The following is a 55,177-nucleotide window of genomic DNA, read 5'->3' as shown; positions in this document are numbered from 1 at the left end:
CCGCTCGCCGCGGAACTGCGGCAAATGGGCTTCAAGAACCGCGTCGGCTTTTTCCTGCACATTCCCTGGCCGCCGGCCGATGTGCTCTACACCATGCCGGTTCACGAGGAAATCATGCGCGGTCTTGCCGCCTACGATCTCGTCGGCTTTCAGACGGACCACGATCTCGAAAACTTTGCCGGCTGCCTTCGCCGCGAGGATATGGGCGACGCCATCGGCGACGGCCGCTTCACAGCGAATGACAAGGTTTTCAAGGGCGGAGCCTACGGCATCAGCATCGAGACCGCCGCCTTCGCCGAATTCGCCAAGAAGGCCGGCAGCCACCATCTGGTGCAACGAGCGCGGCAAAGCATCAAGGACCGCGACCTTATCATCGGCGTCGACAGACTGGATTACTCCAAGGGCATCACCCAGCGGCTGGACGCTTTCGAGCGCTTCGTCGTCAACAATCCAGCCCACCAGCGGAAGGTCACCTATCTGCAGATCACACCGAAATCACGCTCGGAAGTCCCGGAATACGAACAAATGCAGCGCACCGTCGCGGAACAGGCAGGCCGAGTTAACGGCGCACTGGGGACGGTGGACTGGGTGCCGATCCGCTATATCAACCGCTCCGTCAGTCGTCCGATCCTCGCGGGTCTTTATCGACTGGCCAAGGTTGGCTTGGTCACGCCGCTTCGCGACGGCATGAACCTCGTGGCAAAGGAATATGTCGCCGCACAGGATCCCGAAGATCCTGGTGTGCTCGTACTATCCCGCTTCGCCGGCGCAGCGCGCGAATTGAGGAGGGGGGCGTTGCTGGTCAATCCCTATGACATCGAAGGAACCGCCAACGCGCTGGCGCGTGCCTTGAATATGCCTCTGGAAGAACGCCGCGAGCGTTGGCAGCGGATGATGGACTATCTGCTGGAGTACGATGTGTCGCGTTGGTGCGACGATTTTCTCAAGGATCTAGTCGACTGACGATACCGGCTTCCACCGTGAGCCATGCCGCAAGCAGATCGCTTTGGGCATCACGCGTGCGCGATGGCAATAGCCAGTAACCACGGTCCGGCGCTTCCAGCGCCGGACCTGCGGTTTTCAGCATCCCCGAGGCGAGCAGCGAGTCGACGAGGCCCATCCATCCGATGGCAACCCCCTGTTCGCCGATCGCGGCCTGCACGACCAGCGAGTATGTATTGAAGCTCACATCGCCCTGCCCCGCGTGAGTATCGCGGCTGACACCGAATTCCGCGAGATAATGCCGCCAGTCGAACCAGGGCGAAGGTTCCGCGGCATCGAGATGGATCAGGCGCGCTCGGGCAAGGTCCGTCGGCGTGGAGATGGCACCGTAGCGATCGAGGAAGCCTTGGGTGCAGACGGGTGCGACCCTTTCCGGCAAAAGCAGAACGGCGTGGCGCTCTAACTCCGACCGCCTGCCAAAGACAACAGCAACATCGTCGTCGTCCGACCGGTCGCGTTGTGTTCGCTGCGTCGCGACGATCTGAATATCAACATTCGGGTACAGCGTGCGGAAGGCATGCATGCGCGGGATTAGCCATAGGGCGGAAAACGCATAATCCGTACGCAGCCTTATGATTGGCCGATCAGATTCATTGCGGAAGCGCCGCGCCAGCTGGTCGATCTCGTTGACACTCTTTGCGACGATGTCGAAAAGACGCTGGCCTTCGGGCGTCAACTCCACGCCCCGATGCTGGCGTTTCAAGAGGCTGACGCCAACTTGCTCCTCCAGCCGGCGGATCTGATAGCTGACGGCAGGTTGCGTCAGGCCAAGAACGCCTGCAGCCGCCGACAGACTTCCCGCCTTGCCGATCTCAGCGAATATTCTCATCCATCCAAGTTCGACACGGCGGCTTTCCATAAAAAATCCTTAGATAGGATATCAAAAAATGCCTGCTTCACAGGTCATCCGATATGGATAATCAATAAAGCAATCAAATGGCATAAGCGAGATGAGGCCGAGATTCCTGGCGCGATTTCCAGTCAACGCAGACTGGAACAGCTTCGCGGATGCGGCTAAGTTCCCGCTCCCGAAAGCCGAAGGACACCATACGCATGGCGCGCCCGAATATTCTCATTCTGATGGTCGATCAGTTCAATGGCACGCTGTTTCCCGACGGACCGGCCGATTTCCTTCACGCACCGCATCTGAAAGCGCTGGCGCAACGCTCCGTCCGATTTGCCAATAGTTACACGGCAAGTCCGCTTTGCGCGCCGGCACGCGCATCTTTCATGTCCGGCCAACTGCCGAGCCGGACCCGCGTTTATGACAATGCCGCCGAGTTCGCATCTGATATCCCGACATTCGCGCACCATCTGCGTGCGGCCGGCTACCATACTGCCCTCTCCGGAAAGATGCATTTCGTCGGTCCCGACCAATTGCATGGCTTCGAGGAACGTCTGACGACTGACATCTATCCCGCCGATTTCGGCTGGACGCCTGACTACACCAAGCCCGGCGAGCGCATCGACTGGTGGTACCACAATCTCGGCTCGGTGACCGGCGCAGGCGTTGCCGAGATCACAAACCAGATGGAGTACGACGATGAGGTCGCCTACAACGCGACCCGCAAGCTCTACGACCTGTCGCGCCGTCACGACGACCGTCCCTGGTGCTTGACGGTGAGCTTCACGCATCCGCACGATCCCTATGTCGCACGCCGCAAATATTGGGACCTCTACGAGAACTCCCCGGCGCTCGATCCTGATGTCGATGCGATTCCGTTCGACCAGCAGGATCCGCACTCGCAGCGCCTTTTGAAGGCCTGCGACTATGATGCGTTCGAAATCACGCCGGAGCAGATCCGGCGCGCACGCCAAGGCTACTTCGCCAACATCTCGTACGTCGACGACAAGATCGGCGAGATCCTTGACGTCCTCGAGCGCGCGCGGATGGCCGACAACACGATCGTGCTGTTCGTTTCCGACCATGGCGATATGCTCGGCGACCGTGGCCTCTGGTTCAAGATGTGCTTCTTCGACGGCTCCTCACGAGTGCCCTTGACGATCGCGGCTCCGGGCTGGAATGTCGCCTGCATCCAGCAACCGGTCTCGACGCTCGACGTGACGCCGACGCTGGCCGCACTGGCGGGCATCGACATGACCAAGCTCGCACCATGGACGGATGGCGAAGACCTTGCGCCACTCGCGACCGGGACCGGGGGGCGTGGCCCAGTGCCGATGGAGTATGCCGCCGAAGGTTCCGAAGCCCCTCTCGTTTGCCTGCGCGACGGTCGCTTCAAACTCACCCTTTGCGACAAGGACCCGCCGCTGCTGTTCGATCTCGACGCGGATCCCAAGGAACTGAACAACCTTGCCGGCGATGCAGGACATGTCGAAATCCTGGAGAACCTCAAGTCCCTGGCCGAGAAGCGCTGGAACCTGCAGGGCTTCGATGCCGCCGTGCGCGAAAGCCAGGCGCGCCGGTGGGTCGTCTACGAGGCACTGCGGAACGGCGCATACTATCCCTGGGACTATCAACCACTGCAAAAGGCTTCCGAACGCTACATGCGCAACCACATGGATTTGAATGTGTTGGAAGAAAGCCAACGCTATCCGCGCGGCGAGTAAGATTGCGACACCGGGGCCGAGCCGATACAGTCTGCCATCCCGAGCCAGGAGACATCTCGTGAAGATCAGCGCACGGAATCGACTGAAGGGAAAGATCATCGAGGTGAAGAAAGGTGCGACCACGGCGCATGTCCGAATCGATATCGGCGGCGGGTCGATCGTCACGGCCTCCATCACCAACGAAGCCGTCGATGAACTGGGGCTCGCCTTCGGCGGCGACGCCTGTGCGGGCGTCAAAGCCTCGGACGTCATGATCGCCGTCGACTGATCGTCAGGCCCTCTTGCAAGAATGCGCCACGTCGTCGCCGGCCTGGAAATCTCCAGTCTGCGGCAGCGCTATCGGCTTGAACAATGTGCGATCGGGCTTCAGATCGAGAAGCGGCGTACCGTCAAGACAATCCATCCCCCGAACCAGCAGGACGCCACCTTCTATTCCCTCCAGCTTGACGATGGAGGTTCCGATCGGGTTCGGGCGCACCGGCGAGCGAAGAGAAAACGCGCCATGCACCTTTCCGCTGCTGGCCGGGCTTTGCAGAACGAGGTCGCGCCGCGACCGATCCAGCCAATAGAGCACCTCCAGCCGCTCGAAGGCTTCCACACCCTGGAGAGCCTGTCTCCACGGCTCGAATATTTCGATTTTGCAGAGCGGACCGTCATGCCGCCCCTGGCGGGGCGTCTCCTTGCGAGAGGTCCAGGGCGTCAGTATGCGCCCGATGAACACCAGGCCGGCGTCGGTCGCCGGCGGTAGTTCGACGGCCACTTCGTTTTCTCTGATTTCATTCTCGCAAACCATGAAACGCTCCTTTTCTTAAGGCATCATGGCAGATCGTTATATCCGATCCAATATCACGCTGCCTTGACGGCGTGATATTCCTTGAGGGCAGCCATCTTGATCGCCGGATAGCGCTCCGCTTCGTAGCGGAGCGAGAAGCTGTCCTGCGCCAGGAACACGGGATCGTGGTCTAAGTCCCGCGCGATATCGCCGCGGCGAGCGGTGACGAATTTCTCGAGCTCGGCGGGCTGATCGGCGGAGATCCAGCGACAGACGGAGAAGCGCGACATTTCGAAGGAGACGGGCAGGCCATATTCGGCCATCAAACGCTCCTTGAGAACATCGAGCTGCAGCGCACCGACAACGCCAACGATAGCCGGCGAACCATCCTCTGGCTGGAACAGCTGGACGACGCCTTCTTCAGCCATCTGCTGCAGCGCTTCCTTCAACTTCTTCGCCTTCATCGCGTCTTCCAGGCGCACGCGGCGCAGGATTTCCGGCGAAAAGTTCGGCACGCCCTGGAACACCAGCGCTTCGCCCTCCGTCAGCGTATCGCCGATGCGCAGCGTGCCGTGATTGGGAATGCCGACGACGTCGCCGGCATAAGCGGTATCGGCAAGCTGCCGCTGCGAGGCGAAGAAGAACTGCGGCGCGGTAAGGCCGAGCTGCTTGCCAGTGCGCGACAGCCGCGCCTTCATGCCGCGCTCGAGCTTGCCGGAGCAGATGCGGGCAAAGGCGATGCGGTCGCGATGGTTCGGGTCCATGTTCGCCTGGATCTTGAAGACGAACGCCGTCATCCTGTTGTCGGTCGCATGCACGGTACGGATATCGGCGACCTGATCACGCGGCGGCGGCGCAAACTCGCCGAGCGCATCGATGAGATCGCGCACCCCGAAATTGCGCAGCGCCGAGCCGAAGAAAACCGGCGTCAGGTGCCCCTCCAGGAAGGCCTTCTGGTCAAACGGCTTGCACGCCTCGATCGCCAGCGTCGTCTCCTCGACAAACGCGTCCCTCTCGTTTTCAGGCAGGCGGTGGGACACCATCTCGGGATCGGTGACCTTGGTCATGATCTCCTGCGTGTCGGAGGCGCGCACTTCATTGTTGGCTAGGTGGTAGGTGCCGCAGAAAGTCTTCGAGCGGCCGATCGGCCACGTCACCGGCGCGCAATCAAGCGCCAGCTTCTCCTCGACTTCATCCAGGATCTCGAAGGGATCGCGGCTTTCGCGGTCCATCTTGTTGATGAAGGTGATGATCGGAATGTCGCGCATGCGGCAGACTTCGAACAGCTTCAGCGTCCGTGGTTCGATACCCTTGGCGGCGTCGATCACCATGACCGCGGCATCGACGGCGGTCAGCGTGCGATAGGTGTCATCGGCGAAGTCTTCGTGGCCGGGCGTATCGAGGATGTTGAAGACGTTGTCTTTATATTCAAACGTCATCACCGACGTAACGACGGAGATGCCACGCTCGCGCTCGATCTTCATCCAGTCGGAGCGCGTCTGCATGCGGTCCTTCTTTGCCTTGACTTCGCCGGCAAGCTGGATGGCGCCGCCGAACAACAGCAGTTTTTCGGTGAGCGTGGTCTTACCAGCGTCCGGGTGCGCGATAATAGCGAATGTGCGGCGGCGGGAGACCGCCTCGGCGAGACTTTCGGCCATAGTGTGAATCCTGTGGAATTGCGGCGTATCTAGCGATTAAAGCCCGGCATTGCAATTGACCTTGGCGCATCGGGCGCAAACTAATGCCCCATGACAATCCACACCGATACGCGCCCGACGCTTGATATCATCCGCCTCGCCAACGGCCAGGATCTCGATCTGCCCTCCTACGAAAGCAAGGGGGCGGCAGGAATGGACCTACGCGCCGCCGTCGATGGCGCCATGCCGATGACCCTCGAGCCCGGAAAGCGCGCGCTGGTGCCGACGGGCTTCATCTTCGAAATTCCTGAAGGTTTCGAAGGTCAGGTGCGCCCGCGTTCCGGCCTCGCCTTCAAGCACGGCATCACCTGCCTGAACACGCCCGGCACCATCGACAGCGACTATCGCGGCGAGGTCAAGGTGCTGCTGATCAATCTCGGCGATGAGCCGTTCGCGATCACCAGAGGCATGCGCATCGCGCAGATGGTGATCGCTCCGGCGATCCAGGCACATATCTCAGAGATTTCCGAGGCGAGCGTAACGACGCGTGGCGCCGGCGGTTTCGGATCGACCGGAGTATGACCTCCAAGAGCATCGATCATTCCGGCCTGACCTTCCGCCGAGACTATTTCGGCGACCTCACGGCCTGGCAGGCGCTGGTCGATCTCTTGAAGGACACATTCGATATCGACATCGGCCCATTGCAGCAAATGGGCGGACCCGACCCGAGCAGCATGCCCTTCGGCTGGTTCGCCGCTGATGGCCAGCTTGCCGCCAATCTTTCGGCCTTCGCAATGCCGCTTATGGTCAACGGGCGCACCGTGAATGCCGCCGCATTTCAATCGGGTGCCGTTCGTCCCGCATGGCGCGGACGTGGCCTCTATCGCGACCTCACACAAAGGGCACTCGCCTGGTGCGAGGAAAAGGGCTTCGAAGCCATCGTCCTTTACACGGACAAGCCGGCGCTCTACGAACCCTACGGCTTTCACGCGCTGCCGATGCACGCCTATTCCGGCCCGGCGCCGGCGCCTGCCGCTTCGGGTCGCCCTGCCCGCACGCTCGATCCCTCGCGGCCAGCCGACCTCTCCGTATTGCAGGCGGCCTTGAAGCGCCGCATGCCGGTGTCGGAGACGCTGGCCGTCGTGGAAAGCACGGCGATGTTCCTCATCAACACCCGGCTCGATCCGAGCGTGCGGCTGAGCTTTATCGAGGACAGGCAGACGATCATCGCCTGGAAGGCGGATGGCGATCGTTTCATTCTGCTCGATGTCGTGGCACAGCAAATCGCCGCCCTTGCCGAAATCATCGGCAGCCTCGGTCTGCGACCGGCCATGGCCGAAGTGCTCTTCTGCCCTGACAGGCTTGGCTGGGAAGGCGAAACGCGGGCACCCGGAGGCGGCACGTGCTTTATGTTTCGCGCCAGCGACGAAATCGCGCTTGAAGCACCCGCCATGCTTTCGCCGATGGCCGATTTCTGACACCCGCGCGCTTGCCAGCCGAGACTTATGCAGATCGAAGGAGGGCTGAAATGGCGGAGGTCGCCTTCATTTATCCGGATTCGGAATGGCGGCAGCGTACCGAGGGCGGCTGGGATGCCGCGGTGCTGGAAAACCTCGTCCGCGAGCTGGAGCGCGGCGGATCAACCGCGATGATGATTATCGACGGCGGACGTCTCGCCTTTTCCTGGGGCGACACGGCCTACAAGTCGAGCATCGCTTCAGTGCGCAAGAGCCTGATCAGCATGCTCTTCGGCATCCATGCCGAGGCCGGCCGGATCGACCTTTCCGCCACGCTCGCCGATCTCGGTATCATCGACGTCGCGCCGCTGACGGCAGAGGAACGGACGGCCACGGTTCGCAACCTTCTCGCCGCGCGATCCGGCGTCTATCTCCCTTCGGTCTATGACACGAAGCGGGGACGACCGGAGCGCGGCAACCACCCGCCGGGTTCTTTCTGGTTCTACAACAATTGGGATTTCAACGTCCTCGGCACGATTCTCGAAGCCCAGACCGGCGAGAACCTGTTCGAAAGCTTTGCCGCCCGCATCGCCGCGCCCCTCGGCATGCGGGACTTTTCGCCGGACGACTGCCGCTATCAGCATGGACCCGAATCGCTGCATCCCGTTTACAAGATGGCAATGAGTGCTCGCGACTTCGCAAGGGTCGGACTGCTTTATCTGCGAGGCGGCCGCTGGAACGGCGTACAGGTTGTGCCCGAGGACTGGGTTCGCCTGTCAACGCAACCGCATTCTGATCTCGGGGGCGGCAGGGGCTATGGCTATCTCTGGCTGACGGCGGAGGCGAATGCGCCGAAGGATCTGCTCTCCATCCAAACGCCGCTGTTTTATGCCAGCGGCTTTGGCGGGCAATACATCATCGTCGTTCCGGCACTCGAGCTCGTCGTTGTGCACCGCGCCGCGCGGGTCGATTATGGCATCAGCCATATCCGTATGGGAGAGCTGATGCGGCTTGCCATTTCGGCGCGCTCGAACCGATAGCACTTACCTTTCAGGGCTTTGCTGCGAGCGGCGGCAGCCGACGCTTGACGGGCGATGCCTTGACCATCGAGGTGTTCGTTTCGGCCTTCTCCGCCACCTTGTCGAGGATCGTGTCGAGCTCCGCCATCGAGCGGACGACAAGCCGGGCGATGAAGCAGTCGTCTCCCGTCACCTTGTCGCATTCCACGAACTGCGGCGTGTCCTGGATGATCCGCTGAACGACATGCAGCTGTCCCGGCAGCGGACGGACGCGTACGATCGCCTGCAGCGGGTATCCGAGTGCTGCAGCGTCGATATCAATGGTGAAACCCGCGATGATCCCGCGCTCTTCCAGGCGACGGAGGCGTTCGGCGGCACTCGGTGAAGAAAGCCCGGCAGCCTGTGCCAGCTCCTTCAACGAGATGCGAGCGTTTTCCGCCAGCGCCTCCAATATTCTCTGATCGACATCATCGATCGGATTATCATTAGGCGAAACCGACATTATTCCTCACAATGACAGGAGAGCGGCACAATCAACCTAATGCAAACTATATAAACCGGGACAGGACCGCAATAATCTTCATCTATCGAGATGGAGAAACGTGATGCATAGCGAAATCCGCACCGGCACCGCCCAAATGACCGCAGCTATGCTGATATCGGGAACAATCGGCTGGTTCGTGGTCATGTCAGGCCAGCCGGTGAGCGGCGTGGTGTTCTGGCGCTGCCTCTTCGGTGCGATCAGCCTGCTTGCGGTCTGCGCTGCCATGGGGCTGCTTCGACCTGGTATCATCAGCTTGAAATCGGTCGGTATCGCGATCTTCGGCGGCGTGGCCATCGTTCTCAACTGGCTGCTGCTCTTTGCATCATACGGCCATGCATCGATTTCGATCGCTACGACTGTCTACAACACGCAACCCTTCATGCTGCTTGCGCTGGGCGCCTTGTTTCTCGGCGAGAAGATCACCGCCGCAAAGCTGTTCTGGCTGACGCTGGCCTTTGCCGGCATGGCGGCGATCGTCGAGGCGAAGCCTGCCACCACTGGTGGGCACGAGGGCTACGGCCTCGGCATCTTGCTGGCGCTTGGTGCCGCATTCTTCTACGCTCTCGCGGCGCTGGCGGCAAAGCGGCTGAAGGGTACGCCGCCGCACCTTATCGCGCTGATCCAGGTTGCCACCGGCGTACTCATGCTGCTGCCGACCATGAACTTCTCGGACCTGCCCGCGGACGGCTCCTCATGGTCGATCCTGATCACCATGGGTATCGTGCACACCGGCCTGATGTATGTGCTGCTCTACGGTGCGATCCAGAAGCTGCCGATCCATCTGACCGGCGCGCTGTCATTCATCTACCCGATCGCGGCGATCCTTGTGGATCGACTGGCCTTCGGACATGCATTGCAGCCGATGCAGCTGCTTGGCGCAGCCGTCATCCTTGTCGCCGCCGCAGGCATGAACCTTGGCTGGACGCCCGCGCAGTTTTTGCGCGCGCGGGCGAGCTGATCATCCGAGAAGCCAACGAGATTACTTCTGCTGCCGCGTCGTTTCGAACAGGAACCAGGTGCGGCGCTCGGCCTCATCGATCCACACTTCCAGCAGGCTCGTCGTGGCGACGTCATTGTGCTCGGAGCAGACATCATGGGTCTCGCGCAACAGCGAGACCAGCTGCCTGTTGTCGTCGCGCAGTTCCGCCAGCATGTCTTCCGGCGTGACATACTCGGCATCATTGTCGTTGATGCGCTGCAGGCGGCCGATATGGCCGATGGAGCGCAGCGTGGTGCCGCCGATCTTGCGGGCGCGCTCGGCAATCGCATCGGTCGTGGCGAAGATCTGCTCGGCCTGCTCGTCGAGCATCAGGTGATAGTCGCGGAAATGCGGTCCCGACATATGCCAATGGAAATTCTTAGTCTTAATGTAGAGCGCAAAAACATCCGCCAGCAACGCAGCCAGAACGGCTGAGATATCCTGAATGGCATTGCTCTTCAGGTCCGTGGGGGTAGCGAGCGGGGCGAGTTTGCGCTTTTCGGCTGACGTAGGGCTCATCGGGTGTCTCCTTTGGCGAGCGGCGGGCAATTGGTGGGTATTGGGGCGGTTGACAAGGTGTCGGCTTTCACCAGCCATCGATCACCGCCGTGGAACTAGAACCGCGACAGCCAGCGTCAATAGCGGCAAGCTACCGCAGGATGATGACAAGAGCTCCGATCCTTGAAAGTACCAGGCCGCAGGCGTAGAAGGCGGTTGAAGCAGGAGCTACCGTCATGTCGTTCACCGCCCTTTTCGCTTATGCAGCAGCACTTTTCATCGCGGCGGCGATTCCGGGACCGGGCATCACGGCGATTGTTGCCCGCGCGCTAGGCTCGAATTTCCGCGAGACGTTTTTCATGGGCCTCGGTCTCGTCCTTGGCGACATGACCTATCTGACAGCAGTTATCCTGGGTCTTGCCTTCGTGGCACAAACCTTCACGGAAGTTTTCATTGTCATCAAGATCGCCGGTGCGCTCTATCTCGGCTACATCGCCTACAAGCTCTGGACGGCCGGACTGCTGCCACTGGACGTCGCAGCAAAGAAGGCAAGCAACATCGGCATGAGCTTCCTGTCCGGCCTGCTGGTAACGCTTGGCAACCCCAAAACCATGCTTTTCTACGTCGCGCTGGTGCCAACGCTGATCGACCTCAACAGCATCGGGCTTCGCGAATACGGCATCCTGCTCGCTACCACCTTCGTGGTCCTGCTGGTTGTTCTGGTGCCCTATATGCTGCTTGCCGCACGTGCGCGAATGATGCTGAAGCAACCGCGTGCGCTGCAGGCACTGAACAAGATGGCGGCTGGCATTCTGGTCGGCACGGCAGCCTTCATCGCCACCCGCGCAGCCTGAAAAAGTTCGTTCGGCAAAGGTCGGTTTTCAAAGGATTTTTTCTCCGAAGGCGCCTTCGCGCGAGTGATGCCACACTGGTCTCCGGCCGCCTTTGACCCTATTCTCTCCGCACATTTCATCAAGGGAGAGCCGAATGTCGAAGAAACCGGGCCGTGGCCGTATCTATTCCTCGATCACCGAAACCATCGGCGACACGCCGATCGTGCGGCTCGACAAGCTCGCCAAGGCGAAGGGCGTAAAGGCAAACCTGCTCGCCAAGCTGGAATTCTTCAATCCGATTGCTTCCGTCAAGGACCGTATCGGCGTTGCCATGATCGAGTCGCTGGAGTCCCAGGGCAAGATTTCGCCTGGCAAAACAACCCTGATCGAGCCGACATCCGGCAATACCGGAATTGCGCTCGCCTTTGCTGCGGCCGCCAAGGGATACAAGTTGATCCTGACGATGCCGGAAACGATGTCCGTCGAGCGCCGCAAGATGCTGGCGCTGCTCGGCGCCGAGCTCGTTCTGACCGAGGGCCCGAAGGGGATGAAGGGCGCGATCGCGAAGGCCGAGGAACTGGCTGCGACGCTCCCGGATGCCATCATCCCGCAACAGTTCGAGAACCCGGCCAACCCAGAAATCCATCGCCGCACGACAGCCGAAGAGATCTGGAACGATACCGAGGGTGCGGTCGACATCCTGGTTGCCGGCATCGGCACCGGCGGCACCATCACCGGGGCGGGACAGGTGCTGAAGTCGAAGAAGCCCGGCATCAAGGTGGTCGCTGTCGAGCCGGCGGAATCGCCGGTTCTTTCCGGCGGCCAGCCGGGACCTCACAAGATTCAGGGCATTGGCGCCGGCTTTGCGCCGGCAATCCTCGATACGCACATCTACGACGAGATCATCACGGTGAGCAGTCCCGAGGCGCTGGAACTTGCCCGCGAGGTTGCCAAGCTCGAAGGCGTGCCCGTTGGCATTTCCTCCGGCGCAGCACTGGCCGCGGCCATCGCGGTCGGCAGCCGCGAGGAGAATGCGGGAAAGAATCTCGTCGTCATCATTCCGTCTTTTGCCGAACGCTATCTCTCGACCGCACTGTTCGACGGCCTCGGCAACTGAACGCCCTCATCCTGAATGAACCTGGGGCGCCTCGGCGCCCCTTTTCGTTTCAGGCGGCTGTCGTCAGCCGCTCGCCGGCGATTCGATAGGAAATCGCCTCGGAATGCGGCCTACGGTCTCGTTGCCATCGAGATCCGCCAAGGTGCGCGCCACTTTCAACACACGGATAGTAGCCTCGCGCCGAGAACTTCATTTTCACGGCCGCGTCGCGGAGCACTGCAGGCCAGCAGCATCCAGTGCGGCGTATTCTCGATCATGGCGGTCGAACACCGAGCGTTTGTGCCGATGCCTCCGAGTCCGACTGCTTCAAAGGGTTTCGCTGAATGTCACGTGTACGGGCAACGCGGCGGCCGATATCCGCGCTCCTTTCGGCAGGCATCGGTCGGATAGGATCGACGGCAGAGACGGCAGGCACATCGATACGGATGTCGATGCGATCCATTGGCGGACCTGATATGCGCGCCTGGTAGTCCGTCATGCAGCGTGGGCCGCGCGCAGCTATGACCGGGTTCGCCCGCCATGCCGCAGCGACAGGGGTTCATGGCTGCGACGAGCTGGATGTTGGCGGGATAGGCCGCACGATGATTGGCGCGGGCGATGATGCATTCGCCCCCGTCTCCAACGGTTGCCGCAGGGCATCGAGCGCCTGCGGCGAAAACTCAGGAAACTCACCAAGGAACAGCACGCCATGGTGGGCGAGCGACGCCTCGCCCGGCCTCGGCGCGCAAGCCGCCTCCCACCAGGGCGGCCATCTTCGCCGAATGATGCGGGGTCCGGAAGGGCTGCGATCCGAAAGTCTTCCGCCTGATAGTTGTCCGGCTACCGAATGAATCATCGAGACTTCCAGAAGTTCAGCGGCGGAAAGCGCCGGGCCGTGAGAGGCCGGAGGCATGCAGCGTGGCGTAAACACGCTCGCGGCCTTCTGCAACCGCCTTGTCGGGAAGCCCGACGATCTGCGTCACGACCCGCCCGGGTGCGACCGTGACCTTAACCTCGACCGGAACACCCTCAATGCCCTGATATTCAACCGCGCCGACGCGTGCGACCATGCCCCAATCCCCTGTGCCGCAACCCACGACACCGCAGCTTAACGACGTATCATTGTCGCGAATTGCAATTCTGCATAGAAACGGGAATGAAACAAGAACAATAAGGAACAGATTCTCGCCTTCGCTGTGCGCAGGTTGTGGCCGGTTATAGCTTGAGAACAAAATAGGCGATACACCCGGATCGACAGGATCCGTGATCATTCAGAGGCGAGTTGTCACTGCGGAAAACCGTCCTCGCCGCACGAAGCCATGCAGCCAAGGAGCGCTAGACGCGCTTCCGCTCAATCGCGTCCCAAAGCAGAGCGGCAATATCGGCGCCGCCGAACTTGCGCACTTCACGAATACCTGTCGGCGACGTGACGTTGATCTCCGTCATATAGTCGCCGATGACATCGATGCCGACAAAGAGGAAGCCGCGTTCCCTAAGCGCAGGGCCGATGCGCTTGCAGATTTCGATTTCGCGTGCCGTCAGTTCAGTTGCCTCGGCACGTCCGCCGACATGCATGTTGGAACGACTGTCGTGCTCGGCGGGGACGCGATTGATGGCACCGACCGGCTCGCCATCGACAAGCAGGATGCGCTTGTCGCCCTTGCGGACGTCGGGAAGGTACTGCTGCGCGATGAAGGGTTCGCGGAACAGTTGTCCGAACATTTCAAGCAGTGACGATAGGTTGCGGTCGTCCCTGGTCGAGTGGAACACGCCGGCACCGCCATTGCCGTAGAGCGGCTTCAAAATGATGTCGCCCATCTCGTCCCGGAAACGACGGATTTCGCCCGCGTCCTTCGTGATCAGCGTCTTCGGCATCAGATCGGCAAATTCGGTGACGAAGATCTTCTCGGGAGAGTTCCGCACCCAGGCCGGATCGTTGACGACGAGTGTCTTCGGGTGGATCCGCTCCAGCAGGTGAGTCGAGGTGATATAGGCCATGTCGAACGGCGGGTCCTGGCGCAGCAGGATCACATCCATCGTCGACAGATCGACACGTTCGGGCGCTCCGAGCTCGAAGTGATCGCCCTTGACGTCGCGCAACACCATCGGCTCGACGGTGGCGTATAGATTCCCATCTCTGAAGCTCAGTCGCTCGGGCGTGTAGTGGAAGAGCTTATAGCCGCGAGCCTGCGCTTCGAGGCTCATCGCGAAGGTGGAATCCCCTGCAATATTGATGCCGGCGACATGGTCCATCTGGACCGCTACATTCTTGATCTTGGCCATTTCCGTCCCTTAGCTAATGCCGGACAGATGTAGGCTGCAGATGCCCCGAAAGCAACGCCGTGCTCGCCTCGCGAGACGAAATCTTCAGGCCGCGATGCCGGTCTTGGGAGCGTCGCCGCGCAGCAGGCTGCGGAGCCGATAGGCAAGCGCAACTGGCTTCGGAAACGGCTTCCTGAGGAACGCGACCTTGCGCACGTAATTGTCGACGCTCCAGCTCGCCCAGGTGCCAGCCGCGAAGAAGGCAACGTCGCCGGCCTCCAGCGTGCGCTCCGTGCCATCCTCGGCGAGGATGTGCACGCCGCCGTCAAGAATCATCACCGTTTCGTCCCAGTAGAAGTACCAACGGAATTCGCCGGCCGTGCAGTCCCAGATCGCCGTGTAGGCTGCATCGTCGTTACTGCGGGAATGCTCCCCGGTGCGTGCCTGCGGATCGCCGCTGACGATCCAGTCTGGATTGATCGGCGTCGCGTGCATGACGAGGTTGTCGCCGGACTTCGCCACAAATGTCTTTGCCGCCGGTTGCGGCAGATTCGGAAAAGGCACCACGCGCGCGGCCATCGCGACCACACTGGCCAGCATCATCTGCATACCCATGAGCAACCCCCGCTGCTATCAGATCCTTGTCGGGATAGCAGAGAGTCGTAAAGGCACCGTACAAGCAGTGGCTACAATTTGAACGATCACAACGCCCAAAGGACTAGGCGATTTCCGTCTTTGCCACCATGGCCTGTTGAAGAGCCGTTCCGCCGATACGCTTTCCGGTGTCGTGAGTGAAGAAATGCAGTCTCTCGGCACCCACGACCAGCCGCAGTTCGGACGTTAATTCCGCCTCCGGAGACAGGGCTGCCGTCAGCGATTGATCGCCGAGATTTCCGTGCACGAGACGTTGGGAGCCGAGCTCTTCCACATAGTCCACTGCAACAGTCATGGCATGTTCGCCAGGGCTTGCGAGGCGCAGGTCCTCGGCGCGAATACCGACGGTGACAGATCCGGATGCAGGTGCATGACCGCCAAGGTCGATCAGGTTCGGGCCCAGTGCAAGCTTGTCGCCATGCAGCTCGCCCTGCAGCAGATTCATCGCCGGGGAGCCGATGAAGCTCGCGACGAAGGTCGACGCTGGGGTGTGGTACACGTCGAGTGGCGCGCCGATCTGCTCGATCTCGCCGCCGTTGAGAACGACCAGCCGATCGGCGAGTGTCATCGCCTCCAGCTGATCGTGGGTGACGTAGATCGAGGTGGTGCCGAGACGGCGCTGCAGCCGCTTGATCTCGCCGCGCATCGAGACGCGCAGCTTTGCATCGAGGTTCGAGAGCGGCTCGTCGAACAGGAAGGCGGCGGGCTTGCGGACGATGGCGCGGCCCATGGCGACGCGCTGACGCTGGCCGCCGGAAAGGGCGCGCGGCTTGCGCTCGAGATAGGCTTCGAGCTGCAGCATGCGGGCCGCTTCAGCGACGCGGGCGTCGATCTCGGCCTTCGGCGTCTTGCGGTTGCGCAGGCCGTAAGCGAGGTTGTCGTAGACCGTCATGTGCGGATAGAGCGCATAGTTCTGAAACACCATGGCGATGTCGCGTTCGGCGGGGTCGACCTTGTTGACGACGCGGTTGCCGATCTTCACCTCGCCCTTGGAGATTTCCTCCAACCCGGCGACCATGCGCAGAAGCGTCGACTTTCCGCAGCCGGAGGGGCCGACGAGGACGATGAACTCGCCGTCCTTGATGTCGATGTTCACGGATTTCACCGCATGCACGTCCCCGGTATAGATCTTGGAGACCTGATTGATTTCGATGGCGGCCATCGGCGTTTCCTTTACTTGTCGCTTTCGGTGAGGCCCTTGATGAACCAGCGCTGGAACACCACGACGATGATGACAGGCGGCAGCATCGCGAGAATCGCGATGGCGAAGGCTTCGTTGTAGTCGGGGATCTGCGCGCCGACCCAGACCAGCAGAATCTGCTTAATGCCGCGCACCAGCGTGTAGAAGCTCTCGTCGTTGGTCATCAGCATCGGCCAGAGATACTGGTTCCAGCCATAGACGAACATGATGATGAAGATGGCGGCCACCATCGTCTTCGAAAGCGGCACGATCACGTCGAAGAAGAACTTGATCGGACCGGCGCCATCGATACGCGCCGCTTCCAGCAACTCGTCCGGGATCGATTTGAAGAACTGCCGGAAATAGAAGGTGCCGGTTGCCGATGCCAGCAGCGGCACGATCATGCCGGTATAGGTGTTGATCAGGTGCAGCTGGTGCATCACCTCGTAAGAGGGAAGGATGCGGACTTCGAGCGGCAGCAGCAGCGTCGTGAAGATCATCCAGAAGAACAGCGTTCCGAGCCGGAAACGGAAGTAGACGATCGCATAGGCGGCGAGCATCGACAGGATGATCTTGCCGACGGCAAAGCCGATGCCGAGGATCAACGAGTTCATCAGCATACGCGTCCCGGTCACCTGCCCGGTGAAGCCGCCTTCGCGATTGAGCACGGTGCTGTAGGTCTCGGCGAAATGGTTGCCCCAGGTGAGGGTCAAACCTTGCCGATGGATCTCGGCGGCATCGTGCGTCGAGGTGAAGAAGGCAACGACGACAGGCGCCATCATGACGAAGACGCCGAGAAGCAGGATGATGTGATCGACTATCTTGAGACGGTACATTCCCGCTCCTCAATTGTAGTGAACGCGCCGCTCAAGGAAGCGGAACTGGAAGACGGTCAACACGAAGACGACGATCATCAGGATCACCGACTGGGCCGAGGAGCCGCCGAGGTCGTTGCCGCGGAAGCCATCCATGTAGACCTTGTAGACGAGCGTGATCGGGTTGTTGGCGGCCTTGTCCTTCACCATCACGTCGACGATGCCGAAAGTATCGAAGAGCGAATAGGTGACGTTGATGACGAAGAGGAAGAAGGCGGTCGGTGCCAAGAGCGGCAGGATGACGGTCCAGAACCGGCGGAAACCCGAGCGGCAGTCGAGCGCCGCAGCCTCGCGAACGGAAACGGGAATCCCCTGAAGGCCCGACAGAAAGAAGATGAAATTGTACGGGATCTGTTTCCAGACGGAGACGACCACCATCGCAAACGCCGTGTCGAAATAATTGAGACCGATCTTCATGTCCCAGCCGAACAGGGCAGCGAAACGCACGAAGGGACCGATGTGCTGGTCGAAGAACATCATGCCGATCAGGCCGGCGACCGGCGGGGCGATCGCGTAGACCGAAATCAGCAATGTTTTGTAGGTCGAGCTGCCGCGGATGACGGCATCGGCCTTGACGGCGAGAAGCAAGCCTAGCGACAGCGAGAAGAAAGTGACGAGTGCCGTGAAAATGGCTGTGAAGCCAGCAATCGAGCGGTACTCGGCGCTTTCGAGAACGCCCTTGTAATTGTCGAAGCCGACGAAGCTCGAGCCGAAGCCGAACGGGTCTTCCAAAAAGAACGAGGACTTCACCGCCTGAACGGACGGCCAGTAGAAGAAAATAAAGATGACCGCCATCTGCGGCAGCAGGAAGAGATAAGGCAGCGTCGGCGACGAAAACTGCACGCGCTTCATGGCGGGACCTTTTTGCAAAGCGGTTCCGGAGACGGCGAGCGCCTCCGGAACCGTGGTTTTCAGCAATGGGCTTTATCAGCCGGCAGTCTTGGCAAAACGCTCGAGGAGCTGGTTGCCTTCCTTCTCGATGGTATCGAAAGCGTCCTTGACGGAGGTTTCGCCCGAGAAGATACGGCCGTATTCGCGTTCCATGATTTCGCGGATCTGCGGATAGAAGCCGAGGCGATAGCCCTTCGACCACTCGCCGTCTTCGAGTTTCAGCTGCTTGATGCCGACTTCGGCCGCCGGTTCCTTGTCGTAGTAGCCTTCCTTCTTGGCGAGCTCGTAAGCTGCCTCGGTGATGGCGACGTAGCCGGTTGCCTGGTGGTAGAACTTCTGGATCTCGGGCGAGGTCAGGAACTGGAAGAAGTCCGCAACGCACTTGTTCTCTTCAGCCGACTTGCCGGACATGGCAAAGAGTGCGGCGCCGCCGATGAAGCTATGGGTGCCAGCGCCCTTGATCGAACCCCAGTAGGGCAGGAAGGTTGCCGAGAAGGGCATCGTTGCCGTCTTCTTCAGACCGCCGAAGGAACCCGAGGAACCGATCCAGAGAGCGACCTTGCCTTCTTCGAAGGGCTTCTGGTTGTCGGCCCAGCCGGCGCCGTAGTACTTGAAGTAGCCTTCGTCGGACCAGGCCTTCAGCTTGTCGAACATCATGATGAGGTTCGGATCGGTGACCTTGAGCTTGGTGTCGACGACGCTGTCGTAGCCGTTGTTGTTGGTGGCGAACTGAATGTTGTTGCGCGAGAAGAAGTTCTCGGTGAACTCCCAGGTCAGCTGCGACTGGACGAGCGGGATGTAGCCTGCAGCCTTGAGCTTCGGAGCGATCGCCTCGAATTCTTCCCAGGTCTTCGGGGCTTCGACGCCAGCCTTCTTCAACGCTTCCGGATTGGTGTACATGATCGGCGCGGAAGAGTTGAAGGGCATGCCGACGAACTTGCCGTCAGCAGCAGCGTAGAAATAGCGAACACCCGGAATGAAGGCATTGCGGTCGAACTTGTAGCCGGCCTCCTTGATCAGGTCTTCGGCCGGAACGACGGCGCCCTTGGCGTTGATGATGGTTGCAGCACCCGCGTCGAAGACCTGGAGGATGTTCGGCTGTTCGCCGGAGCGGAAGGCAGCGATGCCGGCAGCAAGCGCTTCTTCGTAGGTACCCTTGCTGATCGGGGTCAGGGCGCAGGCGGACTGCGAAGCGTTGAACTTCTGTGCCACCTCATTGATGACTTCGCCGTTGCGGCCGCCCATGCCGTGCCACCATGTGATGTTGGTCGCAGCAAAGGACGACGATGCCGAAAAGCTTACGGCCACAGCCGCCATCGAAATTTTCTTGAACATGGCTAATCCCTCTCCACCAGTTGTTGGGGTGAGGAGTGCAATAGAGGCCTTCCATGACGCCTCCTTAATGATTTGATGACAGGAGTGTTACATCGATACCTTTTTGCACGCGATTGCAATCCACATTAGAAGGCATTCGGAAAATGCCGCGGCAGGCGGCCAGGCAGGATGGCCACGATGTCGTAACGCTACGAAAGCACAGCATAATCGCGTTGCCTCGCCAACCACAGATCACTGGCAGCTCTGATGCGGTTTTGCGCCGTTGGCGACACGGCGTCGATGGCGCTCATGTGGTCACGGCGCGCCTTCACTTCCACGAAAATCGCCAGATTGCGCTTGCGTGCAATAATGTCGATCTCGCCGAGCTTGGTGCGATAGCCCAGTGCGACGATGCGATAGCCCTTGAGCATGAGATAAAGAGCAGCCAGATACTCGGAGACATGGCCCCGGCCAAGCGCCTTGCGGCGGTCGTTGGCCCTATCGCTCATCGCTGCCCTTCATATCGAGGAGACGCTGGTAGAGCTCCTTCTTGGAAATGCCTGTGATCCGCGACGCTTCCGCAGCCGCCTTGGAGGTCGGTAAGGTCTTCGCCAGGTCGGCCAGGATCGCATCCACATTCGCGGGTTCTACCGGGCGCTCTGGAGGCGGACCGATAACGAGCACGATCTCGCCTCTGACGCTATCGACGTCGGAATAATGGGCAGCAAGCTCCGCCAGCGTGCCACGACGAAACTCCTCATAGGTCTTGGTCAATTCACGGCAGACCGACGCAACGCGATCACCGCCGAGCACATCGGCGGCGGCGGCTAGCGTTGCGGCTATACGATGCGGCGATTCAAAGAACATCAGCGTTGCGGGAACGGCTTCGAACTCGGCCAGCCGATCGCGACGCGCCTTGTCCTTGGTCGGCAGAAACCCGGCGAAGAGAAAGGCGTCATTGGGCAGGCCGGAGCCAACCAGAGCGGCGAGCGGCGCGGAGGCCCCTGGAATGGGTATGACGCGATAGCCTGCCTCGATGGCTTTTTGCGCCAGACGATAGCCGGGATCCGAGACCAGCGGCGTCCCGGCATCCGAGACCAGGGCAACGGACTTGCCGGATTCCAGCGCCTGCAAGAGCCGTGGCCCAGCTTCATCGGCATTGTGTTCGTGGTAGGCATAGGGCCGGTTTTGAATGCCGTAGCGGTCAAGCAGGACGCGGGTGACGCGCGTGTCTTCGCAGGCCAGCACATCCGCACCTGCAAGCGTTTCCAGCGCCCGCAATGTGATGTCGCCGAGATTGCCGATCGGCGTCGCGACGAGGTAGAGCGCCGGTTCCAATGGTCGCGCCGGAATGGACATATTGTGCAGGCGGAAGCTGCGTTGCCTGCCACCTTCGGCCATCACATCGTCATTGCTCAAGATAGTTTCACTTTCTTTGGCTTCGCGCCTTTATGGGCGAGGCCTTGCAGTTCGGCAAGGCCGCTGCGATTTCTGTGAGCATTGCACGGGAAAACGGCAATTGCATTGACGCTTCCGCTGGTACCTCTTGCAATCGATCGCAAATTCCTGCCATTTTGCCTGTCCACTCTCTGGTCCCTCTTGGGCAAAAGCATTCCTTGCGGCGCGCAACATGTGCGCTCAAGCAGTAACGGTCGAAAGCGGTAGCATCCCATGCGTATTACAATTGAGCGGTCCAACCTTTTGAAGTCGCTGAACCACGTGCATCGCGTGGTCGAACGCCGGAACACGATCCCGATCCTGTCCAACATCCTGCTGCGCGCCGAGGGCCAGAACCTCGACATGAAGGCGACCGATCTCGATCTCGAAGTGACCGAAGCGACCCCCGCCAATGTCGAACAGGCTGGTGCCACGACCGTTCCTGCCCATCTTCTTTACGACATCGTGCGCAAGCTGCCGGACGGCTCCGAAGTCCTGCTGGCGACCAGTACCGACGGCGGCTCGATGACGGTTCAGTCCGGCCGCTCGAAGTTCTCGCTGCAGTGCCTGCCGGAATCCGACTTCCCGGATCTCACCGCCGGCACCTTCAGCCATACCTTCAAGCTGAAGGCGACCGACCTCAAGATGCTGATCGATCGCACGCAGTTCGCGATCTCGACCGAGGAAACCCGCTACTACCTCAACGGCATCTTCTTCCACACGATCGAGAGCAAGGGCGACCTGAAGCTGCGCGCCGTCGCAACCGACGGCCACCGCCTCGCCCGCGCCGACGTGAATGCGCCATCGGGCTCGGAAGGCATGCCCGGCATCATCATCCCGCGCAAGACCGTGGGCGAACTGCAGAAGCTTGTCGATGTGCCGGATGCGATCGTGACCGTCGAGGTTTCCGACGCTAAGCTCCGACTGAGTATCGGCTCGATCGTCATGACCTCGAAGTTGATCGACGGCACCTTCCCGGATTACCAGCGCGTCATTCCGACCAATAACGACAAGGAAATGCGCGTTGATTGCACGACGTTTGCGCAAGCCGTCGACCGTGTCTCGACGATCTCCTCGGAGCGTGGCCGCGCCGTCAAGCTCGCCCTCTCCGACGGTCAACTGCTGCTCACCGTCAACAATCCGGATTCCGGCAGCGCGACGGAGGAAGTCGCGGTCGGCTACGATACCGACTCGATGGAAATCGGCTTCAACGCGAAATATCTGCTCGACATTACGGCGCAGCTTTCCGGCGATGAGGCGATCTTCCTGCTTGCCGATGCCGGCTCGCCGACGCTCATTCGCGACACGACCGGCGACGACGCTCTCTACGTGCTGATGCCGATGCGGGTCTAACCGCGTCGCATTTCCCGTGCAAACTTTGCCAATTGCGACGTCGGGCCTTGTTTTTCGCTCGAACCAACTGCAATTAAAGACCGGGCTGCTTTGTTGCATATCTAGGAGGATGGTGGAATGGCGTTGCGCCTGAAGGAACGGCTGGGCAAGAAGTTTGACGAAGAGATCCGCTTCTTCAAGGGAATGATGCAGGGGCCGAAGACTGTCGGTTCGATTGTTCCCACCTCCTCCATTACAGCGCGCAAGATGGCGAGCGTCATCAACCTGCACTCCGGACTGCCGGTCCTCGAGCTCGGGCCAGGCACCGGGGCGATCACCAAGGCAATCCTCGGACGAGGCGTGAAGCCGGAGAACCTGGTCGCTGTCGAGTATTCGACGGACTTCTACGAGCACCTGGTCCGGCTCTATCCGGGCGTGAACTTCATCAATGGCGATGCGTTCAATCTCGATAAGACGCTCGGCGCCATGAGGGATCAAAAGTTCGATTCCGTCGTTTCCGCCGTCCCGCTGCTAAACTTCCCGATGCAGGCCCGCATCGCGCTTCTCGAGAGCCTGCTCGACCGCCTGCCGGCAGGCCGGCCCGTCGTGCAGATTTCGTACGGCCCTGTGTCGCCGATCATCGCGCGGCCGGATCGCTATCATATCCAGCACTTCGACTTTATCGTCCGCAACATCCCGCCGGCGCAGCTCTGGATCTACCGGCGCGGCTGAACCCTGTGTTCGGCCTCTACATCACGCATCCGCAGGTGAGGATCGATCCGGCGGTTCCCGTACCGAAATGGGGGCTGTCACAGCTTGGCGCCGCGCGCGCCCACAAAGCGGCCGAAAGCGACTGGGGAAAGCAGCTGCGGCGCGTCGCTTCCAGCCACGAGACGAAGGCGATCGAGACCGCCGAGATCCTTGCCGCCGCGGCCGGGCTGGCCATCGAGATTGTCGACGGCATGCATGAGAACGACCGCTCGGCAACCGGCTTCCTGCCGCCACCTGAGTTCGAGAAGGCCGCCAACTGGTTCTTTGCGCATCCCGAAGACAGCTTCAGGGGTTGGGAACGGGCAATCGACGCGCAGCGCCGTATCATTTCGGCCGTTACCAATATTCTCGCGTCGCATGATCCCGCCCTGCCCATTGCATTCGTCGGCCACGGAGGCGTGGGAACTTTGCTAAAGTGCCATTTGCAAGGCCGCCCGATCCGGCGCGATGGCGATCAACCGGGCGGCGGCGGCAATCTCTACTGTTTCAGCCTTGCGGATCGACGCCTGTCGTGCGACTGGACGCCTATCGAAGAGTGGCAGGGATGGATGTGACATGGATGCACGCGAGCGGCTGATCGTCGGGCTGGATGTTCCAACGCTTGGCGAGGCCGAACGGATCGTCGACACGCTCGGCGACGAAGTCGTCTTCTACAAGATCGGCTATCAGCTGGCCTTTGCCGGCGGCCTGGAGTTTGCGCGCGACCTTGCCAGGAGCGGCAAGAAGGTCTTCCTCGATATGAAGCTGCTCGACATCGACAACACCGTCGCCTCCGGCGTCGAGAACATCGTCAAGATGGGCATGTCGATGCTGACGCTGCACGCCTATCCAAAGGCGATGAAAGCTGCGGTGGAGGCCGCAAAGGGCTCCGATCTCTGCCTTCTCGGCGTAACCGTCCTGACCTCGATGGACGAACAGGACCTGATCGCGGCCGGCTACGAATATGACCCGCACACGCTCGTCCTGCGCCGCGCCGAACAGGCGCACCTCGCCGGCATGGGTGGCGTTGTCTGCTCCGCTGAGGAAGCGTCCGCCGTCCGCAAGATCATCGGCCCCGATATGGCGCTTGTCACGCCGGGCATTCGCCCCGTCGGCGCCGACAGGGGCGACCAGAAGCGTGTGATGACACCGGCTGCCGCGCTGAAGGCCGGCTCCAGCCATCTCGTTGTCGGCCGCCCGATCGTCAAGGCAGCCGATCCCAAGGAGGCGGCCCTGGCGATCCTCGCCGAGATGTCGGCGGCCCTTCAATAATCACGTGAGCCAGGGAGCATCTAAAATGGCAAAAGGATATTGGATTGCGCGCGTCGATGTTCGTGACGCGGAGCGCTACAAGGATTACGTCGCGGCGGCAAAGCCGGCCTTCGAAAAGTACGGCGCCAACTTTCTCGCCCGTGGCGGCGCGATCACCGAACTCGAGGGCAAGGCGCGCGCGCGCAACGTGGTGATCGAGTTTCCTTCGATGCAGCACGCTGTCGATTGCTACAATTCGCCGGAATACCAGATCGCGGCGAAAATCCGCCAGGATGTCGCCGACGCCGAGATGGTCGTCGTCGAAGGCATCTGAGGCGAGTTCTCAGCCATGACAACTGCGGCGCGATGGCCCTTTTCGTCGCGCCGCGATTGGTCTAAGACGAAACCAGATCGACCAAACAATTGAGCCTTTCGAGGAGCCTGCCATGACCCTTGCCAACCTGCCGCCACTCGTCACCGTGTTCGGAGGGTCCGGCTTCATCGGCAGGCATATCGTGCGCGTGCTGGCAAAGCGCGGCTACCGCATCCGCGTTGCCGTCCGCCGCCCTGACCTCGCCGGCTTCCTGCAACCGCTTGGCAATGTCGGACAGATATCCTTCGTCCAGGCAAATCTGCGCTACCGCAACTCGGTCGACCGCGCCGTCGAAGGCGCCGATTACGTCGTCAACTGTGTCGGCATCCTGCACGAGACCGGCCGCAATTCCTTCGAAGCGGTCCAGGAATTCGGTGCGCGTGCTGTCGCCGAGGCGGCTCGCGGCGTCGGCGCCAAGCTGATCCATATCTCGGCGATCGGCGCTCACGCCCATTCCGATTCCGGATACGCCCGCACCAAGGGTCGCGCCGAGGCAGCGATCCACGCGATCAAACCGGATGCCATCATCTTCCGCCCGTCGGTCGTTTTCGGGCCCGAGGACGGCTTCTTCAACAAGTTTGCCGACATGGCGCGCATCTCGCCCTTCCTGCCGTTGATCGGTGGCGGCAAGACGAAGTTCCAGCCGGTCTATGTCGTCGACGTAGCCGAGGCCGTAGCCAAAGCCGTCGAGAACAAGGTGACCGCAGGCGAAGTCTACGAGCTTGGCGGACCCGAAGTGCTGACGTTCCGCGAATGTCTCGAGATCATGCTGAAGGCAACTTGGCGCAAGAATCGCCTGGTCTCGCTTCCTTTCGGCATTGCCTCCCTGATCGGCAGTGTTGCCTCGCTCGTTCCATTCATCACACCGCCGATCACCGCAGATCAGGTACGGCTTCTAAAGAAGAACAACATCGTCTCCAAGGAAGCGGAAGCCGAGGGCCGCACCTTGAAGGGCATCGGCATCACTCCAACTCTGGTGAGCTCGGTGATCGGCTCGTACCTCGTGCAGTATCGTCCGCACGGCCAATACACTGGATCAGGCAAGGCCGCCTAAAGGCCAGCTGTCTATCTTGTAATCAGTAGTGCTGCTCGTGACCTCGCGGGCGGCATTTTTCTTGGAAGAGTCTTCCGGAATCGCGCAAGTTGTGGATGCTTTTTTTCTCTATGTCCGGCAGGCATTCGTTGCATAAAAGCCGCACGAAAAAATTAGCGGAATTAACACCAAATTTAGCAGGAAGATTTATTGCTATTTGTCATTTCACTGACTACACACCCCGCGCGTCTCCCAATGGACTCAGCGCCTTGACGGGGCGCCAACGACTTTTGAAAGGCTTTTTTCGATGGGTAGGTCAATCGCGCTCCTGTTTGCGTGTGCGGCGCTGGTGATTCTGGCAGGCTCCTTCATTGCACCCGGTTCGGTTGCAGCGGTGAAGGGCGAGTGCTCGCCAGCCTACGGCGTTGATCCCTGCGAGACCGGCTCCATCAGCCGATAACAAGAAACCGGCGCTGTAGCGCCTGGTTTTTCTATCAGATACGGCAAGTTCGATCAGAAGCTGAAGCCCGCGCGCTTCATGGTGTTTGTTCGTTGCTTCAGCGCGCAATCCGCATCCGCGCCATCGGTGCGCGAATGCGGCAATCAAAAACCGTTTCAGGCAATCATCCCGGTCGCCGCCATAGCGAGCAAAATGCCGCCGAGAATCATGCGGTAGATCGCAAACGCCGTAAACCGGTTGCTCCTGATGTAGGACAGCAGCCATTTCACGGCGACGAATGCGACAATCGTCGAAACGACGAAGGCGATTCCGAGGCTTGTCCAGTCCTCGTTTGCTGCGCCACCATCCTTGAACGTCTTCACCAATTCGTAGGCACTTGCGGCATACATTGTGGGGATGCCGACCAGAAAGGCGAATTCGGTTGCGGCTGCACGATTGCCGGTGCCTGCCAACATGGCAACGAAGATTGTTGCGCCGGAGCGTGACGTTCCCGGGAAGACGCCGGCGACCACCTGGGCAATGCCGACCAAGATGGCAACGAGCCAGGTTATCTCCTTGTGGGGCGGTCGGCGGGCGGCCGCCCATTCAGCAAAGATCATCCAGACACCGCCAATGATCAGCGCCCAGGCGATCGGCGTCGCATTCTCAGGCAGCTGAAATCCGAGCTTCTTCACGATCAGTCCGAGGATCGACGTGATGAGAAATGCGACAATCAGCTTAGCGGCGTAAGAGCGGTTGCGCGGATCACGCCAACCCAGAACGAGATCCAGAAGACGACGCCAATAAATGATGGTGACGGCGAGGATCGCACCTGCCTGAATGACGATGTTGAACATGTCCGATCGATGGCCAAGCCATTGCTCAGCAATGATAAGATGACCGGTGCTCGAGATCGGCAGAAACTCGGTAATTCCCTCGATTATGCCTAGAATTATAGAGTTCACATAGTCCATAAATTCTCTCCGTGGAGTTTGGTCGAGCTTGCGGTGGGGTTATGGCGTCTGGAAGTGACGAAGGCAGGGCGAGAAAGCAAAAATCGGTTTTCGGGCACGTACACTTCCCTTGTCCAGGCGGTCGGCAGCCCGACTCGCTTGTATTGGAAGGGCCAAGCTCCTATAGCTTCAACGAATGAGTCATGACTAGGGCGCTATAATCATCGCGCACCTGCAACGTGCCACACCCCTCAAAAAATCCGAGAATCGATGCCCACGCTCTATCATCACCCTATGTCATCCGCATCACGCTTCGTCCGGCTGATCCTGACGGAGTACGGCTATCAGGCGGACCTGATCGAGGAACAGACATGGGAGAAGCGCCGGGATTTCCTCGCGCTGAATCCAGCCGGAACATTGCCGGTTTATGTCGACGACAGCATGCGGGCGCTGTGCGGCGCCGCTGTGATCTCCGAATATCTCGACGAGACGCATGGCGTGCTCAAGCGTGACCGCCGGCTGCTGGCCGAAGATCCATTCCAGCGCGCCGAAATTCGCCGGCTGACGGAATGGTTCATGCAGAAGATGGAAACCGACGTGACCAAGCCGCTTGCCCGCGAGCGGGTCTATAAGCTGCAGATGACGGCAGACCAGGGCGGCGGCGCGCCTGACTCGAAGATCCTTCGCACGGCGCGGGCGAATATCCGCCAGCACATGAAATACCTGACATGGCTCGCAGGCTCGCGCCAGTGGCTGGCGGGTGACCGCATGAGCTATGCCGATCTGGCTGCTGCCTCCGCCGTTTCCATTCTCGATTATCTCGGTGAAATCGACTGGTCGGAAGCCCCTCTTGTGAAAGAGTGGTATCAGCGCCTGAAGTCGCGTCCATCCTTCCGACCGTTGCTCACTGAGCGCGTGCGGGGCCTGACGCCGGTGTCGCACTACGCCGATCTGGACTTCTGACGAGGGGCCTTCGATGGCATGGAAAACAAGGAACAGAAGCGCCGCGACACTCTCACCGCCTTCGTTCGCTCGGAGGCAAAGGCGTTGGGATTCGACTTCTGTCGCATCACGCAGCCGGACGCCATACCGGAGGCCAAGGAGCGGCTTGGCGAATTCATCGACGCGGGGCGGCATGGCACGATGGAGTGGATGGCGGAAACCCGCGACAGGCGCGGCGATCCGCGCACGCTCTGGAGCGATGTCCGGTCGATTGTCGTCTTCGGCCTCAATTATGGACCCGACGAAGATCCCCGCGAAGTTCTGACAAAGCCCGACAAGGCTGCGATCTCGGTCTATGCGCGCAATCGCGACTATCATGACGTCATCAAGGGGCGGTTGAAGGAGATTGCGACGCGTTTTGCAGCGCGCGCCGGGGCGGATGTAAAGGTCTTCGTCGACACCGCTCCGGTGATGGAGAAGCCGCTGGCTGCCGCGGCCGGCCTCGGCTGGCAGGGCAAACACACCAACCTCGTCAGCCGTGAGCTCGGTTCTTGGCTTTTCCTCGGCTCAATGTTCACGACCGCGGATTTGAACATCGACACCCCGGAAGTCGACCACTGCGGCTCCTGCCACGCCTGTCTCGACATCTGCCCGACCAATGCCTTTCCCGGTCCTTACCAGATCGACGCGCGGCGCTGCATCTCCTACCTGACCATCGAGCACAAGGGACCGATCGATCCGGCGTTGCGCCCGCTGATCGGCAATCGGATCTATGGCTGCGACGATTGCCTTGCCGCCTGCCCATGGAACAAATTTGCCCACGAGGCGTCCGAGATGAAGCTACAGGCCCGCGAGGACCTCAAGGAACCGACGATCGAGTTCCTGCTCAGCCTTGACGACGCCGCCTTCCGCACGTTCTTCAGCGGTTCGCCGGTCAAGCGTATCGGCCGCGATCGATTCATCCGGAATGTGCTCATCGCCGCCGGCAATTCGGGCGACCGCCGATTTGTCGAGCGATGTCGGGAACTGACACGGGACCCCTCGCCCGTCGTGCGTGGCATGGCGGTTTGGGCGCTTTCGCGCCTTCTTGAGGCTGGAGAATTTTTTGCCTTTGCGGCACAAAGGCCGGATGAGTCGGACAGCGATGTCTTGAACGAGTGGCGGCTAGCGGGAGCTGTGTGATGGATGTGATGATTTTCGGCTGCGGCTATTCGGGCAAGGCAATCGGCAAGGCCTTCATTGCTGATGGAGTGCGCGTATCCGGGACCACACGGGCGGACGACAAAGCAGCTGCCCTGCGCGGCCAGGACATTAACGCGTTCCTTTTCGACGGCGAAACCCTGGGGAACGACTTGCGCGCTGCAATGCGGGATACGACGCATCTCGTGCAATCCATTGCACCGCGGGAAAATGGTGACCCGCTGATCAGGCTGGCGGGCGATCGCTTGCGGGAGATGATGCCGGAGCTCCAGTGGATCGGCTACCTCTCGACGGTCGGCGTCTATGGCGATCACAAGGGCAATTGGGTCACCGAAGACACGCCATGCACACCGGTTTCCGGGCGGTCAAAGGAGAGGCTGGAAGCGGAAGATGGCTGGATGGCCTTCGGCGCCGAGGCCGATATACCGGCAGCCGTTCTCCGCCTCTCGGGCATCTATGGCCCGGGCCGCAATGCCTTCTGCAATCTGGAACGTGGCAGCGCGCGACGGCTGATCAAGAAGGATCAGGTTTTCAACCGGATCCGCGTGGAGGATATCGGCGCGGCGACGCGGTTTCTCGCCGAGCGCGGGCTCGGCGGCATTTATAATGTGACGGACGATCTGCCCGGCCCGCCGCAGGACGTCATTGTCGAGGCTGCACGCCTGATGGGCGTCGAGCCCCCGCCGGAGCAGCCTTTCGAGACGGCTGAACTCACGCCGATGGCGCGGTCCTTCTACGGCGAGAACAAGCGGGTCTCGAACGCCAAGCTGAAGGCCGCTGGCTTCACGTTTTCCTTCCCAACCTATCCCGCCTCGCTCGCGCAGCTGATGCAGAGCAACACTTGGCGCGATTAGCGGCACCGCCTCAGGCCGAGACCCCGAGAGCCGGTTCGGTCTTTACCCTTGCGAGCGGCGGGAACGCCAGTGCGATCGCTGCCGCGCCCAGCCCGACCAGCGCGGATCCAATGAAGAGCCACGAGTAGCTGTGGAACGTGTCGAAGATCCAGCCGCCGATCAGAGGCCCGAATGCCATGCCGAGGCTGGACAGCATTGTGGCTGCGCCGAACACAGTACCGATGATACGCGGCCCGAAATATTCCCGCGCAAGCACGGCATAAAGCGGCATCACGCCGCCATAGGCACTGCCGAAGATAATCGCGAGAACATAGAATTCGCCGAGCCGGCTGACGAAGAGATAGGTTGCCAGCGCGATCGCCTGGACGAGCAGGCCGGTAACGAGGACGGGCTTCACCCCGATCCTGTCGGCAAGCCCACCATAGAGAAGCCGGCCGCCGAGCCCCGCAAGCCCCTCGACGCTGTAGATGCTGACGGCAGCCATCGGTGCGATGCCGCAGATCGTGGCGTAGCTGACCATGTGGAAGATCGGGCCGGAATGCGCGGCGCAGCAGGCAGAGAACGTCAGGCCGAGCACAATGAATTGCGGTGAGCGCAACACCCGCGAGAGTTTGGGTCGCTCACCGTCCGATATAGTGGCGGCGGCACCGTCGCTCGCTTCAGCCGGCGGACGCCGGACGAGCAAGGCTGCGGGTATCAGCAGCACCCAGGCCGTGATGCCGATCAACAGCATTGCGGTGCGCCAATCATAAGCAGAGATAAGCAGGCGCGCGAAGGGCGAGATCGTCATCGGCGCGACACCCATGCCGGCAGAAACCAATGAGACGGCAAGGCTGCGGTTCTCCTCGAACCAACCTGTCGTCGTGGCGATCATCGGTGCAAAGAAGGTGCTGGCCGCAAGTCCGACCAGAATGCCGTAGGTCAGCTGAAATTGCAGAAGGGACTCCGCGCGGCTTGCCAATACGAGTGCCAGCCCAAGCGCGCCTGCGCCGATGAGAACGACAATGCGCGGACCGAAGCGATCGCTTGCGGCGCCCCAGAGAAAGCCGCCAATCCCCATAACAATGAAATTGAGCGTCATCGCAGTCGCGATGCCCGCGTGTGACCAGCCGGTCTCGATGGCGATCGGCTCCTGGAAGATCGCCAGTGAGAACATCGCGCCGAGCGCAACGCAGGTCATCAATGCCCCGGCCGCGACAATAATCCAACTGTAGGGTATGCTCATAACTTCCGCAGCCTCCCTGCCCAAGTTGACGAGGCGCGCACCGCTTGCGCGCTTGCAAGCTAAGACGTTCGCACAGCCGCACTTTCGACAACGCCGTCGTGCTATTTGTGCGATACCTCGGCAAACTCCCCTGCCAGCTTGATATCATGAGTTACCAACGCTGCGGGAGCGGGCTGCAGATTTTACTTCCTGTGGTTGTCCAAGGCAGCCATCAGCAGTTCAGTCAATGGGTAGAAAATTCCTACTTCGCCGACACAGCGCGCACAATCCAGCGCCGGTTTATGGTTAACGGCCCCTGAATTTGCTCAAATGAGGCATTAATTATGGCGCTCACGCAAAATTATTTTCGTTAATTTTGTGATCGTGGGTTGCGTGGATTTGAGCTTGCAAAAAACGTTCTAATTTTACTTGATTTCATTATCTTTTTTCCCATCTCCTTGATTTTTAGCGGCTCCATGTCGCGCATCTTGCCATCACAAATATTACGCTTTGTAATATTCCGTGATAATTGGGGGCACTTTTTCGCCACACTTGGCCGGATTCAACCCTCCCACCGCCCACAAGGCGCGAGTTCAACAGTTGAGGGACAATCCGTTTTGAAGAAAATTTGCCGTTCTGTTATCGCAGCAGCAACTATTGCAGCCTGTTCTACCATCCTTCCCGTTGAAGGATTTGCTGCAAATGGTTGCGGTGGCGCTTCATGGTACGCACTTCGCTCCAAAACCGCTTCCGGGGAACGTATGAACCCGACCATCAATACTGCAGCGCATCGTTCACTGGCATTTGGTACGAAGCTGAAAGTTACCAACCGCAGAAACGGACGCAGTGTCGTCGTCCGCGTCAACGATCGTGGCCCATTCATTCGTGGCCGCGTCCTCGATCTCTCCCGCGCCGCCGCCCAGAACATTGGTATGGTCAGCAGCGGCACCGCGAAGGTCTGCTACGAGGTCATAGGCTAAAGCATCTGTCGGCCCGAAGGGGTCCGCTTGCTCTTGCCGCCAATCGCGAGTACGACGCGATTGAAGACTTGTGTACAATCTGCTGCGTCTGTTGCGCTTCCTGCAGATTGTTCACAAGCCCGGTATTTTGACCCGAGGCGACTAGGAGCTGTGTGAATGCGTTTGGGCGGACGGCTCGAAGGGGCGATTTCGGTTCTTGCAGATATCGATGCCCGCAGACGGCCTGTAGCCGATGCATTGAAGGACTGGGGCCTCGCTCATCGCTTCGCCGGATCCGGCGATCGCGCGGCGATCGGCAATATTGTCTATGATGCGCTTCGTATGCGCCTCTCCCACGCGTGGCTGATGGACGACGATAGCGCATCCGCCATCGCCCACGCCGTCATGTTCCGGCAGTGGGGCTTCACGCCGGAAAGCCTTGCCGCGGAACTCACGGACGACAAGTTCGCGCCAAGCCCGCTTTCCGAAGCGCAGCTCTCCGCCTTCAACAGCCGCCGGCTGGCCGACGCCCCGGCTCATGTTCAGGGCGATATTCCCGAATGGGTGCAGTCCTCCTTGGAACGTGCCTTCGGCGATCAGTGGCTCGCCGAAGCGCAGGCCCTTGCCGGGCGTCCCACGCTCGATTTGCGCGCCAACATCCTGAAAGCCACCCGCGACAAGACGGTCAAGGCGCTCGAAAGAGCCGGCGCACAAGGGGCCGCGATCGCGCGGTACGGTATCCGGATTCCCGCCGGCGAAGGAGCCTCACGGCTTCCAAACGTGACAGCCGAGCTTTCGTTCCAGAAAGGCTGGTTCGAAGTACAGGACGAGGGATCGCAGATCGTTGCCGATCTCGTGCTTCCCAAAGACGGCGAACAGGTTCTCGATTACTGCGCGGGCGGCGGCGGCAAGACGCTCGCTATGTCGGCAGCCATGCACAACAAGGGCCAGGTCCACGCCTACGATGCGGATCGCAAGCGGCTCGCTCCGATCATCGAGCGGTTGAAGCGTGCTGGAACCCGCAATGTCCAAGTGCATGATGACGCCAAGGCCTTGAAGAGCCTCAGCGATCGCTGCGACAAGGTGCTCGTCGATGCGCCATGCACGGGAACCGGCACATGGCGGCGGCGGCCTGACACCAAATGGCGGCTGACCGCCAAGAACCTCGATGAGCGCACGGCCCAGCAGCAAGATGCACTCAAGCAGGCCAGCGCCTTTGTCCGCCCGGGCGGCGAGCTGATCTATGTGACCTGCTCGGTGCTGCCGCAGGAAAACGAGGAACAGGTCCGGCGATTCACCACCGAGAACGGCGACTACGAAATCGTCAGTGCCCTGCCTGCCTGGGATGGACTATTCGGAAAGGACAGTCCACGTCCCCGCTCGTCCGACGGCAGGACCATCACCCTGACGCCCGCCTCCACCGATACGGACGGTTTCTTCTTCTGCCGCATGCAGAGGAAAGGCTGAGCATTCACTCGGCGCCCCCAGCAACGGCGGCGAATATACTTCAAATCATTCCAAACTAGAGTGTTTGACACCAGTTTGCTTTTGGGCGAAGAGATTTTTCGTCGGACCTCAGACGGAACGTCCGCACAGGAGAGGATCATGAAACTCAACAAGAATTTTTGCGCAGCTGTGGCGCTGGCGGTGGCGGTGGCCCCAACCGCTCTGCTCGCCATTCCCGCCTACGCGGCACCGGATGCTGCTGCAGTCGTCAGGCATTACGCCGAAGTTGCGCATGCCAAGTACGAAGACTCGCTGACCACGGCGAAAGCTCTCGACGCGGCAATCGACGCCCTGCTCAAGAACCCGACCGATGAAACGTTGAAGACTGCCCGCGCCGCCTGGATCAAGGCTCGCGTCCCTTACCAGCAGACGGAAGTATACCGCTTCGGCAACCCGATCGTCGACGACTGGGAAGGCAAGGTCAACGCCTGGCCGCTGGACGAAGGCTTGATCGACTATGTCGACCCGTCCTACGGCACCGAGAGCGACGAGAACTCGCTCTATGTGGCCAACGTCATTGCCAACAAGACGATCAAGATCGACGGCAAGGACGTTGACGCGTCCAAGCTGACGCCTGAGTTCCTGTCTGGCACGCTGGCAGAAGCCGGCGGCGTCGAAGCCAATGTCGCAACGGGCTACCACGCGATCGAATTCCTGCTCTGGGGCCAGGACCTCAACGGCACGGGTCCAGGTGCTGGCAACCGCCCTGCGACCGATTATGACCTCAAGAATTGCACACACGGCAATTGCGATCGCCGCGCAGAGTATCTGAAGTCCGCCTCCACGCTGCTCGTTTCCGACCTTCAGGAAATGACCAACAACTGGGCTTCGGATGGCGAAGCCACCAAGCATGTCGAAGCAGACCCGAAGGCCGGCCTCGTTGCTATCCTGACCGGCATGGGCTCGCTCTCCTATGGCGAGCTGGCCGGCGAGCGCATGAAGCTCGGCCTGCTGCTGCACGATCCGGAAGAAGAGCACGATTGCTTCTCCGACAACACCTACAACTCGCACCTCAACGACGCGATCGGCATCGCCGCCGCTTACACCGGCGATTACACCCGCGTCGACGGCACGAAGATAAAGGGTCCGTCGCTGCATGATCTCGTCGCAGCCAGGGACAACAAGCTCGACAAGGACATGCAGGCGAAGCTGAAGAAGACGCTCGATGCGATGCAGGTCATGGCGAAGCGCGGTCAGAATGTCGAGAAGTACGACCAGATGATCGGCGAAGGCAACAAGAAGGGCAACGCCGTCGTTCAGGCTGCCATCGACGGTCTCGTCGACCAGACCAAGTCCGTGCAGCGCGTTATTGCCGCACTCGATCTCGGCACGGTGAAGCTTGAAGGTTCCGACAGCTTGGATAATCCTAACGCCGTCTTCCAATAAGAAAAAAGGCGGGCCGCTTCGTCTGGCGGAGCGGCCCGAACCCCCGAAATGCCTCCCAGACCGGCCCCTCGTCTTCTCAGTAGCGCAGTGTTCTGCGCCGCGATTGCCGGATTTTCCGTCGCCCTGGCGTCCGATTTCGATCTCCCGACAAAGCGAACCGATCTTTCCGACGCAGATATGAAACGCGTCGCCGATGTGACGCGACCGACCACCGATTTTTCCAAGGTCGAGCAATACGAGGCGATGCAGGCCGGCGGCGCCACCTCCATCGATCCGGTCGCAGAGGATTCCTTTTCGCATATTTCCGCGACGATCCCCTTTGAGAAAGAGCAGCCGTTCCGTCTTGGAAATGCCCTCTTCAAGAAGCTCTGGGTTTCCGCCCCCTCCTCGACGCAGGCCTCGGATGGCCTGGGGCCGCTCTTCAACGCCCGCTCCTGTATGAGTTGCCATTTGAATGACGGCCGCGGAAGGCCCCCGGAAGGCGGCGTCAGCGCCACCTCGATGTTTCTGCGCCTATCGCGCCCGGCGATAACGCCGGAGGAGCAACGCGCAATCGCCACCGCCGAGAACGTCAACTTCCCCGACCCTGTCTATGGCCACCAGTTGCAGGATCTTGCAGTTCCGGGTCTTCCCTCCGAGGGAAAGATGGCGATCCGCTACACCGAGGAGCCTGTGACGCTTGGCGACGGCGAAACGGCCTCGCTGCGCCGTCCGACCTATGCGGTGATCAACCTTGGCTACGGGCCACTCGACCCCGCGACAACGATCTCGCCGCGCGTCGCGCCCGCAATGATCGGGCTCGGCCTGATCGAGGCCATTCCCGAGGCGGACATCCTAGCCCACGCCGATCCGGACGATGCGAACGGCAACGGCATCCATGGCAAGGCGGCGATCGTGCGTGATCACCGCACCGGTAAGATCGCGCTCGGTCGCTTCGGCTGGAAGGCCCAGAATGCAAGCGTGCGTGATCAGAGCGCCGATGCTTTTTCCAACGACATTGGCATTTCGAACTCCGACCGGCCCGACCCACACGGCGACTGCACAAAAGCCGAAGCAGAGTGCCAGAAGATGCCGACAGGCGTGCAGAAGCGCCTAGGCAAGGAGGAGGCCCCCGGCCCGATCCTCGACCTCGTCACCTTCTATTCCGCCAACCTGGCCGTCCCTGCGCGGCGAAAGGCGAGCTTTCCGGCAACCCTGCGGGGCAAGAAGATCTTCTACCAAAGCGGCTGCATCTCCTGCCACGTGCCGAAGTTCGTCACGAGCCGCGACAGCGCCGACAAGGCCCAATCCTTCCAGCTGATCTGGCCTTATTCCGACTTGCTGCTGCATGACATGGGCGACGGTCTCGCGGACGGACAACAAGTCGGAAGCGCCAACGGTCGTGAATGGCGCACGCCGCCACTATGGGGTATAGGTCTGACACAGACTGTCAGCGGGCACAGCTTTTTCCTCCACGACGGACGCGCCAGAAATCTCACCGAAGCGATTCTCTGGCATGGCGGCGAGGCGCAAAAGGCGCGTGACGCTTTCGCATCCCTGCCGAAGGATGACCGGCAGGCACTGATTACATTCCTGGAGTCCCTTTGATGCGCCTTTGGCAACCCCTTGTTCTCTCCCTTGCCCTTGCTTCCTCCGCTGCCGCCCAGACCACTGCACCGCAAGCCGGCCTGAACGAGGAGGCGGTATCGGCCGTGATGCAGCGGGCAGTCGACGACGTGATCCGCCCTGGCTACCGCAATGCCCAGCAATCGGCAGCGCGCCTGACAACGGCAATGAAGGACCTCTGTGATGACGCGACCCAGCAGACACTCGACAAGGCGAAATCGGCCTTCGACGACACGATCCGTTATTGGTCGGTCATAGAGATTGTCCAGACCGGGCCGGTTATCCAGGACAATCTCTTCGAGCACATCCTGTTTTATCCCGATCGCAAGGGCGTCGGCCTGAAACAGGTTCAGGCTCTGATCGCCAAGGCCGACCCCAAAGATGCGACAGTCGACGCAATCGCCGGCAAGAGCGTGGCGCTGCAGGGACTGACGGCGCTTGAGTACGTGCTCTACGGCACCGGCTCCGAAGACCTGACCAAGCAGAAGAACAGCTTCCGATGCCTCTACGGCGCTGCAATTGCCGGCAACGTCCAGCGCGAGGCCGGCGAAGTCGTCGCGGCCTGGGAAAAGCCCGATGGCGTGCAGGCGAGCTGGAAGCATCCGGGCCCGCAAAGCGCAGACTTCATGGACAACAAGGAAGCGGTGACCGCGCTGCTCGGGATTCTCGTTCATGGCGCGGAGACCGTCCGCGACCAGCGGCTCGAGCAGTTCTACAAGGGCAAGGACACCACACCACGTCCGCGCATGGCGATCTACTGGCGCTCCCACAACACGTGGAAGTCGATGACGGCCAACCTCGAAGGATTGCGCACGCTCTGGCAAAAGGCCGGCATGGCCGAACTTCTGCCTGCGGACAAGAAGCCCATCGCCGATGCGATCGATGCCAGCTTCAAGTCGCTGCTGGAGACCGTGCCGAAGCTCAACCCGGATATCGAAGTTGCGACAAGCGCCGAGCAGAAAGCAAAGCTCGATGCCCTTCTCGTCAGTACGCGCGAACTGATCACCAAAATCAGCGATGATTACGGCGTAGCGATCGGCCTGTCAGCCGGCTTCTCCTTCTCGGACGGCGATTGAGGGCCATGTGGAATAGCTCGGCGATCGACCGGCGCAGTTTCGTCAAAGCCGCCGGACTGACATTGCTGGCCGCGCTCCAGCCGCGTGCGCTCATGGCGCTGGAGCGCGCGGATGCTGTCTATGCATCTGGTATGCGAACGGCAAACGGATCCTACGCCGTTGCCACCGTTTCGGAGCGCGGTGAAATCATCGATCAAGTCGCGCTTCCGGCGCGAGCGCATGGCATGGCCTTCAGCCAAATGACGGGAAAGACTGTCGCGTTTGCCCGCCGCCCCGGCACCTACGCGATGATCTTCGATTCTCGCAGCAAGAAAGAGCCGATCATCATCACGACTGCCGAGGGTCGCCACTTCTATGGCCATGGCGCCTTTTCACCGGATGGCCGGCTTCTCTATGCCAGCGAAAACGCCTTCGACACCAACCGTGGCGTGATCGGCCTTTACGACGCGACGAGCCGTTTTGAGCGTGTCGGCGAGTTCGAGACCTACGGCGTCGGTCCGCATGACATGACCGTGTCTGACGACGGGCGCATGCTGATCGTGGCCAATGGCGGGATCGAAACGCATCCGGACTTCGGCCGCACGAAGCTCAACCTATCCAGCATGCAACCGTCGCTGACGCTGATAGACGCGGCAACGGGAACGCTGATCGAAAAACGCTCCTTGCCATCGCAGTGGGCGCAACTCTCTACACGGCACGTCGATGTCGACGACAGCGGCCGCGTCTGGTTTGCCTGCCAATACGAGGGCCATCGCAACGACCTGCCGCCCCTCGTCGGCTCGTTTGCGAAAGGCGAGGATCTGCGCTTTGTCGATCTTCCGGAAGAGACCACACGCCGGCTCGCAAACTATGTCGGCGCCATCGCAATCAATCGGATGGAAGGGCTGGTCGGCGTCACCTCCCCCAAGGGCGGTGCTTCCGTGACGATCGATGCGAAGAGCGGTCGGGTGCTCCATGAGGAGTTCGTGCCGGACGCGGCAGGCATTGCCGCTGCCAGGAGCGGTTTTGCCGTGTCGTCCTATGAAGGCGGGTTTCTATCAACGCAGAGCGACGTCGCCTGGGACCAGCATATCGTACGCATTGCGACCATCTGAATTGTGCGCAAAAGATCGCTAGCGATCTGGTTCACGGATATGAGCCGCCCTATGTCAGGCGAATGAGCAGGACCCTGACCTACGTCGTCTTCGTCGCAATCGCGCTGGGTGGAGGCGTGGTTATCGGCGCCAGCAATCCGCCCGGGGAATGGTATCAATCTCTCGTCAAGCCGGCGTTCAATCCACCTGATTGGATTTTCGGGCCCGTCTGGTTCGTTCTCTACGCGCTGGTCGGCATTGCCGGGGCGCGGACGTGGCTGCGAGGACACCTCTCCATCGGCATGCTCCTCTGGGCCTGGCAAATGGTGCTGAATTTTCTCTGGTCGCCATCCTTCTTCGGCCTGCGGATGCCATCGGCTGCGTTGGTCGTGATCGTTTTGCTACTGGCGCTGATCCTTGCCTTTGTCGTCAACCGCTGGAAATCGGACCGAATTTCGGCGCTGCTCTTCATTCCCTATGCCGTCTGGGTGAGCTTCGAGGCGCTGCTCAATGCCTCGATCGTCTATTTGAACTAGCAATTTGCCCGCCCCCGCGACTCGGGCGAACAGCTATCGATCCGCGAGAAAGTCGAGCAATCGCCGTTGAAGAACAGCTGCCGCGGCTGGATCATAGGCCGCGAGCAACCGGTCGGAAAAAAGGTGCTCGTCGCCCGGATAGAGGAAAAGCCTGACGTCAGCCGACTCGCCGGCCAGCGCCTTCGCCGCCTCGATATCACCGTCTCCCACGAAGAACGGGTCGGCGTCCATTGCATGGATCTGCGCGGGCAGGGCTTTCGGCCAAGCCGAACCGAATTCCGAACGCGGCAAGCAGGCGTGAAGGAAGATCGCGCCCCGCGCGCCGGGACGCGTCTGAGCCAGATACTGCGCCGGGAGAACACCGAGGGAGAGACCGACATAGACGAGCTCACTCGCAAGCCCATCCACGGCGCGGGCTCCGCGTTGGATAATCTCGCCGAAGCCGATCTCCCGAGCATGCTGCACACCCTGCTCCAAGGTGTCGAACGTCCGGCCGGCAAATAGGTCGGGCGTATGAACGACGTGTCCACCGGCTCGCAGGTCTGCAGCAAAAGCGATGACGCCCTGCGTCAATCCAAGCGCGTGGTGAAATAGCACAACGTCTACCATGGCGGACCTCCCGATTGCTTCACGCGGGCGGAACCGGCAGCATCTCAACCGGCGCGGGCGACCCAGTCGTGCCAGTCATCCTCGCTGCCGTGGAACACGTTCAGGTCGATCCGGCCGTCGACACCGTGCGAGATGCCGGAGCCCGAATACTGCCAGAATACCCACCGGCGTCCGGGATAAACCTTGGAGGGGTGTGCCGCAACCGAACGCAGCCAGAAAGGATAGTTCAGAAACGCGCCCTTCAGGTTGTCACGGTAGAAGTCCGGCGCCGTATAGATGATTGGCCGCTGGCCGTAGTGCCGCTCAAGCTTGTCCATGAAGACCTGCATCTTCTCGCGAACCTTCTCGGGCGAGACGCGCCGCTTGCAGCTCGACTCGCCGTTCCATTCGACGTCGATAACCGGTGGCAAGGCTCCGGCTTCCCTCGGAACGTTGCGGATGAACCAGTCCGCCTGTTCGCCTGCCGTGCGGCACCAATAGAAGAAGTGATAGGCGCCGCGCTTCATTCCGGCCTGCTTGGCGTCCCGCCAGTTCTTTCGGAACATCGGATCAAGATGATCGCCGCCATCAGTCGCCTTGATGTAGACGAAGTTCGCGCCCTGCGTCCTCAGCTTCTGCCAGTCGATGTCACCCTGCCATCGCGAAACGTCGACGCCATGAACGGCGAGTTTTCGCGGCGACGACGAGCCGAAGTTGATGGGTTTGACGTCACGGAAACGGTGATTGTAGATTCGCGAACGTGTCCGTGGCGCCTCGTCGGTTTCGGGTGCTGCGGGCGCCAATACGGCCGGCGCCACTGTTTCAACCGGCCTTTCCGAAGGCATGGGCGCAGCGGCCACGCCTGCCTGCGGCATGAAGGCTTGCGGCTGGGGGATCGGGCCGGCCCAAGCCAATTCCTCCTGTCGCGGCGCGGCTGGCGCTGGTGTCTCCGCGACATCAGCCGACGGCACCGCCGTTGCCGGCACGGGAGCGCCTGGGCGCGTGACCGAGTTGGTCGTCTCACGCGATGGCGCTCCTGCAACGAGGCTGTCCGGTCCCAAACTGGACGTGCAGCCCGACAAAGCAAGGCAAGCAAGGAAGAAAGCTGACGCAGCCGATAGACGCATAAGAACCCGCACGCAAAACAACTGTCGACGGCAGATTCGCTGCCACCGGGGAACCACTGAGAAGCAATGGCTAACGGAGATTTACCAAAAAAGACTGAATCCAATCTTTACGTCCGGCGCTGGCACGCGCGGTCAAACGGTAGGCGGCAGCACATCGCGCGGGAGCGCTCCGCCAACTGATTTCCGGGAACCGCTTGTCTGACGCGGCGCACCATGCCACTTTCGCGCTCGCAAGAAAGGCGAAACGATGACTGACGACGACAGTGGCGATTTCCACGAGCGGATCCGGAAAAACTTTGCGCGCCAGGCGGCGATGCACACGATCGGCGCCGAATTGACGCGCGTCGAGCGGGCAATGGTGGAGATTGAGCTGCCATTCGACGTCAAGCTCACTCAGCAGCACGGGATCCTGCATGCCGGCGTGATCTCAGCTGCCCTCGATTCTGCCTGCGGTTTTGCCGCCTACAGTGTCATCGATGCCGAGGCATCCATTCTGACGATCGAATTCAAGGTCAATCTGCTGTCGCCGGGGCGTGGTGATCGCTTCCTCTTTCGGGGCGAGATCACCAAGCCGGGATCGAACATCATCGTTGCGGACGGGCGCGGCTACGCGATCGGCGACGGACCGGCAAAGCTGATCGCTTCCATGACAAGCACCATGATGATCATCCGTGGCAGAGAGGGCATTTCGGGATGAAGTTTGAGCTGAAATCGGTCGCCGGCAAGTCCATTCTCTTCGTGATGGCGGCCGAGGCCGAGTATGGTCCTTTCCTGCGCTCTCGCTTCGAGCCGCTGATGACAGGGGTCGGTCCGGTCGAGGCGGCCATCGTGCTCACCCGGGCGCTCGCGCAATTGGAGCAGACCGACGAGTTGCCGCAGCTGGTCGTGTCGCTCGGTTCGGCCGGGTCGGCAAAGCTCGAACAGACCGAGGTCTATCAGGCAACCTCCGTTTCCTATCGCGACATGGACGCATCGCCGCTCGGCTTCGAGAAGGGGCGCACGCCGTTTCTCGACTTGCCCGCCATCGTCGATCTGCCACTCAGAATTCCAGGCATTCCCGAGGCGAGCCTCTCAACCGGCGGTAATGTCGTGTCGGGACAGGCCTATAACGGTATCGCCGCAGACATGGTCGATATGGAGACCTTCGCAATCTTGCGCGCTTGCCAGGCGTACCAGCTGCCGCTGATCGGCCTGCGCGGGATTTCCGACGGCGTGGAAGAGCTGCAGCATATTTCCGGCTGGACGGAATACCTGCATGTCGTCGACCGCAAGCTGTCTTATGCCGTCGACAGCCTGTTTACGGCGCTGGAGGACGGCGTATTCTGGTTCTAGAGCCTGCAAAACAGGGACAATCAGGACAATAAAATCCTCCAGCGAAGGATTTCGCGCATTGCAAGACCGGGTGCTTTTCATTAAAGGCTCGCCATGACCCAGACAGCACACCCAGACAGCGTTCTCATCGTCGATTTCGGCAGCCAGGTAACCCAGCTGATCGCACGCCGCGTGCGCGAAACTGGGGTCTACTGCGAGATCATTCCCTTCCAGTCCGCCGAAGAAGGCTTCAAGCGCCTGCAGCCGAAGGCCGTGATCCTGTCCGGCAGCCCGGCCTCGACGGTCGATGAAGGCTCGCCCCGTGCGCCTAATATCATCTTCGACAGCGGCCTGCCCGTTTTCGGCATCTGCTACGGCCAGCAGACGATGTGCATGCAGCTCGGCGGCAAGGTCGAGAGCGGCCACCACCGCGAATTCGGCCGCGCCTTCCTCGAGGTGGACGAAGACAGCGCCCTGTTCGAAGGCCTCTGGTCAAAGGGCTCGCGCCATCAGGTCTGGATGAGCCACGGCGACCGCGTCACGGCACTCCCCGAAGGCTTCGAAGTCGTCGCGACCTCGCCGAACGCGCCTTACGCCTTCATCGCCGATGAGAAGCGCAAATATTACGGCGTGCAGTTCCATCCCGAAGTCGTGCACACGCCTGACGGCGCCAAGCTGATTGCCAACTTCATTCACAACATCGCCGGCATCAAGGCAGACTGGTCGATGTCGGCCTATCGCCAGAAGGCGGTCGAAGCGATCCGCGAGCAGGTCGGCGACAAGCGCGTCCTCTGCGCGCTTTCGGGCGGCGTCGACAGTTCCGTTGCAGCACTTCTGATCCACGAAGCGATCGGCGATAAACTCACCTGCGTGCTCGTCGATCACGGCCTGATGCGCAAGGATGAGGCGGCCAACGTCGTCGCCATGTTCCGCGAACACTACAACCTGCACCTGGTTCACGTCGACGCTTCCGACAAGTTCATCGGCGAGCTCGAAGGCGTCAGCGATCCCGAGACGAAGCGCAAGATCATCGGCCGGCTGTTCATCGAGACCTTCGAGGAAGAGGCGAGGAAGCTCGGCGGCGCCGACTTCCTCGGCCAGGGCACGCTCTATCCCGATGTGATCGAAAGCGTTTCCTTCACCGGCGGACCGTCGGTGACGATCAAGTCGCACCACAATGTCGGCGGCCTGCCGGAGCGCATGAACATGCAGCTCGTCGAGCCGCTGCGCGAGCTCTTCAAAGACGAGGTGCGCGTGCTCGGCAAGGAGCTCGGCTTGCCCGACTCATTCATCGGCCGCCACCCCTTCCCCGGTCCGGGTCTCGCGATCCGCTGCCCGGGCGGCATCACCCGCGAAAAGCTGGAGATTCTCCGCGAAGCCGACGCCATCTATCTCGACGAAATCCGCAAGGCCGGTCTCTACGACGCCATCTGGCAGGCGTTTGCCGTGCTGCTGCCGGTCCAGACCGTCGGCGTCATGGGTGACGGGCGCACCTACGAATTCGTCTGCGCACTGCGCGCCGTCACCTCCGTCGACGGCATGACCGCCGATTTCTACCACTACGACATGGAGTTCCTCGGCCGCGCCGCAACCCGCATCATCAACGAGGTGCGTGGCATCAATCGTGTCGTCTACGACGTCACCTCGAAGCCGCCTGGCACGATCGAGTGGGAATGATTCAGGCCGATCCAATCGCCGCCGAATTTACGCTAGAGTACGACGTAACACTCTGAAAATAAAATAAATTTGTCCGATATCGATCAGTATCTATCGGTGGATGTAAGTTGGCTTCGTCGGTCCGCCTGACGAACCTCGGTCGTATCGCACATCCTCGAGATGCTGACGGCGATCGTCGCCGACGCCTGGCCGCTTCTCAACGCCCCTGACCAAGCCACGGTCGAAACCAAAGGCGCGGCGCTTCGCGAAAAGCTCGCTCGGTTTGAGGCCGTGTTGTCCGAGGAGCCGTACTTCGCGGCTGCGGACTTCACTATGGTCGATGTCGTCGCCCCCGGCGCCGAAAAGCCGCCGATCTTGTTTCCCGCCGCCCGTCGATTGCTCGCGCGTTGCCATGCAGGATGTACCGTCTCACCAGATGAGCGGAATCAGGCGGTAGCGCACGCGGCGCGCATAGTCGTCATAGCCCTCGAGACCCATGCGCAGCGCCTTCTCTTCGACGCCGATTCGGATGCCGAGCAAGAGGGCTAGCAAAGGCGCCGTAGCAAGTCCCCACCAGGAGCCGAGCACGAGCGACGTCCCAGCGATGTAGAAAAGCGCGCCGAAATACATCGGGTGGCGAACGATGGCATAAGGGCCTGTTGTGATGACCGCCTGCCCGCGGTCCCTTTGTATTTTCACGACCGGCGCCGCGAAGCTGTTCGTGCGCATGGTCCAGTATATGAACAAAATCGCCGCCAGGAGTAAGCCGCATCCTGCCCACTGCAGGGAAGGTGGCATTATCGACCAGTGCCAGCGCGCAGCATCCGCTGCCATGAGTCCCATCCCTCCAAACATGAGAAGCAGGATTGGGATGAGGACCAGCTTGTCCGCGAGCGGTTGGTCCCTTTGCACGGGCGGCTTCAGGCGCTCTTGAAGCAAGCCGGGATCGACGCGCGCCATGTGCAGCCCAAATACGACTGAGATGGTGATCATCACGCCCAGATAGAGCCACCCGCCGGTGTAGTCTATCGTTCCTGCAGCACCGAAGATGATCGCGCCCATGAGGCCGAACCAGACGATTGTCTGGGCAAGAAGATTCAGAGCGAGGCTCATTTCTTTCCCTCTCCCGGTCCATGCTATTGACTCGTCCGCATGGGACGTCGCCGCGAGATTTCGCCTCTCATCGCGGTCGGCGACGCAGCTTCCGGCGGCGCATGGCGCCTTCCATGGCGCGCCGCACATCACCCGATAGGATTCAGCCATCTCCTCGAGACGTGCGTTTCTACTTCCTGGGCGGAACGATTCCGGCTCCGGCCGCCAGCCGCTCGGCCACTGCGTCGAGTAGCCGGTTCTGTTGCCCGATCATGGCTTCGTAATCGTCGGCCACGGGCGTAAAGCGCGCTTTGTTCCACGCGCGCTGTGGCGACGCGCAAGCGCGTAGCCCTCCAACAATCGCGCTGCCAACCTTGCGCTGCTCTTGCTGATCCCAAGGTCCTCGGTGATCTGGTCGAGGCTGACGGGCTGGGGCAAAGACGCAGATGCCCGTAAAGCCGGGCGGCGATGGGCGGAACGTCCCAAGGTGCGAGCAGCCGAGCCACATCCTCTGCGAACCGCTGCCCGTCCTTGCGTGACTTGTTTGACAAATTCAGCATATACAAGCGAAGAGGCTGGCGGCAAGTGGCCGTCCGAGGAGGAGCCATACTTCCCTATCATGTCGCCGCAATCATGGTTATCGGGCTGCCGATGCTCTACGTTGCGGTGCGATACCGCGAGTACTGCAAATTCCTCGCCGGCGCGTTCTTTGTCAGCAGCGGCACGCAATTCTACTTCTACCTGGCGAAGATCCCGATCCCGCTGATGTGGGCCAATGCCGTCCAGTCGACTCAGCTTAGCGCCCTACGCGGCACGATCCACTGTGCTCTTTCTTGTCTGTCTGTATTTCGGGTGGTTCTTCCGCGCCAAGCACCGCACGGATTAGGGCGGCAGCGCGGAAGACGGTAGCGCGGCCTCGGTCGCATGGATTGCCTCTATCTGGTCGCTGCCGCGCATGTTTTCTGGCGCCGTTGGGATTCAGTGAATCCGGTCCTCTTGGACGCAACAGCGCTCTAACGGGCGCAGTCCGCGCGTCCTATTTTTTGGCCTTCCGGCGGGCGGCACCTGCCGGGCCGTCCAGCCAATCCTGATGACCGTTGATCATCGGATTCGGTTTCGTCTTCGCGAGATCTTCTGCCGGTTCCGCCTGGTGGCGGACGGCGACGGGCTCGCAATGTTTGAACCTCCAGTCAATCTCCCCGGCCTCAGCAAGCTCGCGGTCTGGCACGAGCGCACGCATCGCGATCCCGGCCACCGCTGGGTGCGATCGATCCTCTTTGAGACGTGCGGCGCTCCGGAAGCGAACGATAGCTCCCTTGCTTGAGATCAAGACCCGCCCGACAATCCGATCAGAAATCGAGGGACTGCTGCGCTGGTTTCGGCGGCGCCATGCTGACGCCCTCAAGTTCGAGCATCCTCTGCTTCGATGACGAACCGCCCGGTGCGGAAAAGCCGCCGATCTTGTTTCCGGCCGCAAGTACACGATGGCACGGGATGATCAACGCCACCGGATTTTTCGCCATCGCCTGGCCGACATCGCGCGCCGCCTCCGCCCCGGCGCCGAGTTGCTTTGCAAGAGCGCCATAAGTCGTCGTGTGGCCCCAGCCGACCTGCCGCGCGGCATTATAGATTTGTTTGAAGAAGGGGTCTTGGCCAGTGAGGTCGAGCTTGATGGCCGAGAAGTCCGTCGGCTCTCCCTGGAAATAGCGCCTTACCGCCGCTACCGCGTCTGTGATGGCGGGCGTTGGCGTCGCGGGCTCGGCGCCCGGAATGCGACGCAGGAGAAGGCGCTCGGTCGAATCTGCGCTCGACGTCGGCAATTGGAACCGCGTGATGCCGCTAGCGTTCCAGGCAATGCCGCAGAAGCCGCCGACGGTTTCGAAGATCAGATAGTGGTGCGTTGCCTGTTTCATCGTCACTGCCTCCATGCTGGATCACCCTGAAAATCGTGCAGCCGAGCGCTGAATTCAACCCGTTTCTTGCGCAGCACCAAACGCTACCGCCGCGACTCACGATAAATGCCCTCTGTTTGTTCTTATGCTTTCAAGATCAGATGATACGATCCCCACATTCCCTGGAGAACGAAAAGGCCGGGCGAATGCCCCGGTAGCTGGTCATGCACGAACAGAGCCTACAGGTATCCTTCGAGTTCGCTTCCCCGAAAATCAGCCCGCGCGCATCACGCTTCGACAAGGAGAATCTCTTCTTTGCGATTTTGCCGGACGGACGATCGCTTTGCGAATACCTGGAGATCCAAAGGCGGCTGCAGCTGGATCACCTTCCCTTCGCCTCGCCGCGTCCCACCCGAGCTTCTGCATGTCTCGCTCTACAACGTCGAACAGAGCGCGCGGATTTCAGATGCAGTGATCTTCGCGGCCTGTCGGACCGCCAGTGCCATCGACACCTGCCAGTTCGAACTATCCTTCGATCATGTCGCGACCTTCAGGAAGTCGCGGCGAAACGCCATCGTGCTGAGCGGCAACGGCGGCCGGGAGCTGCTGCGGCAGCTACATGTGCAGATGGGCAATCTCGGAGAAGACGCCAGAATAAATCGGAACCTTCAGCCACATGCGACGCTGCTCTACGATAGCGAGGTGATGCCCCGCGTCACTCTGCAGAAACCCGTGGTCGTCGCTGCGCGCGAATTCGTGCTACTCCGCAATCGCCCGGGCGAACAGGGCTACGAGTTTGTCGATCGTTGGCCACTGCGGGCGCGAGGATAACGGCTTGCCTCGGGCTATTGAAGTCGCTTAAAGCTCCTGCGACGACGGCATGAAGCGGAGAACGACATGAATACGTCCGAGATCATCATTGCGGGCGACACGGCGGGTGTCGACTGGCGGCTGCCCGTTCTCCGTTTCAAGGGCGGCGATCCAGCGGCACCGAAGGTCTATATTCAGGCCGCTCTGCACGCCAACGAACTGCCGGGCACGGCCCTGATGCACTTTCTGTGCGAAAAATTGCGCCAGTCCGAAAGTGCCGGCCAAATCAGAAGCGACATCATTGTCGTCCCGCATGCCAACCCGATCGGTGCGGCCCAGTCTCATTTCGGCGAACTCCAAGGCCGGTTCGATCTTGGATCACGCACCAACTTCAACCGCGAATTTCCGCTGATCTCGGTGAAGGATCGCGACGGACTGCTTGAGAACCTCGAGCGCCTTTCGGCCGTCGACAAACTGAAGCGCCAGCTGCTGCACATGGCGCTCGGCTGCGATCTGGTAATCGACCTGCATTGCGATGATGAATCACTGCAGTATGCCTACATCGACGAGGCGTTCTGGCCTGAGGCGGCCGACCTGGCCTCCGCGATGGAGATGGAAGCCGTTCTTCTGTCCGACGGCGAGAGTTCCGCCTTCGAGGAGGCCGTCGGTTTTGCCTGGAAATGCGAGACGTCGGAGAAGCAGTCGCGCTTGCCCGGCAAGCTGTCTGTAACCGTCGAGCTTCGCGGCCGCCGTGATGTCTATCCTGACATGGCAAAGAACGATGCCGAGGGATTGTGGAAGTTTCTGGCGAGCCGCGGCGCAATCGATGTTACCGTCTCGCTGCCCGCTTTCGATGGCCCCGCCGTCCCGCTCGACAATATCGAGATGGTCCGTGCGCCGGAGGCCGGCACGGTCCTGTTCCATCGCAATATCGGCGAATGGGTTGGCGAAGGCGATGTGCTTGCCACGTTGATCACCCGCCCCGGCATGGCTGACGGCAGCGTCGAGATTCGTGCGCCGCAGGCTGGCCTGATTGTGATGCGCAGCTCTCAACGGCTCGTTCGTCGCGGCGCCGACATGATGAAGATTGCTTGCAAGACCGCCAGCAAGGCGACACGCAAGCCTGGAACGCTGGAGAACTAAGTGACCGTCACCATATACGGCATCAAGAACTGCGACACGATGAAGAAGGCCCGCAACTGGCTGGAAGAGCATAACGTCGCCTACCAGTTTCATGACTACAAGGCCGTCGGAATCGATCGCGCACACCTGCAGGCCTGGACAAAGGAAGCCGGGTGGGAAACGGTGCTTAACCGGGCTGGCACGACCTTTCGCAAGCGGCCTGAGGCCGAGCGCGAAAATCTCGACGAGGGCAAGGCGATCGCGCTGATGCTGGAGCAGCCATCGATGATCAAGCGGCCGGTTATCGAGGCGGACGGAAAGTTGCTCATCGGCTTCAAGCCCGAGACCTACGGCAGCTTCTTCAAGGCCTGATTGATGTCCAAAACCACGCGCGCCACGCAGGTTCTCAGCAAGGCCGGGATTGCCTTCACGGTCCATAGCTACGACTACGACCCGAATGCAGAACGAGTCGGCCTGCAGGCTGCGGAAGCACTTGGCGAGGAGCCGCATCGCGTGTTGAAGACGCTGATGGCGGAGGTCGACGGCAAGGCCGTCTGCGTCGTCGTGCCGTCGGATCGCGAGGTCAGCATGAAGAAGCTCGCAAGCGCCTTTGGCGGAAAGTCCGCCAACATGATGAAGCCCGCCTATGCCGAGCGCCTGACAGGCTACCACGTCGGCGGCATCAGCCCTTTTGGACAAAGGAAGCTCGTCCCGACGGCAATCGAAGAGGCAGCGCTGACGGAAACGCACGTCTACATCAATGGCGGGCAACGCGGGCTGCAGGTTCGGCTTGACCCGAAAGACGCGTTGAAGACGCTGAAGGCTGCAGCGGCACCCCTCATTGCCTAGTCTTAGCTGAAGCGCGCCAGCAAAGAGGTGAGTGCCGCAGCATCGGCCGTGCTCAGTTTGGCGCCGAAATTGTCCTCGATGGCTTTGGCATAGACTTGCCACATGCGCTTCTGCAGGGAACGGCCGTCCTCGGTAACGACCACCCATTGTCCGCGTCCATCCTGATCAAAGGTTTCGCGCTGCACCAGCCCCGCCTTCTCGAGACGATCGATCAGGCGCGAAAGATTGTATTGGGCAAGCAGTGTGCGCTCTTCGATTTCGAACGGCCGCAACCTGCCCTGCGGCGACCGCACGAGTTCCCAGAGCACATCGTACCAACTAAGCGGCGGAAGTCCGGCTGATTTGAGATCCGCCTCGATCTGGCCGAGCAGCCGCTGCTGGGCGCGCATCAGCCCGATCCAGGCATCGGTCACCGCATCGGAGGGCGTCGCATCGTTCTGTTTTTCATTCATATATGCATCTACATCTATCTTGAATTCTCGCGCAACGACTATTATATGCAATTGCATCTACAATGGAGATTGCGCCATGGATCATTTGCCTATCCAAACATCCGGTTCGGCTCTGCTGCTTGTCAGCCACCACCTTTGCCCTTACGTCCAGCGCGCCGCGATCGCGCTTGCGGAAAAGGGAGTGCCCTTCGAGCGCGTGAACATCGATCTCGCCGACAAGCCTCGCTGGTTTCTCGAGATCTCGCCGTTGGGCAAGGTGCCTCTGCTTTGCATTCGCCACAGCGACGGCAACCAAGACATCCTCTTCGAAAGCAGCGTCATCTGTGAGTATCTGGAAGAGACGCAGGACGGTCACCGCCTTCATCCGGCCGACGCGCTTACCCGCGCCCGTCACCGCGGCTGGATGGAGTTCGGCTCTTCGATCCTGTCCGACCTCTGGGTCTACGAAACGACGCAAGATCGCATGCAGCTGGAGGCGAAACGGCAGGTGCTCGCATCGAAGTTCGCGACCATCGAAACGGAACTGAGGAGTGGTCCGTACTTCGCGGGCGATAGCTTCAGCATGGTCGATGCCGTATTTGCGCCGATCTTTCGGTACTTCGACGTCTTTGACGCCATCGGTGACAGCGGCATTCTTGCCGGCCTGCCCAGCGTCCAGGCCTGGCGGACAGCATTGTCCGAAAGACCGAGTGTGAAGGCTGCGGCCGGACCGGACTATGCCGACCGGCTGATGGCCTTCCTGAAACGTCACGACGCGGTGCTGTTGCAGCAGCCATCCGTTTCGGTCGCCTGATCCCGGTATAGACCGATGGCGGCAAAGAGCGCCATCGGTCGACAAGTGAGCTTCAATTTCGCCGCAAAGGGGTCTAAGTCTACCGGCCAATCCGTTTTGTTCGAGGAGTGACTGATCATGAATTTCATGCCGCAAAGCCAGACCTCCGTGGATCCTGCAAAGCTTGAAAAGCTGGCGGAAGTGGCCGTCAAGGTTGGGCTGCAGCTGCAAACGGGCCAGGATCTCGTGATCACGGCCCCCGTAGTCGCCCTACCGCTCGTCCGCCTGATCACCAAGCATGCCTATATGGCGGGCGCCGGACTGGTGACGGCATTCTATTCCGATGAGGAATCGACGCTCGCGCGCTACCGATACGGCAACGATCAGAGCTTCGACCGCGCATCCGACTGGCTCTACGACGGCATGGCCAAGGCCTACGCCAGGGGCACTGCCCGCCTCGCCATCGCCGGCGACAATCCGATGCTGCTTTCGGAGCAGGATCCGGCAAAGGTTGGCCGTGCCAACCGGGCGAACTCCGCCGCCTACAAGCCGGCGCTGGAGAAGATTTCGAATTTCGACATCAACTGGAACATCGTCTCTTATCCCAACCCCTCATGGGCGGCGCTCGTCTTTCCTGATGATCCGGAGGCCATCGCAGTCGCCAAGCTTGCAAAGGCAATCTTTGCCGCATCGCGCGTCGATGTCGAAGACCCGATCGCCGCCTGGGCCGAGCACAACGGCAGCCTTGCCAAACGATCGAGCTGGCTGAATGGCGAACGCTTCGCTTCCCTGCACTTTACCGGACCCGGCACCGATCTGATGGTCGGCCTTGCCGACGGTCACGAGTGGCACGGTGGCTCGTCGACCGCCAAGAACGGCATTACCTGCAACCCGAACATTCCAACCGAGGAAGTCTTCACGACGCCGCACGCGCTGCGTGTCGAGGGCCACGTCTCGAGCACGAAGCCTTTGTCGCATCAGGGTACGCTGATCGACAATATCCAAGTTCGCTTCGAAGGCGGCCGAATCGTCGAAGCAAAGGCTTCGCGCGGCGCAGAAGTACTGAACAAGGTGCTGGATACCGACGAAGGCGCGCGCCGGCTCGGCGAGGTAGCGCTGGTGCCGCATTCCTCGCCGATCTCGGCCAGCGGCATTCTCTTCTACAACACGCTGTTCGACGAGAACGCCTCGTGCCACATCGCGCTCGGGCAGTGCTATTCGAAGTGCTTCGTCGACGGCGCAAGCCTGACTCAGGAGCAGATCAAGGCCCAAGGTGGCAACTCGAGCCTGATCCATATCGACTGGATGATCGGCTCGGGCCAGGTCGATATCGACGGCATCAAGCCGGACGGCTCGCGCGTTCCGGTGATGCGTCAGGGCGAATGGGCCTGACGGACATCGTGCGCTGACTGAGCCAGACGCTCGCAAGCACCGTTGCGAAGCCGAAAAGCTGCGCGGGCGTCAGGTTTTGTCCGAGAGCCAGCCAACCGAGAAGGGTGGCGGTGACCGGACTCAGGAAACCCAATGAGGCCGCTGCGGACGGCTCCAGGCGAGCAAGTCCCCGGAACCACAGCAGATAGGTAAACGCCGCGCCGATCAGACCAAGATAGGCCATGCCGAGGACATTGGTCGCGGTCGGCGCCGGCAGCGCGGGTTCGAAGAAGAATACGACGGGCGCGAGCAGGATACCGCCGGCCGTGAGCTGCCATGCGGCAAAGGCAAGATTCGAAACCGGCGGAACCCAACGTCGCGTCAGCACGGTGCCGAACGCCATCGAAACCGCGCCGGCAAGACCAGCAATGACGCCGATCGGATCCAGCGCCGCGTTGGGCGTAAGGACAAGCAGGGCGACACCCGTCATCCCGATCAGTCCAGCCCCAACAGCAAGGGCATGGATCGGCCTGCCGAGGAAAATGCGCGACAACAGGATGACGATCAGCGGCTGAATGGCGCCAACGGTCGCGGCGACGCCGCCTGGCAGACGATAGGCCGACACGAACAGCATCGCCCAGAAGAACGAGAAATTGAGGCCGCCGAGCACGAAGGCGCGAAACCACCAGACGCCCCGTGGCAGTTGTCGAACGATCGCAAGCAACAGTAGCCCGGCCGGCAAAGCGCGAAGGAAGGCCACTGTCAGCGGATATCCGTGTGGAAGGAAGGATGTGGTAACGAGATAGGTGCTGCCCCAGATCGTCGGGGCCAACGCCGTCATCAGCACATCGGAAAGAGGCGCTGTAGTTTTCTTCATTTCAAGAATCTCTATATCAAGATAAATGCAATTTAGCACCATTTATCTTGACGTCAAGATATGTGATGGTAACAGTCTCCTCGGGAGCTGGCCGATGGATCGCGTTGACAAGATACTTGCGCAGTGGAGCAGGGAACGCCCCGAGCTCGATACCGAGGCGATGGGCATCATGGGCCGGCTGAAACGGCTGACCACGCATCTCGCCCGCGAGGTCGAGCAGGTGCTTCAACAGCACGGTCTCTCCTCCTCCGCCTTCGACGTGCTGGCGACCCTCAGGCGCTCGGGCGCACCGTATCGGCTCTCGCCAGGCGATCTGCTGTCGATGACGATGGTCAGTTCCGGCACGATGACCAACCGGATCGACCAGTTGGAGAAGGCCGGATTGGTCGAGCGTGTTCGCAATCCGGACGATCGGCGGAGCGTGCTCATTGCGCTGACCGAAGCAGGGCTTACCGCCGTGGAAGGCGCCGTCGGCGCCCATGTGGCCAATCAGCAGCGCCTGATGCAGAGCTTTAGCGCAGAGGAGAAGGCTCAGCTTGAAACCCTGCTGCGCAAGTTCCTAGCGACCTTCGAGTAGCATAGGTGTTCACGCGGTGAGCTGCTGGCGCGGAACAGTTGGGAGTGCTCCTCTAGATATCGAGTTCGACCCATATCGCCGCGTGATCCGACGCCGCGTGTTTGGGCTCGGTCAGTTCCGGATAGGTCTCCCACAGCTTCGGCCGGCTTCCGGGCCAGGCGCCCTTGCGGAAGACACCGCCGCGCTCGACCTTCTCGAAAAGCTTCGGCGATAAAAGAAGGTAGTCGATCTTGTTTCCGGCGTTGCCAAGGCCGAAGGTACCGGGAAAGCCCCGTCGTCGAACGCGGGATGCGTAAAGGCGTCCTGGAGCGTGTTCTCCTTCAGTGGCGCCAGAGGGGCACTGTCCGTCGTGTCGTTCAGGTCGCCAATCAGCGCGATGTGGTCAAATCCTTCGGCAATACGCTTCTCGTAGATCTCTCGCGCCCGTTGCGCTTGTGCATGTCGGCGAGCATCGGAGGACTGGGCACTAACGAAACCCTTGCTCTTGAAATGGTTGACCATGACAAGCAGCGTCGCTCCGTTCGGCGTCGTCACGTAATATTCGGGGCGATCGCGCGAGAAGATCGGGTTGCCTGCCGCGTCCCTATCATCGACGTGGCTGCGCATAATATCGAGCGCGAGGTCCTTTTCTTGTCATCAGCCCGACATCGATGCCACGCTCGTCGTTTCCGTCGATCACCATGACCTGCGTGAAAGGGTTGCCGCCAACGGCCGGCAGCACCTGCGTATTGAAGGCCATAAGGACGGGCCGACTCTCAACTTCGACGATGCCGAGAATATCGGCCTCCAGATCGCTCATGACGCGCGCCGTGTTTTGCATGGCGATCTCATTGATCGGCTCGTCACGCAGCTCCAGCGATCCGACCCAATCGATCCGGCCATTCGCGGTAATGACCACACCGCCGGCCCTAGGTCGCTTCAGAAGATTGCCCCGACTGCGCCGAAGAATGACAAAGGGGCCTGTATCGGTCTTTTCCATCCCGAGTTCGATAATCAACGTGGCCATGCGCGTCTTGTCAGCGTCGCCATAGGTCACACCTGCCCCAGCAATTTCTCCAATTCGGCAAACGGTCGAGAACAACCCGGCCGTCGGCCCGGGTCTCCAGGTTCATCGCCTTCGCACGATCAAACAGGTTTTCGACATTGAACGATGCAAGTCTCATGTCACGCCCTCCCGTTTACGAGAAGAAA

The 55,177-nt window shown here is 60.8% G+C and carries 60 protein-coding genes and 2 pseudogenes (1 of these 62 cut by a window edge); 36 read left to right on the top strand and 26 right to left on the bottom strand.

The window, feature by feature from the left end:
* Positions 1-963, top strand: the 3' portion of a protein-coding gene (otsA, locus tag FHX09_RS03725; protein ID WP_184449295.1) for an alpha,alpha-trehalose-phosphate synthase (UDP-forming). Its footprint begins 414 nt before the window's first position; 963 of the gene's 1,377 nt are visible here — the last part of the coding sequence; its start codon lies beyond the left edge, outside the window; its stop codon occupies positions 961-963.
* On the opposite strand, the gene FHX09_RS03720 is transcribed toward otsA, so the two are convergent.
* Positions 944-1,861: a LysR family transcriptional regulator gene (locus FHX09_RS03720; protein ID WP_132591907.1), complete on the bottom strand. Its 918-nt coding sequence runs from the start codon at positions 1,859-1,861 to the stop codon at positions 944-946. The genes otsA and FHX09_RS03720 overlap by 20 nt on opposite strands.
* A gap of 194 nt (positions 1,862-2,055) precedes the next feature.
* On the opposite strand from FHX09_RS03720, the gene betC reads away from it, so the two are divergent.
* Positions 2,056-3,570, top strand: a complete 1,515-nt coding sequence (gene betC / locus FHX09_RS03715; RefSeq protein WP_132591905.1) for a choline-sulfatase — start codon at positions 2,056-2,058, stop codon at positions 3,568-3,570.
* A 58-nt stretch (positions 3,571-3,628) separates the two neighbouring features.
* On the top strand, positions 3,629-3,838 hold the full coding sequence (locus tag FHX09_RS03710) for a molybdopterin-binding protein (protein ID WP_132591903.1): 210 nt from the start codon (positions 3,629-3,631) through the stop codon (positions 3,836-3,838).
* Positions 3,839-3,841: 3 nt separating this feature from the next.
* On the opposite strand, the gene tsaA is transcribed toward FHX09_RS03710, so the two are convergent.
* Positions 3,842-4,363 (bottom strand): tRNA (N6-threonylcarbamoyladenosine(37)-N6)-methyltransferase TrmO, encoded by a 522-nt coding sequence (gene tsaA, locus FHX09_RS03705; protein ID WP_132591901.1) that lies wholly within the window; start codon positions 4,361-4,363, stop codon positions 3,842-3,844.
* Between the two features lie 53 nt (positions 4,364-4,416).
* Positions 4,417-6,000, bottom strand: a complete 1,584-nt coding sequence (locus tag FHX09_RS03700; protein WP_183721714.1) for a peptide chain release factor 3 — start codon at positions 5,998-6,000, stop codon at positions 4,417-4,419.
* Between the two features lie 90 nt (positions 6,001-6,090).
* Between FHX09_RS03700 and dut the strand changes: the two genes are divergently transcribed.
* Genes dut through FHX09_RS03685 form a run of 3 tightly spaced genes read left to right on the top strand, consistent with a single transcriptional unit; the run spans position 6,091 to position 8,476 of the window.
* Positions 6,091-6,561 carry a dUTP diphosphatase gene (dut, locus tag FHX09_RS03695; protein WP_007799549.1) on the top strand — a complete coding sequence of 157 codons (471 nt, stop codon included), beginning with the start codon at positions 6,091-6,093 and terminating at the stop codon, positions 6,559-6,561.
* Entirely contained in the window at positions 6,558-7,457 is a 900-nt protein-coding gene (locus FHX09_RS03690) for a GNAT family N-acetyltransferase (RefSeq protein ID WP_132591897.1), read from the top strand. Before dut ends, FHX09_RS03690 begins: the two co-directional genes overlap by 4 nt.
* A 50-nt stretch (positions 7,458-7,507) precedes the next feature.
* Complete coding sequence (locus tag FHX09_RS03685) at positions 7,508-8,476, top strand: serine hydrolase (protein WP_132591895.1); 969 nt, start codon at positions 7,508-7,510, stop codon at positions 8,474-8,476.
* 10 nt (positions 8,477-8,486) lie between these two features.
* Here FHX09_RS03685 and FHX09_RS03680 read toward each other — a convergent pair whose 3' ends face one another.
* Complete coding sequence (locus FHX09_RS03680) at positions 8,487-8,957, bottom strand: Lrp/AsnC family transcriptional regulator (protein WP_184449293.1); 471 nt, start codon at positions 8,955-8,957, stop codon at positions 8,487-8,489.
* Positions 8,958-9,060: 103 nt separating this feature from the next.
* Between FHX09_RS03680 and FHX09_RS03675 the strand changes: the two genes are divergently transcribed.
* Positions 9,061-9,957 carry a DMT family transporter gene (locus FHX09_RS03675; RefSeq protein ID WP_132591893.1) on the top strand — a complete coding sequence of 299 codons (897 nt, stop codon included), beginning with the start codon at positions 9,061-9,063 and terminating at the stop codon, positions 9,955-9,957.
* 21 nt (positions 9,958-9,978) lie between these two features.
* Here FHX09_RS03675 and FHX09_RS03670 read toward each other — a convergent pair whose 3' ends face one another.
* Positions 9,979-10,497, bottom strand: coding sequence for a DNA starvation/stationary phase protection protein (locus FHX09_RS03670; RefSeq protein WP_007799538.1), 519 nt, complete (start codon positions 10,495-10,497; stop codon positions 9,979-9,981).
* 215 nt (positions 10,498-10,712) lie between these two features.
* On the opposite strand from FHX09_RS03670, the gene FHX09_RS03665 reads away from it, so the two are divergent.
* Complete coding sequence (locus tag FHX09_RS03665) at positions 10,713-11,330, top strand: LysE family translocator (protein WP_007799536.1); 618 nt, start codon at positions 10,713-10,715, stop codon at positions 11,328-11,330.
* A gap of 133 nt (positions 11,331-11,463) precedes the next feature.
* Positions 11,464-12,426, top strand: a complete 963-nt coding sequence (gene cysK, locus FHX09_RS03660; RefSeq protein ID WP_132591891.1) for a cysteine synthase A — start codon at positions 11,464-11,466, stop codon at positions 12,424-12,426.
* Between the two features lie 49 nt (positions 12,427-12,475).
* Here the strand turns inward: cysK and FHX09_RS03655 are convergent.
* The 9 genes and pseudogenes from FHX09_RS03655 to rsmI all read right to left on the bottom strand — a co-directional run bounded on the left by FHX09_RS03655 (position 12,476) and on the right by rsmI (position 20,982).
* Positions 12,476-13,475, bottom strand: a pseudogene (locus tag FHX09_RS03655) (ATP-binding protein).
* Between the two features lie 265 nt (positions 13,476-13,740).
* Positions 13,741-14,688, bottom strand: coding sequence for a glutathione synthase (gshB, locus tag FHX09_RS03650; RefSeq protein WP_132591889.1), 948 nt, complete (start codon positions 14,686-14,688; stop codon positions 13,741-13,743).
* 84 nt (positions 14,689-14,772) lie between these two features.
* Complete coding sequence (locus tag FHX09_RS03645; protein WP_132591887.1) at positions 14,773-15,282, bottom strand: cupin domain-containing protein; 510 nt, start codon at positions 15,280-15,282, stop codon at positions 14,773-14,775.
* 103 nt (positions 15,283-15,385) lie between these two features.
* A complete protein-coding gene (locus tag FHX09_RS03640; protein ID WP_007799524.1) occupies positions 15,386-16,483 on the bottom strand; it encodes a sn-glycerol-3-phosphate import ATP-binding protein UgpC in 1,098 nt (365 codons plus the stop codon).
* 11 nt (positions 16,484-16,494) lie between these two features.
* Complete coding sequence (gene ugpE / locus FHX09_RS03635; RefSeq protein ID WP_007799522.1) at positions 16,495-17,337, bottom strand: sn-glycerol-3-phosphate ABC transporter permease UgpE; 843 nt, start codon at positions 17,335-17,337, stop codon at positions 16,495-16,497.
* Positions 17,338-17,346: 9 nt separating this feature from the next.
* Positions 17,347-18,228: an ABC transporter permease subunit gene (locus tag FHX09_RS03630; protein ID WP_132592019.1), complete on the bottom strand. Its 882-nt coding sequence runs from the start codon at positions 18,226-18,228 to the stop codon at positions 17,347-17,349.
* Between the two features lie 75 nt (positions 18,229-18,303).
* A complete protein-coding gene (locus FHX09_RS03625; protein WP_184449291.1) occupies positions 18,304-19,602 on the bottom strand; it encodes an extracellular solute-binding protein in 1,299 nt (432 codons plus the stop codon).
* A 125-nt stretch (positions 19,603-19,727) separates the two neighbouring features.
* Positions 19,728-20,090, bottom strand: a pseudogene (locus FHX09_RS03620) (YraN family protein).
* Positions 20,080-20,982, bottom strand: coding sequence for a 16S rRNA (cytidine(1402)-2'-O)-methyltransferase (gene rsmI / locus FHX09_RS03615; protein WP_132592017.1), 903 nt, complete (start codon positions 20,980-20,982; stop codon positions 20,080-20,082). Before rsmI ends, FHX09_RS03620 begins: the two are co-directional and overlap by 11 nt.
* Positions 20,983-21,252: 270 nt before the next feature.
* Between rsmI and dnaN the strand changes: the two genes are divergently transcribed.
* From dnaN to FHX09_RS03580, 7 genes are all read left to right on the top strand, one after another.
* Positions 21,253-22,371, top strand: a complete 1,119-nt coding sequence (gene dnaN / locus FHX09_RS03610) for a DNA polymerase III subunit beta (RefSeq protein ID WP_007799511.1) — start codon at positions 21,253-21,255, stop codon at positions 22,369-22,371.
* Positions 22,372-22,488: 117 nt separating this feature from the next.
* Entirely contained in the window at positions 22,489-23,082 is a 594-nt protein-coding gene (gene pmtA, locus FHX09_RS03605) for a phospholipid N-methyltransferase PmtA (RefSeq protein WP_007799509.1), read from the top strand.
* A 5-nt stretch (positions 23,083-23,087) separates the two neighbouring features.
* The gene (locus FHX09_RS03600; protein WP_132591881.1) at positions 23,088-23,675 is read left to right on the top strand and encodes a histidine phosphatase family protein; all 588 of its coding nucleotides are present in this window, start codon (positions 23,088-23,090) and stop codon (positions 23,673-23,675) included.
* A 1-nt stretch (position 23,676) separates the two neighbouring features.
* Positions 23,677-24,372 carry an orotidine-5'-phosphate decarboxylase gene (gene pyrF, locus FHX09_RS03595; protein WP_132591879.1) on the top strand — a complete coding sequence of 232 codons (696 nt, stop codon included), beginning with the start codon at positions 23,677-23,679 and terminating at the stop codon, positions 24,370-24,372.
* A gap of 25 nt (positions 24,373-24,397) precedes the next feature.
* Positions 24,398-24,685, top strand: coding sequence for a DUF1330 domain-containing protein (locus FHX09_RS03590; RefSeq protein WP_132591877.1), 288 nt, complete (start codon positions 24,398-24,400; stop codon positions 24,683-24,685).
* Between the two features lie 112 nt (positions 24,686-24,797).
* Positions 24,798-25,778: a complex I NDUFA9 subunit family protein gene (locus FHX09_RS03585; protein WP_132591875.1), complete on the top strand. Its 981-nt coding sequence runs from the start codon at positions 24,798-24,800 to the stop codon at positions 25,776-25,778.
* A 286-nt stretch (positions 25,779-26,064) separates the two neighbouring features.
* Positions 26,065-26,217, top strand: a complete 153-nt coding sequence (locus FHX09_RS03580; protein WP_007799501.1) for a hypothetical protein — start codon at positions 26,065-26,067, stop codon at positions 26,215-26,217.
* A 155-nt stretch (positions 26,218-26,372) separates the two neighbouring features.
* Here the strand turns inward: FHX09_RS03580 and FHX09_RS03575 are convergent, their stop codons facing one another.
* Complete coding sequence (locus tag FHX09_RS03575) at positions 26,373-27,170, bottom strand: undecaprenyl-diphosphate phosphatase (RefSeq protein WP_132591873.1); 798 nt, start codon at positions 27,168-27,170, stop codon at positions 26,373-26,375.
* Between the two features lie 249 nt (positions 27,171-27,419).
* Between FHX09_RS03575 and FHX09_RS03570 the strand changes: the two genes are divergently transcribed.
* From FHX09_RS03570 to FHX09_RS03560, 3 genes are read left to right on the top strand one after another with little or no spacing between them, the layout of a single operon-like run.
* On the top strand, positions 27,420-28,112 hold the full coding sequence (locus FHX09_RS03570) for a glutathione S-transferase family protein (RefSeq protein ID WP_007799497.1): 693 nt from the start codon (positions 27,420-27,422) through the stop codon (positions 28,110-28,112).
* An 18-nt stretch (positions 28,113-28,130) separates the two neighbouring features.
* Complete coding sequence (queG, locus tag FHX09_RS03565) at positions 28,131-29,273, top strand: tRNA epoxyqueuosine(34) reductase QueG (protein ID WP_184449289.1); 1,143 nt, start codon at positions 28,131-28,133, stop codon at positions 29,271-29,273.
* Complete coding sequence (locus FHX09_RS03560; RefSeq protein ID WP_132591869.1) at positions 29,273-30,145, top strand: SDR family oxidoreductase; 873 nt, start codon at positions 29,273-29,275, stop codon at positions 30,143-30,145. Before queG ends, FHX09_RS03560 begins: the two co-directional genes overlap by 1 nt.
* A 10-nt stretch (positions 30,146-30,155) precedes the next feature.
* On the opposite strand, the gene FHX09_RS03555 is transcribed toward FHX09_RS03560, so the two are convergent.
* Positions 30,156-31,370 (bottom strand): MFS transporter, encoded by a 1,215-nt coding sequence (locus FHX09_RS03555; protein WP_007799490.1) that lies wholly within the window; start codon positions 31,368-31,370, stop codon positions 30,156-30,158.
* A 596-nt stretch (positions 31,371-31,966) separates the two neighbouring features.
* Between FHX09_RS03555 and FHX09_RS03550 the strand changes: the two genes are divergently transcribed.
* From FHX09_RS03550 to FHX09_RS03520, 7 genes are all read left to right on the top strand, one after another.
* Positions 31,967-32,329, top strand: a complete 363-nt coding sequence (locus FHX09_RS03550; protein WP_024317743.1) for a septal ring lytic transglycosylase RlpA family protein — start codon at positions 31,967-31,969, stop codon at positions 32,327-32,329.
* A gap of 156 nt (positions 32,330-32,485) precedes the next feature.
* Positions 32,486-33,775 (top strand): RsmB/NOP family class I SAM-dependent RNA methyltransferase, encoded by a 1,290-nt coding sequence (locus tag FHX09_RS03545; RefSeq protein WP_132591867.1) that lies wholly within the window; start codon positions 32,486-32,488, stop codon positions 33,773-33,775.
* A gap of 138 nt (positions 33,776-33,913) precedes the next feature.
* The gene (locus FHX09_RS03540; RefSeq protein WP_132591865.1) at positions 33,914-35,200 is read left to right on the top strand and encodes an imelysin family protein; all 1,287 of its coding nucleotides are present in this window, start codon (positions 33,914-33,916) and stop codon (positions 35,198-35,200) included.
* 48 nt (positions 35,201-35,248) lie between these two features.
* Complete coding sequence (locus FHX09_RS03535; protein ID WP_184449286.1) at positions 35,249-36,787, top strand: di-heme oxidoredictase family protein; 1,539 nt, start codon at positions 35,249-35,251, stop codon at positions 36,785-36,787.
* Positions 36,787-37,881 carry an imelysin family protein gene (locus tag FHX09_RS03530; RefSeq protein ID WP_184449284.1) on the top strand — a complete coding sequence of 365 codons (1,095 nt, stop codon included), beginning with the start codon at positions 36,787-36,789 and terminating at the stop codon, positions 37,879-37,881. Before FHX09_RS03535 ends, FHX09_RS03530 begins: the two co-directional genes overlap by 1 nt.
* A 5-nt stretch (positions 37,882-37,886) precedes the next feature.
* Positions 37,887-38,975, top strand: a complete 1,089-nt coding sequence (locus FHX09_RS03525; protein ID WP_132591861.1) for a DUF1513 domain-containing protein — start codon at positions 37,887-37,889, stop codon at positions 38,973-38,975.
* A gap of 62 nt (positions 38,976-39,037) precedes the next feature.
* Positions 39,038-39,490, top strand: a complete 453-nt coding sequence (locus FHX09_RS03520; protein ID WP_132591859.1) for a TspO/MBR family protein — start codon at positions 39,038-39,040, stop codon at positions 39,488-39,490.
* Between the two features lie 33 nt (positions 39,491-39,523).
* Here the strand turns inward: FHX09_RS03520 and FHX09_RS03515 are convergent, their stop codons facing one another.
* The gene (locus FHX09_RS03515) at positions 39,524-40,099 is read right to left on the bottom strand and encodes a dienelactone hydrolase family protein (protein WP_132591857.1); all 576 of its coding nucleotides are present in this window, start codon (positions 40,097-40,099) and stop codon (positions 39,524-39,526) included.
* 44 nt (positions 40,100-40,143) lie between these two features.
* A complete protein-coding gene (locus tag FHX09_RS03510; RefSeq protein ID WP_132591855.1) occupies positions 40,144-41,205 on the bottom strand; it encodes a GH25 family lysozyme in 1,062 nt (353 codons plus the stop codon).
* Between the two features lie 247 nt (positions 41,206-41,452).
* Between FHX09_RS03510 and FHX09_RS03505 the strand changes: the two genes are divergently transcribed.
* From FHX09_RS03505 to guaA, 3 genes are all read left to right on the top strand, one after another.
* Positions 41,453-41,902, top strand: coding sequence for a PaaI family thioesterase (locus tag FHX09_RS03505; RefSeq protein WP_132591853.1), 450 nt, complete (start codon positions 41,453-41,455; stop codon positions 41,900-41,902).
* Positions 41,899-42,537 carry a 5'-methylthioadenosine/S-adenosylhomocysteine nucleosidase gene (locus tag FHX09_RS03500; RefSeq protein ID WP_132591851.1) on the top strand — a complete coding sequence of 213 codons (639 nt, stop codon included), beginning with the start codon at positions 41,899-41,901 and terminating at the stop codon, positions 42,535-42,537. The genes FHX09_RS03505 and FHX09_RS03500 overlap by 4 nt, the downstream gene beginning before the upstream one ends.
* A gap of 93 nt (positions 42,538-42,630) precedes the next feature.
* On the top strand, positions 42,631-44,193 hold the full coding sequence (guaA, locus tag FHX09_RS03495; RefSeq protein WP_132591849.1) for a glutamine-hydrolyzing GMP synthase: 1,563 nt from the start codon (positions 42,631-42,633) through the stop codon (positions 44,191-44,193).
* 90 nt (positions 44,194-44,283) lie between these two features.
* On the opposite strand, the gene FHX09_RS03490 is transcribed toward guaA, so the two are convergent.
* The 4 genes from FHX09_RS03490 to FHX09_RS03475 form a co-directional block, all read right to left on the bottom strand.
* On the bottom strand, positions 44,284-44,586 hold the full coding sequence (locus FHX09_RS03490; protein ID WP_132591847.1) for a hypothetical protein: 303 nt from the start codon (positions 44,584-44,586) through the stop codon (positions 44,284-44,286).
* A 15-nt stretch (positions 44,587-44,601) separates the two neighbouring features.
* Entirely contained in the window at positions 44,602-45,285 is a 684-nt protein-coding gene (locus tag FHX09_RS03485) for an isoprenylcysteine carboxylmethyltransferase family protein (protein ID WP_184449282.1), read from the bottom strand.
* 1,015 nt (positions 45,286-46,300) lie between these two features.
* Positions 46,301-46,504 (bottom strand): hypothetical protein, encoded by a 204-nt coding sequence (locus tag FHX09_RS03480; protein ID WP_132594132.1) that lies wholly within the window; start codon positions 46,502-46,504, stop codon positions 46,301-46,303.
* A 109-nt stretch (positions 46,505-46,613) separates the two neighbouring features.
* Complete coding sequence (locus FHX09_RS03475; RefSeq protein WP_132594130.1) at positions 46,614-47,177, bottom strand: methylated-DNA--[protein]-cysteine S-methyltransferase; 564 nt, start codon at positions 47,175-47,177, stop codon at positions 46,614-46,616.
* A 294-nt stretch (positions 47,178-47,471) separates the two neighbouring features.
* Between FHX09_RS03475 and FHX09_RS03470 the strand changes: the two genes are divergently transcribed.
* From FHX09_RS03470 to ybaK, 4 genes are all read left to right on the top strand, one after another.
* Positions 47,472-47,987, top strand: coding sequence for a 2'-5' RNA ligase family protein (locus FHX09_RS03470; RefSeq protein ID WP_245505563.1), 516 nt, complete (start codon positions 47,472-47,474; stop codon positions 47,985-47,987).
* A 66-nt stretch (positions 47,988-48,053) separates the two neighbouring features.
* Positions 48,054-49,109, top strand: a complete 1,056-nt coding sequence (locus tag FHX09_RS03465) for a succinylglutamate desuccinylase/aspartoacylase family protein (RefSeq protein WP_132594128.1) — start codon at positions 48,054-48,056, stop codon at positions 49,107-49,109.
* Entirely contained in the window at positions 49,110-49,460 is a 351-nt protein-coding gene (locus FHX09_RS03460) for an ArsC family reductase (protein WP_007790835.1), read from the top strand.
* Between the two features lie 3 nt (positions 49,461-49,463).
* Entirely contained in the window at positions 49,464-49,937 is a 474-nt protein-coding gene (gene ybaK, locus FHX09_RS03455) for a Cys-tRNA(Pro) deacylase (RefSeq protein WP_007790839.1), read from the top strand.
* Positions 49,938-49,939: 2 nt separating this feature from the next.
* Here the strand turns inward: ybaK and FHX09_RS03450 are convergent, their stop codons facing one another.
* A complete protein-coding gene (locus tag FHX09_RS03450) occupies positions 49,940-50,446 on the bottom strand; it encodes a MarR family transcriptional regulator (RefSeq protein ID WP_132594126.1) in 507 nt (168 codons plus the stop codon).
* A gap of 19 nt (positions 50,447-50,465) precedes the next feature.
* Here FHX09_RS03450 and FHX09_RS03445 point away from each other — a divergent pair, with 19 nt between their 5' ends.
* Together FHX09_RS03445 and FHX09_RS03440 are read left to right on the top strand one after the other, a co-directional pair.
* Positions 50,466-51,182, top strand: coding sequence for a glutathione S-transferase family protein (locus FHX09_RS03445; protein ID WP_132594124.1), 717 nt, complete (start codon positions 50,466-50,468; stop codon positions 51,180-51,182).
* Between the two features lie 117 nt (positions 51,183-51,299).
* A complete protein-coding gene (locus FHX09_RS03440) occupies positions 51,300-52,553 on the top strand; it encodes an aminopeptidase (protein WP_007790850.1) in 1,254 nt (417 codons plus the stop codon).
* Here FHX09_RS03440 and FHX09_RS03435 read toward each other — a convergent pair.
* Entirely contained in the window at positions 52,501-53,409 is a 909-nt protein-coding gene (locus FHX09_RS03435; RefSeq protein ID WP_132594122.1) for an EamA family transporter, read from the bottom strand. The genes FHX09_RS03440 and FHX09_RS03435 overlap by 53 nt on opposite strands.
* Before the next feature lie 94 nt (positions 53,410-53,503).
* Here FHX09_RS03435 and FHX09_RS03430 point away from each other — a divergent pair, with 94 nt between their 5' ends.
* Positions 53,504-53,986, top strand: a complete 483-nt coding sequence (locus FHX09_RS03430) for a MarR family transcriptional regulator (RefSeq protein WP_132594120.1) — start codon at positions 53,504-53,506, stop codon at positions 53,984-53,986.
* Positions 53,987-54,097: 111 nt separating this feature from the next.
* On the opposite strand, the gene FHX09_RS29620 is transcribed toward FHX09_RS03430, so the two are convergent.
* Both FHX09_RS29620 and FHX09_RS29615 read right to left on the bottom strand, forming a co-directional pair.
* Positions 54,098-54,592: a hypothetical protein gene (locus FHX09_RS29620; protein WP_245505562.1), complete on the bottom strand. Its 495-nt coding sequence runs from the start codon at positions 54,590-54,592 to the stop codon at positions 54,098-54,100.
* On the bottom strand, positions 54,573-54,992 hold the full coding sequence (locus FHX09_RS29615) for a hypothetical protein (RefSeq protein WP_245505561.1): 420 nt from the start codon (positions 54,990-54,992) through the stop codon (positions 54,573-54,575). Before FHX09_RS29615 ends, FHX09_RS29620 begins: the two co-directional genes overlap by 20 nt.
* Between the last annotated feature and the right edge of the window lie 185 nt (positions 54,993-55,177).

The sequence above is a fragment of the Rhizobium sp. BK538 genome (assembly GCF_014197575.1).
Taxonomy (GTDB): Bacteria; Pseudomonadota; Alphaproteobacteria; order Rhizobiales; family Rhizobiaceae; genus Rhizobium.
This window is presented reverse-complemented; position numbering and strand designations above follow the sequence as displayed.

Bases quoted from the DNA above. Each gene is read 5' to 3' on its own strand.
- FHX09_RS03720 (WP_132591907.1), bottom strand. From the start codon at position 1,861: ATGGAAAGCCGCCGTGTCGAACTTGGATGGATGAGAATATTCGCTGAG.
- betC (WP_132591905.1), top strand. From the start codon at position 2,056: ATGGCGCGCCCGAATATTCTCATTCTGATGGTCGATCAGTTCAATGGC.
- tsaA (WP_132591901.1), bottom strand. From the start codon at position 4,363: ATGGTTTGCGAGAATGAAATCAGAGAAAACGAAGTGGCCGTCGAACTA.
- FHX09_RS03700 (WP_183721714.1), bottom strand. From the start codon at position 6,000: ATGGCCGAAAGTCTCGCCGAGGCGGTCTCCCGCCGCCGCACATTCGCT.
- dut (WP_007799549.1), top strand. From the start codon at position 6,091: ATGACAATCCACACCGATACGCGCCCGACGCTTGATATCATCCGCCTC.
- FHX09_RS03690 (WP_132591897.1), top strand. From the start codon at position 6,558: ATGACCTCCAAGAGCATCGATCATTCCGGCCTGACCTTCCGCCGAGAC.
- FHX09_RS03685 (WP_132591895.1), top strand. From the start codon at position 7,508: ATGGCGGAGGTCGCCTTCATTTATCCGGATTCGGAATGGCGGCAGCGT.
- FHX09_RS03680 (WP_184449293.1), bottom strand. From the start codon at position 8,957: ATGTCGGTTTCGCCTAATGATAATCCGATCGATGATGTCGATCAGAGA.
- FHX09_RS03675 (WP_132591893.1), top strand. From the start codon at position 9,061: ATGCATAGCGAAATCCGCACCGGCACCGCCCAAATGACCGCAGCTATG.
- FHX09_RS03670 (WP_007799538.1), bottom strand. From the start codon at position 10,497: ATGAGCCCTACGTCAGCCGAAAAGCGCAAACTCGCCCCGCTCGCTACC.
- FHX09_RS03665 (WP_007799536.1), top strand. From the start codon at position 10,713: ATGTCGTTCACCGCCCTTTTCGCTTATGCAGCAGCACTTTTCATCGCG.
- cysK (WP_132591891.1), top strand. From the start codon at position 11,464: ATGTCGAAGAAACCGGGCCGTGGCCGTATCTATTCCTCGATCACCGAA.
- gshB (WP_132591889.1), bottom strand. From the start codon at position 14,688: ATGGCCAAGATCAAGAATGTAGCGGTCCAGATGGACCATGTCGCCGGC.
- FHX09_RS03645 (WP_132591887.1), bottom strand. From the start codon at position 15,282: ATGGGTATGCAGATGATGCTGGCCAGTGTGGTCGCGATGGCCGCGCGC.
- FHX09_RS03640 (WP_007799524.1), bottom strand. From the start codon at position 16,483: ATGGCCGCCATCGAAATCAATCAGGTCTCCAAGATCTATACCGGGGAC.
- ugpE (WP_007799522.1), bottom strand. From the start codon at position 17,337: ATGTACCGTCTCAAGATAGTCGATCACATCATCCTGCTTCTCGGCGTC.
- FHX09_RS03630 (WP_132592019.1), bottom strand. From the start codon at position 18,228: ATGAAGCGCGTGCAGTTTTCGTCGCCGACGCTGCCTTATCTCTTCCTG.
- FHX09_RS03625 (WP_184449291.1), bottom strand. From the start codon at position 19,602: ATGTTCAAGAAAATTTCGATGGCGGCTGTGGCCGTAAGCTTTTCGGCA.
- rsmI (WP_132592017.1), bottom strand. From the start codon at position 20,982: ATGGCCGAAGGTGGCAGGCAACGCAGCTTCCGCCTGCACAATATGTCC.
- dnaN (WP_007799511.1), top strand. From the start codon at position 21,253: ATGCGTATTACAATTGAGCGGTCCAACCTTTTGAAGTCGCTGAACCAC.
- pmtA (WP_007799509.1), top strand. From the start codon at position 22,489: ATGGCGTTGCGCCTGAAGGAACGGCTGGGCAAGAAGTTTGACGAAGAG.
- pyrF (WP_132591879.1), top strand. From the start codon at position 23,677: ATGGATGCACGCGAGCGGCTGATCGTCGGGCTGGATGTTCCAACGCTT.
- FHX09_RS03590 (WP_132591877.1), top strand. From the start codon at position 24,398: ATGGCAAAAGGATATTGGATTGCGCGCGTCGATGTTCGTGACGCGGAG.
- FHX09_RS03585 (WP_132591875.1), top strand. From the start codon at position 24,798: ATGACCCTTGCCAACCTGCCGCCACTCGTCACCGTGTTCGGAGGGTCC.
- FHX09_RS03580 (WP_007799501.1), top strand. From the start codon at position 26,065: ATGGGTAGGTCAATCGCGCTCCTGTTTGCGTGTGCGGCGCTGGTGATT.
- FHX09_RS03575 (WP_132591873.1), bottom strand. From the start codon at position 27,170: ATGGACTATGTGAACTCTATAATTCTAGGCATAATCGAGGGAATTACC.
- FHX09_RS03570 (WP_007799497.1), top strand. From the start codon at position 27,420: ATGCCCACGCTCTATCATCACCCTATGTCATCCGCATCACGCTTCGTC.
- queG (WP_184449289.1), top strand. From the start codon at position 28,131: ATGGAAAACAAGGAACAGAAGCGCCGCGACACTCTCACCGCCTTCGTT.
- FHX09_RS03560 (WP_132591869.1), top strand. From the start codon at position 29,273: ATGGATGTGATGATTTTCGGCTGCGGCTATTCGGGCAAGGCAATCGGC.
- FHX09_RS03555 (WP_007799490.1), bottom strand. From the start codon at position 31,370: ATGAGCATACCCTACAGTTGGATTATTGTCGCGGCCGGGGCATTGATG.
- FHX09_RS03545 (WP_132591867.1), top strand. From the start codon at position 32,486: ATGCGTTTGGGCGGACGGCTCGAAGGGGCGATTTCGGTTCTTGCAGAT.
- FHX09_RS03540 (WP_132591865.1), top strand. From the start codon at position 33,914: ATGAAACTCAACAAGAATTTTTGCGCAGCTGTGGCGCTGGCGGTGGCG.
- FHX09_RS03535 (WP_184449286.1), top strand. From the start codon at position 35,249: ATGCCTCCCAGACCGGCCCCTCGTCTTCTCAGTAGCGCAGTGTTCTGC.
- FHX09_RS03530 (WP_184449284.1), top strand. From the start codon at position 36,787: ATGCGCCTTTGGCAACCCCTTGTTCTCTCCCTTGCCCTTGCTTCCTCC.
- FHX09_RS03525 (WP_132591861.1), top strand. From the start codon at position 37,887: ATGTGGAATAGCTCGGCGATCGACCGGCGCAGTTTCGTCAAAGCCGCC.
- FHX09_RS03520 (WP_132591859.1), top strand. From the start codon at position 39,038: ATGAGCAGGACCCTGACCTACGTCGTCTTCGTCGCAATCGCGCTGGGT.
- FHX09_RS03515 (WP_132591857.1), bottom strand. From the start codon at position 40,099: ATGGTAGACGTTGTGCTATTTCACCACGCGCTTGGATTGACGCAGGGC.
- FHX09_RS03510 (WP_132591855.1), bottom strand. From the start codon at position 41,205: ATGCGTCTATCGGCTGCGTCAGCTTTCTTCCTTGCTTGCCTTGCTTTG.
- FHX09_RS03505 (WP_132591853.1), top strand. From the start codon at position 41,453: ATGACTGACGACGACAGTGGCGATTTCCACGAGCGGATCCGGAAAAAC.
- FHX09_RS03500 (WP_132591851.1), top strand. From the start codon at position 41,899: ATGAAGTTTGAGCTGAAATCGGTCGCCGGCAAGTCCATTCTCTTCGTG.
- guaA (WP_132591849.1), top strand. From the start codon at position 42,631: ATGACCCAGACAGCACACCCAGACAGCGTTCTCATCGTCGATTTCGGC.
- FHX09_RS03490 (WP_132591847.1), bottom strand. From the start codon at position 44,586: ATGGCAACGCGCGAGCAATCGACGGGCGGCGGGAAACAAGATCGGCGG.
- FHX09_RS03485 (WP_184449282.1), bottom strand. From the start codon at position 45,285: ATGAGCCTCGCTCTGAATCTTCTTGCCCAGACAATCGTCTGGTTCGGC.
- FHX09_RS03480 (WP_132594132.1), bottom strand. From the start codon at position 46,504: ATGCGTGCGCTCGTGCCAGACCGCGAGCTTGCTGAGGCCGGGGAGATT.
- FHX09_RS03475 (WP_132594130.1), bottom strand. From the start codon at position 47,177: ATGAAACAGGCAACGCACCACTATCTGATCTTCGAAACCGTCGGCGGC.
- FHX09_RS03465 (WP_132594128.1), top strand. From the start codon at position 48,054: ATGAATACGTCCGAGATCATCATTGCGGGCGACACGGCGGGTGTCGAC.
- ybaK (WP_007790839.1), top strand. From the start codon at position 49,464: ATGTCCAAAACCACGCGCGCCACGCAGGTTCTCAGCAAGGCCGGGATT.
- FHX09_RS03450 (WP_132594126.1), bottom strand. From the start codon at position 50,446: ATGCAATTGCATATAATAGTCGTTGCGCGAGAATTCAAGATAGATGTA.
- FHX09_RS03445 (WP_132594124.1), top strand. From the start codon at position 50,466: ATGGATCATTTGCCTATCCAAACATCCGGTTCGGCTCTGCTGCTTGTC.
- FHX09_RS03440 (WP_007790850.1), top strand. From the start codon at position 51,300: ATGAATTTCATGCCGCAAAGCCAGACCTCCGTGGATCCTGCAAAGCTT.
- FHX09_RS03435 (WP_132594122.1), bottom strand. From the start codon at position 53,409: ATGAAGAAAACTACAGCGCCTCTTTCCGATGTGCTGATGACGGCGTTG.
- FHX09_RS03430 (WP_132594120.1), top strand. From the start codon at position 53,504: ATGGATCGCGTTGACAAGATACTTGCGCAGTGGAGCAGGGAACGCCCC.
- FHX09_RS29620 (WP_245505562.1), bottom strand. From the start codon at position 54,592: ATGCGCAGCCACGTCGATGATAGGGACGCGGCAGGCAACCCGATCTTC.
- FHX09_RS29615 (WP_245505561.1), bottom strand. From the start codon at position 54,992: ATGGCCACGTTGATTATCGAACTCGGGATGGAAAAGACCGATACAGGC.